This window comes from Acidovorax sp. GW101-11A03, from assembly GCF_059424825.1.
Genome location: NZ_JBWKZU010000028.1, coordinates 1 through 56,644 on the forward strand (window position 1 = coordinate 1; position 56,644 = coordinate 56,644).

The window sequence follows — 56,644 nt, forward strand, 5'->3', positions numbered from 1 at the left end:
GGGGTAGCCAATCTTGCGTGCGGACACGTTGCCGTCGATGACGGTGACCGGCGCAACCATCAGCTCGTCCACCACCAGATCGCCTTGGTGAAACATCACCCCCTCGTCCTCAAAGGCGTGGGCGGCGTCGAAAAAGGCGTTTTCCTGGATCAGCCGCGCTTGGCGTGTTGTCCAGGCATCGAAATCGGCGAATGAAATTCTGTTCATGCGAAGCGCAGCATCGTGTGGAGGGCGGTTGCCGCTCAATACACCAGCTTCTCCGGCCGGATCTCCTGCAGGATGGTCGTCGCAATCTCTTCGATCGACTTGGTGGTGGTGGACAACCAGCGGATGCCCGCGCGGCGCATCATGGCCTCGGCTTCGGAGACTTCCATGCGGCAGTTTTCGATGCTGGCGTAGCGGGAGTTGGGGCGGCGCTCGGCGCGGATCTCGGCCAGGCGGTCGGGGCTGATGGTCAGGCCAAAGATCTTGCTGCGGAACGGCACCAGGGCCGGGGGCAGCTGGCGGCGTTCGAAGTCCTCGGGGATCAGCGGGTAGTTGGCGGCTTTCAGGCCACATTGCATGGCCAGGTACAGGCTGGTGGGCGTTTTGCCGCTGCGGCTCACGCCCACCAGGATCACGTCGGCACCGGCCAGGTCGCGGTTGCTCTGGCCGTCGTCGTGGGCCAGGCTGAAGTTGATGGCTTCGATGCGGTCGGTGTACTCCTTGCTGCGGCTCACGTCACTGAAGCGGCCCACGCGGTGGTGCGACTTGATGCCCAGCTCTTCCTCCAGCGGGTGGACGAAGGTGCCGAACATGTCCAGCAGCATGCCCTTGCAGCCTTCCTGAATGACCTTGAGCACCTCCATATTGACCAGGGTGGTGAAAACCACGGGCTTTTTGCCCTCGACCTCGCCGGTGTGGTTGATCTGCCGCACGGCCTGGTGGGCCTTGTCCACGGTGTCGATGAAGGGCAGGCGCACATGGCGCGGCTTCATTTCGAACTGTGCCAGGATGGCGTTGCCGAAGGTTTCGGCGGTGATGCCGGTGCCGTCAGAGACAAAAAATACGGTGCGCGAGTGCATGGGGCCCCTTTTTTTGGATGCGGTTTGCGCCAGCGGGGTGGCCACCACAAAGACGTGGCGATGGCCCGATTTGCGCGAGTCGCGTGAAAGCGTCAGCCCGTTGCCAGAAGCTCGGGCCTACAATTGTCACAATTATCTGATTCTCACCATGCACACCGTCGGCCTACAACCACAACGACAAAGCCTCAGGCCGTGCATGGCCGCCTGCCAGGAGCCATCCAGGGCCCGGCATGCAGACCCGGTTTCAACTTCTGGAGCTTTCCCATGTCTGCACTTTTCAGCCCGACCGCCCTGGTCGTACCGTTTGAAAACCTGAGAATGACCGATGTCGAGGCGGTAGGCGGTAAAAACGCCAGCCTCGGCGAGATGATCTCCCAGCTGCCGCAGGGCGTGCGCGTGCCCACGGGCTTTGCCACCACCGCCCACGCGTTCCGCGAATTCCTGGCCTACGACGGCCTGGCCGACAAGATCAGCGCCAAGCTCAAGAGCCTGGACACCGAGGACGTGCGTGCGCTGGCCCAGGTCGGCGCCGAGATCCGCGCCATGGTTGAGGCCCAGCCTTTCCCGGCCGATCTGCAAAAGGCCATTGCCGACGAATTTGCCAAGCTGAGCGCGGGCAACCCCAATGCCTCGTTTGCCGTGCGCTCGTCCGCCACGGCCGAGGATCTGCCCGACGCATCCTTTGCCGGCCAGCAGGAAACCTTCCTGAACGTGGTGGGCATCGACGAAGTCATGCACAAGATGAAGGAAGTGTTCGCGTCGCTGTACAACGACCGCGCCATCTCCTACCGCGTGCACAAGGGTTTCGAGCACGACGTGGTGGCCCTGTCGGCGGGTGTGCAGCGCATGGTGCGCTCTGACCTGGGCGCGGCAGGCGTGATGTTCACCATCGACACCGAATCCGGCTTTGAAGACGTGGTCTTCATCACCAGCAGCTACGGCCTGGGCGAGACGGTGGTGCAGGGCGCCGTGAACCCCGACGAGTTCTACGTGCACAAGCCCATGCTCAAGGCGGGCAAAAAGGCGCTGATACGCCGCAACCTGGGCAGCAAGCTGATCCAGATGGTGTTCTCCACGCCGGAAGAAAAAGCCGCCAGCGGCAAGCTGGTCAAGACCGTGGACGTGCCCACCGAGCAGCGCAACCGCTACTCGCTGACCGATGCCGATGTGGAACAACTGGCCCGCTACGCGCTGGTGATCGAGCAGCACTACGGCCGCCCCATGGACATCGAGTGGGGCAAGGACGGCACTGACGGCCAGCTCTACATCCTGCAAGCCCGCCCCGAGACCGTGAAGAGCCAGGCCAAGGGCCAGGCAGAGCTGCGCTACAAGCTCAAGGGCCACGGCACCGTGTTGGCCGAAGGCCGTGCGATTGGCCAGAAGATTGGCACCGGCCCCGTGCGCCTGGTGCACAACATTTCCGAGATGGACAAGGTCCAGCCCGGCGATGTGCTGGTGACCGACATGACCGATCCCAACTGGGAGCCCGTGATGAAGCGCGCCAGCGCCATCGTCACCAACCGGGGCGGCCGCACTTGCCACGCCGCCATCATTGCGCGCGAGCTGGGCATTCCGGCCGTGGTGGGCTGTGGTGACGCGACGGAGCGGCTGAAGGATGGCACGCTGGTCACGGTGAGCTGCTCCGAGGGCGACACGGGCAAGATCTACGACGGCCTGCTCGAAACCGAAGTGACCGAAGTGCAGCGCGGCGAGATGCCTCCCATCAAGACCAAGATCATGATGAACGTGGGCAACCCCCAGCTGGCGTTTGACTTTGCCCAGCTGCCCAACGCGGGCGTGGGCCTGGCCCGCCTGGAATTCATCATCAACAACAACATCGGCGTGCACCCCAAGGCGATCCTGGATTACCCCCAGATCGACGCCGACCTGAAGAAGGCCGTGGAGTCCGTGGCCCGTGGCCATGCGTCCCCCCGCGCGTTCTACGTGGACAAGGTGGCCGAAGGCGTGGCCACCATTGCCGCCGCCTTCTGGCCCAAGCCCGTCATCGTGCGCCTGTCGGACTTCAAGTCCAACGAATACCGCAAGCTCATCGGCGGCAGCCGCTACGAGCCCGAGGAAGAAAACCCGATGCTCGGCTTCCGTGGCGCCGCCCGCTACATCAGCGAGGACTTCGGCGAAGCCTTTGCGATGGAATGCGAAGCGCTCAAGCGCGTGCGCAACGACATGGGCCTGACCAATGTGCAGGTGATGGTGCCCTTTGTGCGCACGCTGGGCCAGGCCGAACGCGTGACCAAGCTGCTGGCCACCCACGGCCTGCAGCGTGGCAAGGACGACCTCAAGGTCATCATGATGTGCGAGGTGCCCAGCAATGCCATCCTGGCCGAGCGCTTCCTGGAGTTCTTCGACGGCTTCTCCATCGGCTCCAACGACCTGACTCAGCTCACCCTGGGTCTGGACCGTGACTCGGGCCTCGAGCTGCTGGCGCAGGACTTTGACGAACGCGACCCGGCTGTCGAGGCGCTGATCCACCAGGCCATCAAGGCCTGCCTGGCGCAGGGCAAGTACATCGGCATCTGCGGCCAGGGCCCCAGCGACCACCCTGACTTTGCGCAGTGGCTGGCCAAGGAAGGCATCTCGTCGATCTCGCTCAACCCCGACAGCGTGATCGCCACCTGGCAGCAACTGGCTGCAGGCTGACGCAAAGGGCTGCTGCACCGCCATGGGCCGCCACATCGCTCGCGCCAGAGTTCGTGATGTGTTTGTGATCTGACCACGGTGTGGTCGTGACATGCCCATGATGCGTTCTCAGCAGCCCAACCCCCGCCCGAGCGAGCCGGAGATGGCGGGGCCTTTCCCGCCCGACTTGCATGACGTGCGCCACATCAAGCTCAAGGCGGGGCTCTTGTTGCTGTGGGCCCTGGTGTCGTTCGGTGCCACCTATTTCGCCCGCGACCTGCAGGTGCTGGTGTTTGGTGGGTGGCCACTGGGTTACTGGATCGCGGCCCAAGGTGCCGTGCTGGTGTTCATCGGCATCGTGGTGGCCTATGGCTGGGCCATGAACCGTTTTGAGCGGGAGGACCTGGCAGACCGCGAGGCCCCGCCACTGTCTTCTGCACAGGCCCCCGACCGCCCCCATGGCTGAGCGCAAGCCAGGAGGCCCTGTGGATGGTGACCGCGCCTACCTGTGGCGGCTGCATCGCATCCTGGCGCTGTATGTGGCGGGGGTATTGGGTTTTCTGGCGCTGATGACCTGGGCCGAGCACCAGGGCCTGTCGCGCCACTGGATCGGCCCGATCTTTCTGTTCCTCACCGTGATGGTCTACGCCGGTATTGGCGTGTATGGCCGCACGACGGACCCCGAGGACTACTACGTGGCCGGGCGGCGCATTCCGCCCATGTACAACGGCATGGCCACGGCTGCCGACTGGATGAGTGCGGCCTCGTTTATCAGCCTGTCGGGTGCTCTGTATCTGCAGGGCTTTTCGGGCACGCCGGGGCAGGCGGGGGGGCTGGCCTATCTGCTGGGCTGGACGGGCGGCTTCTGTCTGGTGGCCATGCTGATTGCGCCGCATCTGCGTGCCATGGGGCTGTACACCGTGCCCGATTTTTTCCATGTGCGTTTTGGTGGCCGCTGGCCGCGCGTGATTGCCGCGCTGGCGGCGGTGCTGTGCTCGTTCACCTATGTGGTGGCGCAGATCTATGGCGTGGGGCTGATCGCCTCGCGCCTCACGGGTGTGCAGTTCGAGATCGGCATCATGCTGGGCCTGGGTGGGGTGCTGCTGTGTTCGTTCCTGGGCGGCATGCGGGCCATTACCTGGACGCAGGTGGCGCAATACGTGGTGCTGCTGCTGGCGTTCATGATTCCGGTGTCGTGGCTGGCCTACAAGCAGCTGGGCAACCCGCTGGCGCCACTGGTCTACGGGGCGCAGATCGGCAAGATCGCCGACCTGGAGGCGCAGCTGCTGGACTCCCCGGCCGAGCACCAGGTGGTGCAGGCCTACCTGCAGCGCGCCAAGGATTTTGAGGCGCGTCTGCAGAACGTGGAGGCCTCGCTGGCGCACGAGCGCGAGAAGGGGCGCGAGCGCATCCGGGCGCTGCGCGCGCAGAACGCCGACGTGGGCCTGATCGTGGCCGCAAGCCGCGAGCTGGCCGCACTGCCACGCGATGCCAATGCCGCGCGCGAGCGCTGGACCCGCGAAATGCGCGAGAACTACGAGCGCGCACGCCCCCTGGGCGGGCTGCCGCCCCACAGCCAGGCCTATGTGGGCGACCCCGATGGCACGCCAGAAGAGCAGCGCGACTACGAACTGACGCGCCGCAACTTTCTGGCGCTCATGTTCTGCCTGATGGTGGGCACGGCGGGGCTGCCGCACCTGCTCACCCGGTTCTACACCTCGCCCTCGGTGTCGGCGGCACGTGCATCGGTGGGGTGGTCGCTGTTTTTTATTGCGCTGCTGTACCTCAGCGCCCCGGCGCTGGCGGTGCTGGTCAAGTTCGAGGTGATGCAGAACCTGGTGGGCAGCAGCTTCGAAGCGTTGCCTACCTGGATGGCCCAGTGGTCGCGGGTGGACAGCTCGCTCCTGTCGCTGGAAGACGTGAATGGCGACGGCCTGATCCAGTTTGGCGAGATCCGCCTCGGGGCCGACCTCATCATGCTGGCCACGCCCGAGCTGGGCGGCCTGCCATATGTGGTGTCGGGCCTGGTGGCGGCGGGTGGGCTGGCGGCGGCGCTCTCGACGGCGGATGGCTTGTTGCTCACCATCAGCAATGCGCTGGTGCGCGACCTGTACTTTCAGGACTCGCAGCGCAAGGCCTCGCCCGAGCAGCGGGTGATCCTGAGCAAGTTTGCGCTGCTGGCGGTGGCCCTGTCGGCCGCTTTTGTTGCGGCGCTCAAGCCTTCCGAGATCCTGCCCATGGTGTCGGCGTCGTTCTCGCTGGCCGCATCGGCCTTTGTGCCTGCCATGGTGCTGGGCATTTTCTGGCGCGGCACCACGCGGCAGGGGGCGGTGGCGGGCATGCTCACCGGGCTGGGCATCGCGGTTTACTACATGCTGTCGCATGTGCCTGCCGTGCAGGGCGTGTTGCCCCGTTGGCTGCTGGCCGATGGGCTCTGGTTTGGCATCCAGCCTATCTCTGCCGGTGTGTTTGGCGTGCCCTGCGGGCTGTTGGTCACGGTGGTGCTGAGCTGGATGACACGGCCAGCCCCGGCGCTGCCGCCCGTCCGCTCGGAAATGTAGGCCCCCGCCGGGCAGGGATCGGGTGTATTTATGTGTAAACCCCGATTTCCATAGGTTTCAAAACATGGGATTCTGGGCTGCACAGCGTGGCCTATCGGCCAGTGCAACCGTCTGGCCTTAGCTGCCACCGTATTCATTCCCTAGGAGAGGCATGGTTCTCGTCAAAACCCAGGCCGGGCAAGAGGCACTCAAGGATCGCCGTGGCAGTTTGAGTTCGCGCCAGCGTTCGGCATTCATCCTGTTTGACGGCAAACGCAGCATGGGCGAAGTCCTGGCGGCCACGGCGGCCATGGGCATTACGCAGGACGATGTCCAGACCATGATTGCCCAGGGGCTGCTGGCCCCGTTGTCGGGCCAGCCCCTGCCGGTGTTTGCCCAGGCGGGTGGCCCGGCATCGGCGCTTGCGGACGCTGCCGATGCCCTGGAGGCCCTGGGCACCGATCTGGGCACCATTGCCTCGCCCGTGGAGGGCTCGGGGCGCTCGCCCAAGGAGCGTTACCAGGCCGCTTACCCCATTGCGACGGAGCTGACGGCAGGCCTGGGGCTGCGCGGGTTTCGCCTGAACCTGGCAGTGGAAGGGGCGGGCAGCTTTGACGATCTGGCGGCGCTGGCCCCCAAGATCCGCGAGGCCGTGGGCGACGACAAGTTCGAACGGCTGGACCACGCGCTGTTTGACTGAGCCCTTCGCACACACTGCGCCTTTGCCCGTTTCGCCTGTTTTCCCTGTTTTGGAGGGCGGCGAGTGCGGTTCGCAGAAAACAAAAAAGCGGCCCGCAGGCCGCTTTGGTTTTTTTGTAGCCCGAGGGGCCCGCGATCAGCGGCCGACCTTGAGCAGTTCCACGTCGAACTTGAGTGTGGCGTTCGGGGGGATCACGCCGCCTGCGCCACGGGCGCCGTAGCCCAGGGCGGCGGGGATGATCAGGGTGCGCTTGCCGCCGATCCTCATGCCTTGCACGCCTTCGTCCCAGCCCTTGATGACCATGCCCGCGCCCAGTGCAAATTCAAAGGGGTCGTTGCGGTCGCGGCTGGAGTCGAACTTGGCGCCTTGTTCGCCGTTGTTGTACAGCCAGCCGGTGTAGTGCACCGACACGGTCTGGCCCTTGGTGGCTTCGGCGCCTTCGCCCACGGTGGTGTCTTCGTACTGCAGGCCGGATGCGGTGGTGGTCAGTGCCATGGTGGAGGTTCCTTGAATGCTATTAAAAATATAGCTTCTAGCGCTTGCTCATCGCGCGCTAGAAGCTATTTAGAGTGCTATTTTAGCGAATGCCCTGTGCAGGGCCGGGGGCTCAGGCCTTCTTGGCCCGGCCTGCCACCCAGCGGGTGGCGAAGGCCTGCACGTCCGACAGGCGCTTGAGCAGGTCGGCGCCCGAGGGGGTGACGGTGTAGCCGTCGCTGCCATGGTCCACAAAACCGGCCTCGCGCAGTTCCTTGATGCGGGTGTTGAGCGTGTTGGGGGTGATGCCGCCCACGCTGTCCTGCAGCAGGCGGAAGGTCTGGGGGTGGCCGTCCTTCAGGGCCCACAGCACGCGCAGTGCGTAGCGGCATTCAAGCCGCTCGAACAGTTGGTTGATGGCGACATTTTCTTTGGAGCTCATGGACGCTTCTCCTCGCGCAAGTGTTGGATCTCGATTCGGATCGGGCGGACGGTTGCCGGGCCCGTGATGTGCTGAAACTATAGCGCGGAACCCGTTTTGCTACAAGTTTGGTAGCTCAGAATGCACGTCACATATGCGCTGAAGGGGAAATTTGGGCCATTCGCCAGCAAAATGTTGCGCACCGGCCACGGATCAGGGGGCCGGGAGCAGATGCCCCTGCCGCGCCAAATACCCCACCAGCAACTGCGCCGCCGGGGGCAGGGCGCTGGCGCTGCGGTAGCAGATGGCAAAGCGCCGCCGGGCCCAGGGGTCGCTCAGCGGGACGATGCGCACCGGTGCCAACTGGGCAAACGGCTGGGCCACCTCGCGCGGCACCACGCTGATGGCGAGGTTGGCGCGTACCACCCGCAGGGCGGCGTCAAAGTTGGACACCAGCACCCGGTGGGCCAGCATTTTTCCTTCCACTGCGGCGGCGCGCGCCAGCAGCACCTGTACCGCGCTCAGCGCGGGCATGCTCACGAATTCGTGCTCCAGCACATCGGCAAACCGCACGCTCTGCAACTGCGCCACGGGGTGCGACTCGTGTGCTACCACAGCCAGGTGGTCGCTGCGGTAGGCGCTGGTTTCCAGGCCCGACAGGTCGGCCGCGTCCCAGCAGATGCCGATGGACGCGCTGCCGTCGCGCACGCCTTGCACCACGTCCGGGCTCACGCGCTCCTCCAGGCTGATCTGGATGTTGCGGTGTGCAGGGTCCTGCAGAAAGGCCGCCACATCGTCGGCCAGCGACTCGGCCATGACCGAGGCCGTGACCAGCATGCGCACATGGCCGCGCGTGCCGGTGGCGTAGGCCGCCATGTCGCGCTCGATCTGCCCCACGCTGGCCAGCATGGTGCGGGCATGCTCCAGCAGCGTCTCGCCCGCCGGGGTGGGCACCACGCCCCGCCGTTTGCGCAGCAGCAGTGGCGTGCCCACGGTGTCTTCCAGCTGCGCCAGCCGCTTGCTGATGGCCGAGCCCACGATGGACTCCTGCTCGGCCACACGCGCGATGCTGCGCTGCTCGCACACGGCGGCAAAGAGGCGCAGGGTCTGCAGATCCAGTTCGCGCACGGCAAACCTCCAAGTGTTGTGATGTTTCGTTTGGGAATGTTATGGCTTCCGAGATGTATTTTCTGATTCATTCGGGAATTTTTAGAATCTTGCCCAGACCCACCCGAAAGAGACATCCCGTGCGCACCTCCCCGATCCCGTCCGACCTGCAGCCCCCGGCGGCCCGCGCCACCGTCCGCGAAGTCGGCCTGCGCGACGGCCTGCAAAGCATCGCCACGGTGGTGCCCACCGCGCACAAGATTGAATGGATCAACGCTGCCTACGCCGCCGGCCAGCGCGAGATCGAGGTGGGCTCCTTCGTGCCCGCCCGCCTGCTGCCCCAGCTGGCCGACACGGCCGAAGTGCTGTCCCACGCCAAAACGTTGCCCGGCCTGGTGGCCTCGGTGCTGGTGCCCAACTTTAAGGGCGCCGAGCGCGCGCTGGAGTGCGGCGCCGACCTGATGGTGGTGCCCTTGTCTGCCAGCCACGCCCACAGCCTGGCCAACCTGCGCAAGACCCCCGACGAGGTGGTTGCCGAGGTGGCCCGCATCCGTGCGCTGCGCGACGCCAGTGGCAGCCGCACATTGATCGAAGGTGGCGTGGGCACGGCATTTGGTTGCACCCTGCAGGGCGAGGTGGCTGAGAGCGAAGTGCTGCGCCTGATGGTGGCCTTGCTGGATGCGGGGGCCGACCGCGTGAGTCTGGCCGACACAGTGGGCTATGCCGACCCGGCCTCGGTCGCCCGGCTGTTTGAAAAGGCCCGCGCCCTGGTGGGCGACCGCCTGGCCTGCGCGCACTTCCACGACACGCGCGGCATGGGCCTGGCCAATGTGTATGCCGCCTGGCAGGCAGGCATCACGCGCTTTGATGCCTGCCTGGCGGGCATTGGCGGCTGCCCGCACGCGCCGGGCGCCAGCGGCAATGTCACCACCGAAGACCTCGTGTTCATGCTGGAGCGCATGGGCGTTGCCACTGGTATCGACGTGACCGCGCTGCTCGCGCTGCGCCAGCGCGTGGCCGGCTGGTTGTCGGGCGAGACCCTGCATGGCACGCTGTGGCAGGCCGGGCTGCCGCAGAATGCCGCACCCGCCGCGCTGCGCTTGGCAGCAACGGCCTGAACCCCTTTTCGGAACGCCCTGAACATGAACGACGACACACCCGCCACCCCCTTGTCCCCCCGCCTGCCCCTCGAAGGCCTGCGCGTAGTCGAGTTCACCCACATGGTCATGGGCCCCACCTGCGGCATGGTACTGGCCGACCTGGGCGCCGAGGTCATCAAGGTCGAGCCCGTGGAAGGCGACCGCACGCGCCACCTGCTGGGCGCAGGCGCGGGCTTCTTCCCCATGTTCAACCGCAACAAGAAGAGCATTGCCATCGACCTGCGCAGCCCCGAGGGCCTGGCAGTGGCGCGCAAGCTGGCAGCATCCGCCGACGTGGTGGCGCAAAACTTCAAGCCGGGCGTGATGACCAAGTACGGCCTGGACTATGCCGCGCTGAGCGAGGTCAACCCGCGCCTCATCTACGTCAACCACACCGGCTTCTTGCCCGGCCCGTACGAGCACCGCACGGCGCTCGATGAGGTGGTGCAGATGATGGGCGGCCTGGCCTACATGACCGGCCGCCCTGGCGACCCGCTGCGCGCGGGCAGCAGCGTGAACGACATCATGGGCGGCATGTTCGGCGCGATCGGTGCGATGGCGGCGCTGATGCAGCGCGGCGTCACCGGGCGCGGGCAGGAGGTGGACTCGGCCCTGTTCGAGAACAACGTGTTCCTGGTCGGCCAGCACATGATGCAGTACGCCGTCACCGGCAAACCGGCGGCCCCCATGCCCGACCGCATTTCGTCCTGGGCCGTGTACGACGTGTTCAGCGTGAAGGACGGCGGGCAGATCTTTTTGGCCGCCGTGAGCGATGCGCAGTGGCAGACCTTCTGCGACGCCATGGGCTATGCCGACCTGAAGGCCGACACGGGCCTCGCCACCAACAACGACCGCGTGCGCGCCCGTCCCACGCTGATGCCCGTGCTGCGCGAGCGGCTGGCGCAGCACACGGCCGATGAGCTGGCCGCGATCTTCGAGCGCCACGGCCTGCCGTTTGCACCCATCCGCCGACCCGAAGAACTGTTTGACGACCCGCACCTGCAAGCCACCGGTGGCCTGGCCGACATCACGCTGCCCGACGGTGAGCGCGCCGGGCAGACTGCGCAGATCACGCTGATGCCCCTGCGCATGGACGGCCAGCGCCTGGATGTGCGCCGTGACCCGCCACGCCTGGGCCAGCACACCGCCGAGCTGCTGCAGGGCCTGGGCTACACGGCCGATGACGTGGCCGCGTTGCAGGCCAGCGGGGCCATTGCCTGATTTTTCCTTGACGACCGGGGGCTCATCACGCGGCGCAGACCGCAGGCCCCGGATTCCAAACCTACTACCGGAGACAACCGTGCCCCAGCCCACCCCTGCCTTTGACTTGCCCCGCATCGCGCCCGCCACGCACGGCCTGCCCACGCGTCGCCAGGCCCTGGCCACCGGCGCCGCCGTGCTGGGGGCTGCGGCCTGGGGCCTGCCCCGCTTGGCTCGCGCCCAGGGTGACGGCAAACCGCTGCGCGTGATCCTGCCGCTGTCGGCGGGCTCGGGGGCGGACGGCGCCATCCGCGCCATCAGCACCAGCCTGGCCAAGGCGCTGGGCCAGCCGGTGGTCATCGAAAACCTGCCGGGCGCGGGTGGCATCACCGGCACCACGCAAATCGTGCGGGCGCCGAAGGACGGCTCGGTGATCGGCGTGGTGTCCAACAACCATGTGGTCAACCCTAGCGTGTACAAGAACATCCCGTTCGATTCGCTGGCCGACATCACGCCCATCACCATCATTGGCGCCACGCCCTTTGTGCTGGTGGCCCACCCCTCGGTGCCCGCCAAGACGGTGCAGGAGCTGGTCGCGCTGGCCAAGTCCAAACCCGGCGTGCTCAACTACGGGTCATCCGGCAACGGCACCATCCTGCACCTGGGCGCGGCCATGTTTGTGGACCAGGCGCAGCTCGACATCAAGCACATCCCCTACCGGGGCATGGGCCCGCTGATGAACGACATCCTGGGCGGGCAGGTGCAGCTGGGGGTGGTGGCGGTGGCGCCCGCTGCGGCGCACATCAAGTCGGGCGCGCTGCGCGCCCTGGGGGTGACCACGGCCAGCCGCGTGCCCCTGCTGCCCGGGGTGCCGACCATTGCCGAACAGGGCCTGCCGGGCTACGAACTGGATGGCTGGATCGCCCCCGTGGCGCCTGCGGGCCTGCCCAAGGCCGAGCTGGCCCGGCTGTACAACGGCTTCAAGGCCGCCATGGAGATGCCCGAGGCGCGTGATGCACTGCTTGCCCAGGGCTACGAGATCAAGCTCACGCCGCCCGAACCCGCCGCCGCCTTCTTCCGCACCGAAGCCGCGCGCATGGCGCAGGTGGTGAAGAACGCCCACGTGAAGATTGACTGACTGATGGCGGGCCGGGCGGCGGGTGGGGCAGGGCATGGCCTGGCAGGCCGCCCGACCATTTGCCACGCCGCTTTGAAGCAAAGATTTGAAGCTTTTTAGGCCGTTACCGCGCTATGGGTAAGCCTTTTGAGCTATTGTTTTGATAGTAATCTGCGTCAGGCTTGTGGTGCGGGCAACGCGTGATGCTGGTGGTGTTGCGGAGAGCGCTGCGGATGCTGCTGATGTGACTGGTGCCGCAGGCGGAACACCGCCACGGCATCCACCAACTGGCGGGCCTGGCCGCTCAGGCTGCCTGCGGCGGCGGCGCTTTCTTCCACCAGGGCGGCGTTCTGCTGCGTCACATCGTCCATGCGCACGATGGCTTGTGTCACGCGCTGCATGTCCGAGGTCTGCGCGGCGCTGGCCTGGCTGATTTCTTCCATCAGGCTGCTCACCTCGCGGATGGACGCCACGACCTCGGTCATGGTGGTGCCCGCATCCCGCGCCAGGTCCGAGCCCGCCTGCACACGTTCCACGCTGGTCTGGATCAGCGCCTTGATCTCGCGCGCCGCCCCGGCGCTGCGCGTGGCCAGGTTGCGCACCTCGCTGGCCACCACGGCAAAACCCCGGCCTTGTTCGCCTGCGCGCGCGGCCTCTACGGCAGCATTCAGCGCCAGGATGTTGGTCTGGAACGCAATCCCGTCGATCACGCCAATGATGTCGGCAATGCGGCGCGAACTCTCCTGGATGCCCTGCACCACCTCCACCATCTGCGTCACCACATCGCCGCCGCGCTGTGCCACGGTGGCGCCGCTCTTGGCCAGTTCGTTGGCACGTTGCGCGTTCGAGGCGTTCTGCTGCACCGTGGCCTGCAGTTGCTGCATGGACGAAGCGGTTTCGTCCAGCGACGAAGCCTGCTCTTCGGTGCGCATGCTCAGGTCGGCATTGCCCTGGGCTATTTCGGCACTCGCGCTGGCCACGCCCTCGGCGTTGCTGCGCACACCCGCCACCACGGTCTCCAGGTTGTCCTGCATGGCGCGCAGGGCTTCGAGCAGCCGGGCGGGCTCGTCGCGGCCTTCCACGCGGATGCTGGTGGTGAGGTCGCCCGCCGCCACCTTGTGGGCCAGCGACACCGCCACACCCAGCGGCCGCACCACCGACCGTGTGAGCAGCCAGCCCGCGCAGGCGCCCAGTGCGGTCACCAGCGCCAGCGCCACCAGGCTGCTGACCAGCGCGTGCCGCGCGTCTTGCCCCGCCTGCTGGGCAATGGCTGCGCTGCTGGCGGCCACCTGCTGGCTCAGCTCGGTGAGCAGCTTGGCCGGGCCCTGGTCAATGTCGGCCACGTCGGCATCCCCGGCCGATGGCACAAAGCCCAGCGACTGGAACACCTCAAAACCCTTGCGGTAACCCTGCGCCATCTGCGCGTGGGCCTGGGTGAACTTTTGCAGCGCGGCCTTTTCCTGCGCGTCGGTCAGCTGGGGCTCCAGCGCCTTGGCGGCATCGGCCACGCGTTTTTCGCTGGCCTGGAAGGCGTTCCAGTGCAATTCGCGCTTGCGCGAGTCTTCGCCGCGCAGCAGGGTGTTCTTCCACTCCAGCACCTGGGTCTTGAACTCGCTTTCCATGCGGCTCACGGCGCGTTCCTGCGCCACGCGCTCCAGCACCGTGGTGTCGTAGGTGCCCAGCGTGCGGTACAGCGTGGCGATGCCGAACAGCGCGGCGCCCAGCAGCAGCGCCAGCACCAGGCCCAGGGCCGTGGCCATGCGTGCGCCGATGGAGTGGTTGGACATTTTCATCAGAGGCTCCAAAGGTTCTGCAGCGGGCCCGGAGGGCCTGGCGGTGAGATCAGGCCTTCAGCTTGAGCAAATAGACCATCACGCGGGCGGTGGTGAGGTCCAGCTCCATGAACTCTGCCAAATCCTTGCCCGTGAGCCAAGAGGGTTCCCACCGGTTCTGCTTGAGCGTGCGCGTCCAGGACTCATGGTGGGTGGCGGCTTCGATGGCGGCCAGCATCTCGGCCGCCCGCGCAGGTGCCACGCCCTTGCCGGTGAACACGCCGCGCCAGTTGGCCATGACGGCGTCCAGCCCCTGTTCGCGGAACGCGGGCAGGCCAAACGCGCTGCGGCGCGACGAGACGCCGATGGCACGCAGCTTGCCCGCCGCAATCGCGTCGCTGAACTCGCTGTAGCCCGACAGGCCCACGGCCGCGTTGCCAGACATCACGGCCTCGACCACGTCGGCACCACCCGGAAACGGCTTGTAGACCAGCCCTTCCGGGTTGGCCTTGGTGGCACGCGCCAAGACTCCCGCAAAGATATGGTCCACCCCTCCGGCAGAGCCACCAGCCACGGGCACCGCCTTGAGGTCTGCGCGCATGGCATCGGCCAGGTCCTTGGTGGTCTTGATGGGCGATTGCGCCGCCACCGCCGCCACCAGGTAGTCACTGGTCAGGCGCGCCAGGGGCTGTATCTGGCTCATGTCCACGGCAGGTTTTTGCAGCGCCACGGCGCCCACCATCACCATGCCCCCCATGAAGAGGGTGTTGGCATCGTTGCCGTACTTTTCAGCGTACTTGGCGAGGCCAATGGTGCCGCCCTTGCCGCCGATGTTCTCGTACTCGACCTGGTCGGCCGCGCCCGCGCCCACCAGCGCTGCGCCCAGCGCGCGGCCAGTCTGGTCCCAGCCGCCACCGGGGTTGGCGGGGATCACGATGCGCAGCGTGCCCACCAGCTTGGGTGCCTTGGGCGGCGCGCTGCGCGCGGCAGCGCCTGCGGCCGCCGCCTGGGCCCAGGCGGAAGTGGCAAACGAGGTACCTAGTGCGCCGATGGCGCCCGTGGCGGTGGCGCGGGCAAGGATCTGGCGGCGGTTGAAGGAGGTCGTCATACGGTCTTTGGCAAAAAAAGGGGGGGATGCAGATCGTTGGGTCGGCCTGTGCGCACTGCGACAGGAGATTGCCGAACTGCATGGCAGTCTCCTTCAGCCGTGTGGCAATGGTCACCATCCAAGCTGTCAGTCTGCTGTCGCTGGCATGGGGGTAAACGTGGGGGCCGCGCTGAGCAAAGCCCAAAAAAACGCCCTGCGCCGCAGGTGCGGGGCAGGGCGTTGGGGCCAGCGAAGGCTGGGTTGCGAGGCTTACGGCGCTTACAGCGAGTCGATGAAGCTGCGCAGCTTGTCCGAGCGGCTGGGGTGCTTGAGCTTGCGCAGTGCCTTGGCTTCGATCTGGCGGATGCGTTCGCGGGTCACGTCGAACTGCTTGCCCACTTCTTCCAAGGTGTGGTCGCTGGTCATTTCGATACCGAAACGCATGCGCAGCACCTTGGCTTCACGCGGCGTGAGGCCGTCCAGGATGTCCTTGACCACGTCGCGCAGGCCGGCCTGCATGGCGGCTTCGATAGGAGCGGTGTTGGCACCGTCCTCGATGAAGTCGCCCAGGTGGCTGTCGTCGTCGTCCCCGATCGGCGTTTCCATGGAGATCGGCTCCTTGGCGATCTTCATGATCTTGCGGATCTTGTCCTCGGGGATCTCCATCTTGGCCGCCAGGATGGACGCATCGGGCTCAAAGCCAAACTCTTGCAAGTGCTGGCGGCTGATGCGGTTCATCTTGTTGATCGTCTCGATCATGTGCACCGGGATACGAATGGTGCGCGCCTGGTCGGCGATCGAGCGGGTGATGGCCTGGCGAATCCACCAGGTGGCGTAGGTCGAGAACTTGTAGCCCCGGCGGTATTCGAACTTGTCCACCGCCTTCATCAGGCCAATGTTGCCTTCCTGGATCAGGTCGAGGAACTGCAGGCCCCGGTTGGTGTACTTCTTGGCAATCGAGATCACGAGGCGCAGGTTGGCCTCGATCATTTCCTTCTTGGCATCGCGCGAGGTGGCTTCGCCTTCGTTCATGCGCTTGTTGATGCCTTTGAGCTCGGCCAGCGGCACAACCACGCGCGACTGCAGGTCCATCAGCTTTTGCTGCAGGTCCTGGATGGGCGGGATGTTGCGCGCAATCACGGCCGACCAGGGCTTGCCCGCAGCGGCCTGCTTCTCGACCCATTGCAGGTTCAGCAGGTTGGGCGGGAAGTCCTTGATGAAGGTTTCCTGGGGCATGCCGCACTTGTCCACGATGATGCGGCGCAGTTCGCGTTCCTTCTTGCGCACATCGTCCACCTGGCCGCGCACCATGTCGCACAGCTTCTCGATGGTCTTGGCGGTGAAGCGGATGGTCATCAGCTCGGCCGACAGGGCCTGCTGGGCCTTGATGTACGCAGGCGTGCCGTAGCCTTCCTTGTCGTACACCTTGTGCACTTTTTCGAACAGCTCGCGCAGCTTGTCGAAGCGCTCCAGCGCCTGCTTCTTGAGTTCTTCGAGCTTCTTGGTCAGCGCCTTGCTGCCGCCCTTGCCGTCGTCGTCATCGGCCTCGTCGAATTCGTCGAAGTCTTCTTCGGCCACATAGTCGTCAGCCTCATTGGGGTTGGAGAAGCCGTCCACGATGGTCGAGATCACGACCTTGCCTTCGCGGATTTCCTCGCCCATGTTCAGGATTTCGGCGATGGTGGCGGGCGATGCGCTGATCGCCTCCATCATGGCCATCAGGCCGCCTTCGATGCGCTTGGCGATTTCGATTTCGCCTTCGCGGGTCAGCAGCTCCACCGTGCCCATTTCGCGCATGTACATGCGGACCGGGTCGGTGGTGCGGCCGAATTCCGAGTCCACGGTGGACAGCGCGGCTTCGGCGGCTTCTTCGGCTTCTTCCTCGGTGGCGCCAGCGGGAGCGTTGTCCGTGATGATCAGCGCTTCGGCATCGGGCGTCTGCTCGTACACCGCCACGCCCAGGTCGTTCAGGGTGGTGATGACGGCTTCGAGGGTTTCGGCATCGACCAGCTTGTCGGGCAAGTGGTCGTTGATTTCAACGTGCGTGAGGTAGCCGCGTGTCTTGCCCAGCTTGATCAGGGCCTTCAGGCGCTGGCGGCGCTTTTGCATGTCTTCTTCGGACAGGACGGTTTCGTCCAGGCCGAATTCCTTCATCAAGGCACGTTCCTTGGCCTTGCTGATCTTCATGCGCAGCGGCTTGACCTTTTCGACCGTGGCGGCCGCTTCCGGGGTCTCCTCGACTTCGCCTTCCAGGTCCGATTCGATGTCGGACAGGTCGGTGTCGTCGCCACCTTCGTCACCGGCGGCAGCAGCCTTGGGCTTGCGGCCACGCTTGGCGGGGGCCTTGGCTTCGGCGGTGGTGCCTGCAGCCTTGGCGGGGCGGCCGGGGCGCTTCTTCGGGGTTTCTTCTTCGTCGGCGGCAGCGGCGACAGCCTTGGCGCGGGCAGGCTTTTTCTTCAGCAGCTCATCGGCGGCTTTGATCAGCTCGGCGGTACTTTTCACGGACACAGTTTTGACTTTCTTGGCTGCTGGAGCGGGCGCGGCGGCTGCAGGCTTTTTGGCCGGAGCTTTCGCAGTTGCTTTGGCAGCAGGGGTGGGAACAGCCTTTGCGGCAGTGCCTGGAGCGGACTTGGGCGGCTTCGCGGACTTTTGAGCGGGCATGGAACAACCTCAGAATCAAAAACGGACACACAAAGAAATCGCAAGCGCCACAGATCCCGGCGCGGGTGGCGGTGCGAAGCTGAACGGTCTTCGCACTTCGAGGGGATGCCCTCAGCGGCAAGATGTCTGGGCGATCATTTGGTGTGCAGTCCTTGCGATAAGTGGGCCCATCAGCGCATAGGTGCGCGTTTGTCGCGGTGGCCCGGCTCGGAGGTGCTGCTGTCGCTCTTGCCTAACCCTACATCATACCATTTGACTCGATTTCAAGCCGTTGCGGTGTTCACGCCCAACAAAATCTTGCGTTTTTGCTCCAGAGCCCGGTAGCGCTCCAGGGCCGAGGGGTCCTGGGCGGCCTGCAGCATCAGCAGCTTCTGCTGCTCGGCGATGTCCTCGATGAGCATGCGGTTCAGCAAATCGCGCAGCTCCAGCCGGAGTTCGGCCAGCTCGCCCTCGGTCTGGGCGTGGGCGCCGGTCATCACCTTCACCGCCAGGTCTTCGCATTCGTGGTCGCGCAGACTCTCGCGCAGCACGGCCCAGGCCAGGGGGCCGTGTTCGTGGAACTGCGCTTCCAGCCAGGTGAACAGCGGGCCGTGGGGCGAGGGCTGGGCGCACAGCGCGGCATGGTCGTCATGGGTCAGCTCTTCGAGAAACGCCATGTGCGACAACAGCAGCCGCGCGGCGTGGTCGGCCCGGCCCATGGCGGGCGTGCGGGGCAGGCGCGGCTGGGGCGGCTGGGGCGGCCAAGGCGCGTCCTTGTCGCGCTTGCTCCACTTGCCGTTGCTGCCCTTTTTCCAGTCGCCACCACCGCTGTTCTTGCGGAACGGGGGCTTGCCACCGCCATAGCCACCACCGCCCGGCGCCTCGTAGCCACCAGATGTGCCCCCGCCACCCACGTACTCGGGCTCGTGGTGGGGCTGCCAGCCGTCCAGGTCGGGGGGGGGCATGTCGCCCCAGGGGGGCTCATCGGCATAGGGGCTGGCGGCCGGGGCCTGGGGGCGCGGTGCCGGGGCGGGCGCACGTGCAGGCTCACGGGTACCGCCACCAGAGTTCCACAGCTCCGACAGGTCGCGTGCGTTGAGCTGGGTGAGTTCGGCCAGTTCGCCCAGCAGCTGGCGCTTGAGCACGCCGTCGGGCAGGGCCGTCCACAGCGGGCGGGCGTTGCTCGCCATGTGGGCGCGGCCCTCGGCCGTGGCCAGGTCGCAGCCTTCGCTGGCCGATTCGACCAGAAAGCGGCTGAGCGGCACGGCGTTGCCCACATGCTGGGCGAAGGCGTCGGTGCCGTGGGCGCGGATGAAGCTGTCCGGGTCGTGCTCGGCGGGCAGGAAGAGAAACTTGATGCTGCGCGTGTCGGTGGCGTGGGGCAGGGCCCCGTCGAGCGCCTTGCGCGCGGCGCGGCGGCCCGCGTTGTCGCCGTCAAAGCTGAACACCACCGCGTCCGTAAAACGCAGCAGCTTGTGCACATGCTCGGGCGTGCAGGCCGTGCCCAGGGTGGCCACGGCGTTCGGAAACCCCAGCTGCGCCAGCGCCACCACATCCATGTAGCCTTCGGTGACCAGGGCATAGCCGTGCTCGCGGATGGCAGTGCGGGCCTCAAACAGGCCGTACAGCTCGCGGCCTTTGTGGAACACCGGGGTTTCTGGCGAGTTGAGGTACTTGGGTTTGTCGTCGCCCAGCACCCGGCCGCCAAAGCCGATGCATTCGCCCTTCACGTTGCGGATGGGGAACATCACCCGGTCGCGAAACCGGTCGTAGCGCTTGTCCTGTCCCTCTTCGCCCACGATGACCAGGCCGCTTTCCTCCAGCAGCGGGTCGTCGTAGCGCGGGAACACGCTGGCCAGGCTGCGCCAGCCCTCCGGTGCATAGCCTAGCCCGTAGCGCTTGGCCACGGCGCCCGACACGCCCCGGCCCTTGAAGTAGCCAATGGCGCGCTGCGACTCGCGCAGGTGGCGGCGGTAGGCATCGGCGGCTTTTTCGAGCACGTCGCTCAGCGTGGCCTGCTTCTGGCGGGCGGCGGCGGCGCGTTCGCGCTCCTGGGGCGAGATGTCGTCGTCAGGCACCTGCAGGCCCACGCCCTGGGCCAGGTCCTGCACGGCCTCGACAAAACCCATGCCTGCGTGGTCCATCAAGAAGCTGATGGCGTTGCCGTTTTTGCCGCAGCCAAAGCAGTGATAGAACTGCTTGGCGGGGCTGACGCTGAAAGATGGCGACTTTTCCCCGTGGAAAGGGCACAGTCCCATGAAGTTGGCCCCGCCTTTCTTCAGTTGAACGTAGCGGCCCACAATGTCGACCACATCGACGCGGGCAAGCAGTTCCTGGATGAAAGACTGAGGGATCGTCACGCGGTGTATTGTCCGCGTAAACTGTTTGTTACCAGTTATTACAAAGCGGGGCTTTCGGCATGGCGTGCATGGCGTGGCAGCAAGCAGCAGGCACTGGGCCGCATCAGGTGCGGCGCCGCAGTGCGGCGGCAGCGTTGCTGGCCGCAGGCCTGGGGGCGGTGCTGCCTGGCCCGGCGCAAGCCGCCACGGTGCTGCGCGTGCTGGCCTGGCCGGGGTATGCCGATGCCGACTTTGTGGCCGTGTTCGAGAAGCGCCACGGGGTCAAGGTCGAGATCACCACCGTGGCCTCCGACGACGTCCTGCGCGCCAAGCTGGCCAGCCCGGGCGGCCCCGGGTTTGACCTGGTCGCCGCCAACACCGCCGAAATCGCGCGCCTGGTGGACCAGAAGATGCTGACACCGTTGCCCGTAAGCAACATTCCCAACACGGCGCGCCAGCTGCCGCGTTTTCGGCAACTGCAGTCCATCGCAGGCATCACCGCGCGGGGCGAGGTGTATGCCATGCCCTTCACCTATTCCGAGATGGGGCTGGTCTACGACCGCCAGCAGTTCAGCACGCCCCCGGACTCGGTTGCCGTGCTGTGGGACCCGCGTTGGCAGGGCAAGGTGCTGGCATTTGACGGCAGCAGCCACGGGTTTTCGCTGGCCGCCATGCACCGGGGGCTGGCGCCGTTTCGCATTGATCCCGACCGTTTCAGCCCGCTGGCCAGGGACCTGGTGGCCCTGCGCCGCAATGTGCGCTCGTTCTACAGCCTGCCCGAGGAGTCGGTGGAGCTGTTCCGCAAGCACAAGGTGGCCGTGATGCACGCCAACTACGGCCAGCAGCAGCTCAAGCAGTTGCGCGATGCGGGGCTGGACGTGGGCTATGTGGTGCCCAAAGAGGGCGCGCTGGCCTGGCTCGACTGCTGGGCCATCACCCGCAGATCCACCCAGGTGGCCCTGGCTGCGGAGTGGATCAACTACATGCTCGACCCGGCGCTGAGCCGCGAATTCACCCGGCGCCAGGGCCTGGCCAACACGCTGGAGGAGCCGCCCGCGCTGTCGGGGGACGTGCCCATGGGGCCCATCGTCTGGCTGGAGCCGGTGGAGGACGAAACCCGGCGCGCGCAACTGTGGCAGCGCATCGTGGCGGGCGACCGCCCGGCGAGGTTCTGACACATGGGCATGCAGCGCATGACATGGGGCATTGCACTGCGCCTGGGGGTGCTGCTGGCCTCGTTCAGCGTGTTTGCGGCCATCCTGGCGGGCTACTACACCTTTGACTCGAGCCGCGACCGTCTGCAGGGGCGGGCCGAACGTGCGCTGATGGCCACCACGCAGGTGCTGGCGCGCCACATGCAGGCCGGGTTCGGCACGGTCGCGCGCGATACGTCCTTTCTGGCCAGCGTGGCAGCGCAGGAGCCTGACCGGAACCGCCTCGCCGAGATCTTCCGCGCCAGCCTGGCCGCGCACCCCAGCTACCTGCAGATCCGTTTCATCAGCGCCTGGGACTACGGCCTGGAGCTGGTGCGCATCGACCGCCAGGGTGGGGTGCCCGTGCGGATTGCCGACGAAGCGCTGCAGGAGAAGGCCCATTTCCCCTTTGTGTTCGAAGCCCTGGCGCTGTCGGCGGGGGAGGTCTATGTGTCCGAATTCGGCATCAACCACGAGGGCTCCCCGGGCGAGGAAGCGGTGCCGGTGTTCAACATGGCTTCGCCCGTGGTGCAGGGCGGCAAGGTGCAGGGGGTGGTGGTGGTGCGCGTGGCGGCCGAGCCGTTCTTGCGCAACTTCGATGCCGCGCTGCCAACGCCCTATGGTTTTTACCTCAGCAACCGCTGGGGCGACTTCCTGGTGCACCCCGATGCCACCCAGACCTTTGGCTTTGACCGGGGCCAGCGCATCCTGATCCAGGACAGCTTTGCGCCGGTGGCGGCGCTGGTGGAGGGGCGTGCCCAGGAGGCCGTGCTCAGCCGACCCGGCTCCGACGACGACGAGGCGCGCGTGTTCTCGTTTGTGCGCATGCCCTTTGGCGGCGAGGAGGAAGGGCGCTTCATGGTGGTGGGCCTATCGCAGCCCCTGGCTGCCGTGCAGGGCGAGGTGCTGGACCTGGGCCGCAGCATCCTCAAGATCCTGCTGGTGCTCAGCCTGGTGGGCGTGGTGCTGGCGGCGGGCGTGTCGCGCGTGGTCACGCAGCCGCTGCAGGCCATGGTGGCGGCCGCGCAGGCGTTCTCGAAGGGGCTGGCGCATGGTGCGCTGCCTGTGCACCGCAAGGACGAGGTGGGCGAGCTGGCCCGCAGTTTCCACGACATGGAGCAGCAGATCAGCCGCCAGATCACCGAGTTGAACGCCAGCCGCGACGCCATGGCCCACCTGGCGCACCACGATGCACTGACCGGCCTGCCCAACCGCCGCATGTTCGAGCAGCGCCTGGCGCAGGCGCTCGAACTTTCGCGCCGCAGCGGCCGCGACTGCGCCCTGCTGTTTGTGGACCTGGACGACTTCAAGGCCATCAATGACACGCGCGGCCACGCCGTGGGTGACCTGGTGCTGCAGGCCGTGGCCCGCGTCATCCTGGGCGCCGTGCGGCAGGCCGACACCGTGGCCCGGCTGGCGGGCGACGAGTTCACCGTGCTGTGTGAAAACGTGGACTCGGAAGAAGCCGCGCTGCAGATCGTGGCCAAGCTGGAGCAGGCCTTTGCGCCGCCACTGGACATCGAGGGCCATCCCTTCCCGGTGCGTGCCAGCATCGGCGTGAGCCTGTTCCCGCGCGACGCCCAGGACGCGCACACGCTGCTGGCCAGCGCCGACGCGGCCATGTACCGTGTCAAGCAAAGCCACCGCCGCAGCGTTTGAGTTAGCGCCCTGGCGCTGGCTCTGCGCATGGTGTTGCCTTCGTGTCAGCCTGCGGCGCTAGGCTGTGTCCTGTTCACCTTCTCGCACCCACCCATGACCTCCATCTTCGACCAGCACCTGCCCCGCAACGAAGCCAACTTTGCCGCCCTGTCGCCCCTGTCGTTCATCGAACGCACGGCCGAGGTCTACCCTGACCGCCTGGCCATCGTGCACGGCGAGCTGCGCCAGACCTGGGCCCAGACCTATGCGCGCTGCCGGCAGCTGGCCAGCGCGCTGACCCAGGCGGGCATCGGCAAGAACGACACCGTGGCGGTGATGCTGCCCAACACGCCCCCGATGGTGGAGGCGCACTTTGGCGTGCCCATGGCGGGCGCCGTGCTCAACACCCTCAACACCCGGCTGGACCCCGAAGCCATCGCCTTCATGCTCGACCACGGCGAGGCCAAGGCCGTGATCGTGGACCCGGAATTCAGCGGCACCATGGCCAAAGCGCTGGCCCTGCGCACCGCCACCACGCCCATCAGCGTGATCGAGGTGCAGGACGCGCTCTACGGCCCCGCCGTGCAAAGCCTGGGCGGCACTGACTACGAAGCCTTTGTGGCCAGCGGCGACGCGACCTTTGCCTGGAGCTTGCCCGCTGACGAGTGGGATGCGATTGCGCTCAACTACACCTCAGGCACCACCGGCAACCCCAAAGGCGTGGTCTACCACCACCGGGGCGCGGCCACCAACGCCATCAGCAACGTGCTGGAGTGGGACATGCCCAAGCACGCGGTGTACCTGTGGACCTTGCCGATGTTCCACTGCAACGGCTGGTGCTTTCCGTGGACTATTGCGGCGCGTGCGGGCGTCAACGTGTGCCTGCGCCGGGTGGACGCGCAGGCCATCTTCGATGCCATCCGCAACCACGGCGTCACGCACTACTGCGGCGCGCCCATCGTGCATGGCCTGCTGGTCAATGCGCCCGATGCGATGAAGGCGGGCGTCCCCGCTGGCGTCAAGGCCATGGTGGCGGGCGCCGCGCCACCGGCGTCGATGATCGAAGGCATGGAAAAGATGGGCTTCGACCTGACCCACGTGTACGGCCTGACTGAGGTCTACGGCCCCGCCACCGTGTGCGCCAAGCACGAGGCCTGGGATGCGCTCGACATTGGCGAGCGCGCCCGCCTCAACGCCCGCCAGGGCGTGCGCTACCACCTGGAGCGCGACGTGCGCGTGCTGAACCCCGAGACCATGTTGCCCGTGCCGCAGGACGGCGAAACCATGGGCGAGATCATGTTCAAGGGCAACATCGCCATGAAGGGCTACCTCAAGAACCCCAAGGCCACCGACGAGGCCTTTGCAGGCGGCTGGTTCCACAGCGGCGATCTGGCCGTGCAGTACCCCGACGGCTACATCAAGATCAAGGACCGCAGCAAGGACATCATCATCTCGGGCGGCGAGAACATCTCCTCCATCGAGGTCGAAGACGTGCTCTACCGCCACCCCGACGTGCTGGCCGCTGCCGTGGTGGCCAAGCCCGACCCCAAATGGGGCGAGACGCCCTGCGCGTTTGTCGAGCTGAAAACCGGTGCGCAGACCACGCCCGAAGACATCGTGGCGCACTGCAAGAAGCACCTGGCGGGCTTCAAGGTGCCGCGTGCCGTGGTGTTTGGCGAGCTGCCCAAGACCAGCACCGGCAAGATCCAGAAGTTCGAGCTGCGCAAATTGGCCGGGTCGGCCGCGGCGATTGATGTCTGAGCCTGCGCAGCGCTTCAGCCAAAGCCGCAGGCCAAGGTCTGCCGCCCGCCATCCAGGTGGTACTCGGACTTCCAGTAATGCCGGTCTTCGATGGCGTTGAAAGTCATGCCCGGCGCCAGCGGGTAGGCCGTGGCGAAAGGGCGGCGCAGGATGATGAGCAGCTCGCAATGGGGCGGCCAGTCCGCGACCTCATCAATGGCATTGCCCCGCGCCAGTTCGGCATCGAGGATCGTGCGCAGCGGGGCGGCCAGCGCGGCGAGGATGGGTGGGCGGCTCATGCCGGGGGCTGGCAGGCCGCCAGCGAGGGTGCCGACGGCGCGGTTGTGGCGCCTGCCACCAGCCGCTGCAATGCCTGCACCTGCCACAGGTGCTCTGGCTCAAAGGCCGAGCGGTCTTGCACTGCGTAACCCCCATAGGCGTACACCGTGGCATAGGCCGCGTAGCTGGCAGCCTCCAGTGCCCGGCCAGCCAGGGCATTCGCCACGGCATAGGTGGCCGACACAGCGGCGTGGGCCGACCCGTCCAGCGATTGCGAACCCCTGTGGTGCGAGGCCACCGCTTTCAGCCGCTCTGCTGCATTGGCCAGCGTGGCTGCGTCCACCAGGCCTGTCGTGAATGCAGCCAGCGTGTCCAGGCCCGCGATGGCTTCCGGATCTTCCAGCAGGTGGCGCACGCGCTGCACACAAGCCAGGCCAAAGGCCAGGCGCAGCGGGGTCTGGGCATCGCTGGCCAGCCCGCAGTCGGCAGCCAGTTGGGTGAGGGCAGCGTTCATGGCGTGCATCCTTCTCGGCGGCAGAGGAATGGATTTGCTATCAATTAAATAGCTGATTGCGCTTTATTGACGGGCGGAGGGGCCTGATTTTGCTTGAATCTTGGTGTTGCAGGCGGCGCCGCCCATTGTGGCAACCCATGGGGTGCGCGTCGAGCCGGGCTATGCGGCAACACCGTCCAGCCAGCCCCGTGGCGACACCCCCAGCTTCTGCGCAAACACCCGCGACAGCGCTGAAGGGTTGGCATAGCCCAGCTCGTTGGCAATTGACTTCAGCGACCGGCCACCGCGCAAATGTGCCTGCGCCAACGTCAGCCGCCAGTGCACCAGGTAGTCGGCCGGGGTCTCGCCCACCACGGCCTTGAAACGGGCGGCGAACGCGCTGCGCGACAGGCCTGCCTGCTGCGCCATCTGCTCCAGGCTCCAGGCCTGGCCGGGCGCCTCGTGCAGGGCCGTGAGGGTGCGCGACAGGTGCGGGTCGGCGAGGCCGGTCAGCAAGCCCGGCGGCATCTGCGCCTGCTGCGGGTGGTCCAGCAGCCAGCGCAGCAGCTGCAGCAGCACCACTTCAAACAAACGGTCGGCCAGCACGCGGTGGCCGCAGCGCAGGCGGTCGGTTTCGGCAAACAGCAGGTCCAGCGACTGCTGCAGCCCGTCCACCGCGCCCAGCGGCAGCACCACCAACGGGGGCAAGGCGCGGGCCAGCGGGTGGCTGGCGCCGCCATCAAAGTCCAGCGCGGCGCAGGTGAAGTCCGAGCCATCGGTAGGCGCGTTGTGAAAAAAGTGCTCCAGCGGCCGGGCATAGAACAGCAGGCTGGGCTCGCACACCTGAAGCCTCTCGGGCGGGCCCGCCTGGGGCTGGTGTGTGACCACCATCTCGCCCCGGCGCAGCACATGCAAAAAGCCCCGGCCCGGCGCTGCCGCAAAGTGCGTCACGCCACACAGCGGCCCGTTGTGGAACAGGTGCGCCCGCACCCGAAACCGCTCCAGCAGCGGCGACAGGCGATCCAGCGGCGCGGCGCTTGGTGAGGGCTGTGGGTGGTCTGTGGGCATGGGATTTGGATGAATTGGTATGAATGATGGATTTTTTGTGCCCAATGGTACGCCTTGGCGCAAGACACTGCAGGGGTGCTGTGCATCAGCGCCCGGCGCCACACCCGGCGACGGATCTCCAACGTTCAACTACCTGCAAGGAAATCACCATGTCCCATACCTCCTCTTCCGCCCGCGTTTCTCTGGTCGAGCGCACCGCCGCCAGCGGCCCGGCGCGTGCGCTGCTGGACCAGATCCACGGCGCCTTTGGCACCACGCCCAACATGTTTCGCGCTGTCGCCAACTCGCCCGCCGCGCTGCAAAGCATGTGGGCTGCCTTTGGCGCGCTGGGTGGCGGCGTGGTGGGCGCGGCCCTGGGCGAGCAGATCGCCGTGGCCGTGGCCAACCGCAATGCCTGCGATTACTGCCTGGCCGCCCACACCGCGCTGGGCCGCAAGGCGGGCGTGAGCGGCGAGGCGCTGGCCGCGGCGCAGTCGGGCGAATCTGCCGACCCGCGCACCGCCGCCGTGCTGCGCTTTGCGCTGCAGCTCGTCAACCAGCGCGGCCAGGTCGATGCCGCCGACGTGCAGGCGCTGCGCGACCAGGGCCTGAGCGACGAGCACATGGTTGAGATCGTGGCCCATGTGGCGCTGAACCTGTTCACCAACTATGTGAATGTGGCGCTGGCCGTTCCGGTGGATTTCCCCGGCGTCAAGCTGCGGCCGGGGCGTTGACTGGCGGGGCCCGGGTCTCCTGCCACTGGCAACAGGCGCCCGCGTGGCAGGTGGCAGATGCGCTGTTGTGGCCTCTGTCACGCTGGCAGACCACAATGTCGTTGGACCACGCGGCAGACCCGCCGCGCCCCGGCCAGCCCTGCCATCCCAACGAAAGACGCCACCGCCATGACCGAGGCCCCCGCACCGACCGACCCCCACGCCATCGACACGCTGCAGCGCCTGGAGGCGCTGCTCGGCCAGCCCAGCGACGCATCGCTCAGCAAAGAGGTGCCGTACATCCACCCCGCCTACCGTGCCATGATCGAAGCCGCGCCCTTTGCGGTGCTGGCCACCACCGGCCCGGGCGGGCTGGATGCTTCGCCGCGTGGCGACCCGCCCGGTTTCGTGCAGCTGCTGGACGACAAAACCCTGCTGCTGCCCGAGCGGCGCGGCAACAATCGCGCCGACAGCCTGCGCAACATCGTGGCCGACCCGCGTGTGGCGCTGCTGTTCCTCATCCCCGGCGTGGGCGAAACCCTGCGCGTGAATGGCCGCGCACGCATCAGCGTCGCGCCCGATCTGCTTGCGCGCTTCGTGGTCAACGGCCAGCCGCCCAAGTGCGTGGTCGTGGTGGATGTGGAGACCGTCTTCTTCCAGTGCGCCCGCGCCATCCAGCGCTCGCAACTCTGGAGCACCGTGCCTCCCGGCACCCCGCGCCCTGTGCCCACACCGGGCGCCATCCTTGCGGCCATCACGCTGGGCCAGTTTGACGGCGCCACCTACGACCGCGACCTGCCTGCACGCCAGCAGGCCACGTTGTACTGAGCTTTGTGGCCCGCTGCTGGCGCCTCACTGCCTGCCCACACAATGGCACCAGGGCGCTGCCAGCACAGCGCGCAACCAATGCAGAGGGAGAGGCATGGATTCCGTTTTGTTGATCGTGGCGGTCGGCGCCGTTGCCGCAGGCTTTGTGCAAGGCCTGTCGGGCTTTGGTTTTGGCATGGTCGCCATGTCGTTCTGGGCCTGGAGCCTGGAGCCCCGCCTGGCGGCGGTGCTCACGGTGTGCGGCGCACTCGCGGGCCAGCTGGTGGCCGCCGCCACCGTGCGCCGGGGCTTTGACCGCGTGCGCCTGCTGCCCTTTGTGCTGGGCGGCCTGGCGGGCATCCCCCTCGGCGTGGCCGTGCTGCCCCGCCTGGACATGGACGCGTTCAAGCTGGTGCTGGGCACCCTGCTGGTGCTGTGGTGCCCCGCCATGCTCATGGCCAAACAACTCCCCCGCATCACCCGGGGCGGCCGTGTGGCCGATGCGGCGGTGGGCTTGGCAGGCGGTGTGATGGGCGGCCTGGGCGGCTTCACCGGTGTGCTGCCCACCCTGTGGTGCACCCTGCGCGGGCTCGACAAGGATGTGCAGCGCGCCATCATCCAGAACTTCAACCTGGCCATGCTGCTGGTGACCTTTGCCACCTACCTCGCCACCGGCCTGGTCACCCGCGAAGCCCTGCCCCTGCTGGCCATCGTTGTGCCCGCCATGCTGGTGCCCACGTTGCTGGGCGCCAAGCTGTACCACGGCATCAGCGAGGCAAGGTTTCGGCAGATTGTGCTGGGCATGCTGACGCTGTCGGGCTTGGCGATGCTGGTGGCCAGCGTCCCCAAGGTGCTCATGTATCGATAGCGGAAAGCGCTTTTCAGATGCGCGCTGGAGGCCTTTTTTTGTTGTCCTCTTGGTATTGCCATCCTTTCATCGACCAAGTGCGGATGCGCCGCTACATTTCGGTGGCATGGAGCAAGAAGATGACACCACGCGGCCATCGGACGTGGACGACCGTCTTGAAGCCGGGGCGCCGCGCCGCCGCTATCGGCTCGCCACGCCGCTGAGCCTGGCGATTGCGCTGGGCTGCCTCGCGGCCGTTGCGGGCCTGTGGCTGGTCACGCTGCAGCGTGTGGCGTTCGAGCGCGAGCAGGCCGTTGCTTCGGCCATGCAGTCCAACGCCAACCTGGCCATTGCCTTCGAGCAGCAGGTGGTCCGCACCCTCAAGGCGGCCGAGCAGGTGGCGGCCTTTGTGCGCGAGCAGTACCTGCAGCAGGGCACCGACATCAACCTGCGCGACTGGGTGGCGCGCGGCGTGATCCGTGAGCCCATGTTCACCATCATCAGCGTGGTCAACGAGCAGGGCGACATTGTCAGCAGCAGCCAGGAGACCGGGGCCGTCAACTACAGCGACCGCGCTTTTTTCCAGGCGCTGCGGCGCAGCGAGCGCGATGAGCTGTTCGTGAGCGAACCCGTGCTGGGCCGTGTGTCGGGGCTGTGGCGCATTCCGATGGCGCTGCGCATCGTGAGGGAGGGGGGGCGCTTTGGCGGCGTGGTGGTGATGTCGGTGGACCCGACGAATTTCACGGACTTTTACCGGCAGGCCGACCTGGGCGCCCAGGGGCTGCTGGAGCTGACCGGGCTGGATGGCGTGGTGCGGGGCCGAAAGTCTGGCGGCAAGGTGAGCTTTGGTGCTGACGCGCGCAGCCTGCCCTGGTTCCAGCGCCAGGCGGCAGCGCCCGAGGACGATCTGATCGACGCCCACGGTGCGGTGGATGGTGTGCCGCGCATCCTCAGCTACCGCAGCATGGCGGGCCATCCGCTGATGGTGACCGTGGGCTCGGCCTCCAGCGAAGTGCTGGAACCCGTGATGCAGCGGCGTGCGGGCTACCTGGCCCTGGCAGCGGGCGCGAGCGTGGCGCTGCTGTGTTTTGGCGCGCTGCTCATCGTGGTGCTGGCGCGCCAGCGGGCCGTGGCCGATGTGCTCGCGTCCAGCGAGGGGCTGTTCCGCGCCACCTTCCACCAGGCGGCCACGGGCATCGCCCACATCACGCCCGAGGGCCGCATCCTGCGGGCCAACGACAAGTTCTGCCGCATGCTGGGTTATTCGCTGCAGGAGCTGCGCCAGCGCGACCTGTTTGCGCTGAGCGATGAGGGCGAGCGCGAAGCCGTGCGCCGCTTTCTGGCGCAGCGCCTGGTGGCGCACTCGCCCGTGTTGTCGCCCGAGATGGAGAAGGCCTACCGGCGCAAGGATGGCGGCCTGTTGTGGGTGTATGAGGCCCTGGGCCTGGTCAAGGATGCGCAGGGCCGTCCGGACTTTCTGGTGGTGGTGACGCAGGACATCAGCGCGCACAAGGAGCTGGAGATGCGCCTGTCGCACGACGCGCTGCACGACGCGCTCACCGGCCTGCCCAACCGCGTAATGTTCAACGACCGCTTTGCGCGTGTGCTCGAATCGGCCCGCCGCTACGGACGGCGTGCCGCCGTGCTCTATGTGGACCTCGACGGCTTCAAGTCCGTCAACGACCAGTGGGGCCACGCAGCGGGCGACCAGCTGCTACAGCAGGTCGCCCGGCGGCTGGAGGACTGCGTGCGCGCCGAAGACACCGTGGCGCGGCTGGGTGGGGACGAGTTCGGCATCGTGCTGGCGGCCATCGACCAGGTGGAGGACTGCGAGGTTGTGGCGGACAAGGTGCTGTCCGCGATGGCGCAGCCTTTTGTGCTGGACAGTGCGGTTGCACAGGTGTCGGCCAGCGTGGGGGCGGGGCTGTACCCGCGCCACGGCAGCGATGCCGATGCGCTGCTGGCGCAGGCCGATGCCGCGATGTATGCCGCCAAGCAGGCGGGCAAGAACCGCTTCAGCACCGACACAGCGCCCAGCCCGCTGGCCGAGTGAAGCGCAGGCCCACCGGGTGGGCACCACCGGCTGGCGTTGGGTTTTCTCTTGTTGCAATCGCTCCTGATTCAGGAGCGGAAAGCGCTTTGTATACGGGCGCTGGAGGCCTTTTTCATCCACATCACCGTGTCATGATCGGAAAGTCGCGCGCTGGCTTGTCCAGCAGCGCCATCAGCTGCCGAAGCGCCTGGGGGTCGCCTTCGACGCGCAGCGCGCCGGTGGTGGCCAGATCTTGCGGCGTGGCCTGGCCGTTCATCAGGCGCAGAAAGGCGGGCTTGGTGAGCACCAGTGTGGCGGCGGCGGGCCAGGGCGGTGTGCCCGGGCGGTGGTGCAGCACCGCATTCTCGATCCACAGGCCGTGGTTTTCCTGTGCGTCGGTGAAGCGCAGCGCCACGGCCAGGCGCAGGCCGTCGGCGCGCGGGCCGTTGAGCGAGGCGGCCATTGCGTCCAGAAACTGCGGGATGGGCGTTTGCATGAGCATGTCGGCCACGGCAGAGCGCGGGGCCGACGCGTTGCGTGGGGCTGGGCCCTGGCGCAGCTCCTGCGCGCCGGTGAGGTAGAAGTTGCGCCAGGGCGCAGATTCAGCGGCGTAGCCCATTTGCTCGAAGCTGCGCGCCATCAGGTCTTTGGCCGCTGCGTTGTTGCTGTCCGCCAGAAGCACATGGCGCAGCAATTCAGCGGCCCAGCGGTAGTCGCCCGCGTTGTAGGCCTGGCGCGCGGCGGCCACCGCAGCGTCTGCGCCGCCCGCCAGGGCCACGTAGCGGCGTGCGGCCTCCACGGGCGGCAGCGGGTCGAGCGTGGCGGGGTGCGCGTCGAACCAGCCCAGATAGAACTGGGCCACCGCGCGCACGTTGTGCTTGACGGTGCCGTAGTACCCGCGCGACGCCCATTGCGCCGCGAGCGTGGAGGGCAGTTGCACGGCTTCGGCGATCTCGCCAGGGGTCAGCCCGGCGTTGAGCAGGCGCACCGTCTGGTCGTGCAGGTAGCGGTAGGTGTCGCGCTGCGTGGTCATGAAGGTGTCGATGCGCTCGCGGCCCCACACCGGCCAGCCATGCTGCAGGAAGACCACATCCGCACGGCTTGCGTGCGCAATGGCGCCGTCGATGTAGCGCGACCACGCCAGCGCATCGCGCACCTTTGCGCCGCGCAGGGTGTAGAGGTTGTGCAGCGTCTGCGAGACCAGCTCGGCCGCGCCGAATGCGCGCAGGTCGGGCAGCTCGAAGACCATCTCGGCCGGGGCTTCGGAGCCTGGCACGTTGTGGAACACGAAGCGCACGCCGTCAATGTCGAGCGCCTGTGTGGGCTGGTCGATGAGCACCGTGGGCGGCAGGATGCCGATGCGCCCGGCCGCCACGGCCATGCCCAGGCCGTTGTCCACCACGCCGCGCGTATCGCGTGGCAGCTGGCTGCCATACATGAAGCCCGCGCGGCGCGACATGGCGGGGCCGAGCAGCACGTTCTCGCTGGTGGCCTCTTCCATGAAACCCACGGGCGCCACGATGGGCACGCCGCGCGCCTGGGCGTCCTGCGCGGTCAGCACGCCCAGGGCGCCGCCGAAGTGGTCCACATGGCTGTGCGTGAACACCAGGCCCGACACCGGCTGTGCGCCCAGGTGCTGGCGCGCGAACGCGAGGGCGGCGGCCGCCGTCTCCTGCGTGGTGAGCGGGTCCACCACGATCCAGCCTGTGCGGCCCTGGATGAGCGTGAGGTTGGCCAGATCGAACCCGCGCAGCTGCCAGATGCCCTCGCGCACCTGGTACAGGCCGGGCGTCTGGTTCAGGCGCGCCTGGCGCCACAGGCTGGGGTGCACGGTGGGCGGCGCCTCGCCCTGCGCAAACCGCAGCGCGTCGAAGTCCCACACCACCTGGCCCTGGGCGTTGCGCACCTGGCCGCTGGGTGTGGCGATCAGGCCCCGGCGAGCATCTTCGAAGCTGGCAGGCGCATTCACGTCCAGCGTGCCCAGGGATGTGGTCTGGCGCGCACGCGTAGCGGCGGTTGCGTCCTGCCGGACATCGGCCACCTGGGCAAAGGTTGCAGGGGCCAGGCCCAGCCAAAGCGGCAGGGTGAGTGCCGCGCACAGGGAGAGGGTTCGCATGGAGAAGCTAACTGTTTGAGAATTAAAAATGGCCCCATCGCCTGATGGATATGCGCTGACAGCTATCAAAATTGAAGCGGATCATCTGGTGGCGCATGCCCGGCGCCGTCACATCGGTTCGAGCTTGATGCGCTTCATCATGGCTTCGGTGAAGCCGATTTCCCGGCCGAAGGCACGTGTGAAGGTCTCACTGTCTTGCGGGTGGACCATGCCGCCTTGCTCTTCGAGCGCTGCCACCACGGCGGGCTGGCGCAGGGCGGCTTCGAATGCGGAACGCACGCGCGAGACGATGGCATCGGGTGTGCCGGTGGGCACGGAGACGCCGCCCCACGAGGTCAGCTCCACGCCCGGCAGCCCCGCCTCGGCCAGCGTGGGCACGGTGGGCAGCTTGGGGTTGCGCGCGGGTCCCGTCACGGCCAGCGGGCGCAGCTTGCCCGCCACGATGTTGGAGTACGCAACGGCGGTGATGGGTGCGCCAAAGGTGACCTGCTGGCCCAGCACCGCGTTGACGATTTCCGACGCGCCCTTGTACGGCACATGCGTGGCCTGCGCCTGGCTCACGCTGAGCACCATCTCCACCCCCAGGTGCGAGGGCGTGCCGACGCCGCCCGAGGCGTAGTCCAGTTTGCCGGGCTGCGCACGCATGCGCGCGAGCAGGTCGGCCAGGGTGCGGATGTCGCTTTGCGCGTTGACGATGACCACCGTGTCCGAACTGGTGAGCCCGATCACATGGCGAAAGTCCTTGAGTGCGTCGTAGCCCGGCTGCTTGTACATGCGCATGCTCGCTGCCATGGGCGACCCGGCATAGACCCAGGTGTAGCCGTCCGGCGCCGCCTTGGCCGCCTGGCGTGCACCCAGGTTGCCGCCTGCACCCCCCTTGTTCTCGATGACCACGGGCTGGCCCAGTTCCTTCGACACGGCCTCGGCCACGATGCGGGCCGTGGTGTCCGGGCCCGTGCCCGCGAGGTAGGGCACGACCCATTTGATGGGGCGCGCAGGCCATGCCTCGGTGGCCAGCGCGGGGGCGCCGGCCAGCAGCGGCAGCAAGCCCGCAGCGATCAGTGCGCGGCGGCGCAGGTGGGGGATGGGTTGCTTGGTCATGTCTTGTCTCCTTGTCATTTTCTATGAGGGTTGTTTTGGCGCGTGGTGGGCGGCGCAGCCGCTCAGGGGGATGCCAAAAGCTCTTTCGCGATGGTGTTGCGCTGGATTTCGCTGGTGCCGGTGAGCACGCGGTACATGCGCAGCATGCGAAACAGGAACTCCACGCGACGGCCTTGCACGATGCCCTCGCCGCCGTGGATCTGCACCGCGCGGTCGGCGATGCGGAAGGCCGCCTCCGAGCAGAACAGCTTGGCCATGGACGATTCGGCGCGCGGCTCGGCGCCTGCATCAATCGCGCGGGCCGTGGCCAGCATCAGCCCGCGCGCGGCGGCCCAGTCGGTCGCCATGTCGGCCAGCATGTGCTGGATGGCCTGGAACTGGCCGATGGCACGGCCGAACTGGTGGCGCTGCTGCGCGTAGTCGCGTGCATCGCGCAGGGTCACCTGCGCCAGGCCCAGCATGGCCGGGCAGTGCAGCAAGCGGTTCACGCTGATGCGGCCCAGCGCCAGCGCCAGGCCGCGCCCGGGCTCGCCGATCAGGTTGGCGGCGGGCACGCGCGCTCCGTCCAGCACGATGTTGCCCGTGCTGGTCTGTCCGGCCATGGTCTTGTAGCCCGACTCCACACGCACGCCGGGTGCATGCAAGTCCACAAAGAAGGCCGTGACCTCGCGCTTTTTCGGGTCGGGGTCGTCGTGTGTGGCGGTGGACGCCATCAGGACCGCGTAGTCGGCAAACGGCGAGCCCGAGATGAAGCGCTTGGTACCCGTGATCACGTAGTCGTCGCCATCGCGCACGGCCCGTGTCTGCACGTTGCCAGCGTCCGATCCAGCCTCGGCCTCGGTCAGCGCGAAGCAGATGGCCATCTCGGCCCGCGCCACCGGCAGGATGAACTGCTGCATCTGGTGCGGTGTGGCCATGCGCGCCAGCGCGCCCACGCGCGGCGGGCCACTCAGCTCGCCAAACACATGGGGGGCGAATGGCGAGCCGCTGGCGTAGATGGCTTCCTTGACCAGCACATGGTCCAGCGTGGACAGGCCCAGGCCGCCCATCTTCTGCGGCAGCGTCATGCCGTAAAAGCCCAGCGCGTGCGAGCGCTTCCACACCTGCTGCAGCAAGGCCCTGTCGGGCGCGTTCTCGTGGTCGATGCCATGCTCGCGCGCCAGCGCCGCCAGCTCGCCATACAGAAACTCGTTGATGCGCGCGATCAGTTCGGCCGCCTGCGACGAGCCTTCAAAAGGCATGCCGGGAAACAGCGGCGCGGGGAGGGGGGATGTGATGTCGTTGTTCATGTCAGGATTCCTTGTCGTTGGCTGTGACAGCGGGCTCTGGAAACCGGCGCAGGCCCAGGCGAGAGACGCCGAGCAAGGGCCGCCCCGCAGCGAGGGCGTCGTCCCCCTTCCCGCAGCGCGCAGCGATGCGAGAGAAGGGGGAAGGCGCGTAGCGCCTCAGGGGGATGTACCTAGTTCACCATCCGCCCACGCCCCTCCCAATACGGAGCCTGCACGGCGCGGCGCATCACCTTGCCGTTGGGGTTCTTGGGCAGGGTGGTGACGAATTCGATGCGCCGGGGCCGCTTGAACCCGCCCAGGTGCTGGGCGCAGAACGCGTCGATCGCAGCGGTGGTGTCGGCACCGGCCGCACGGCCGGGCTTGAGCACCACGTGCGCGGCCACGGCCTCGCCCCACTTGTCATCGGGCACGGCGAACACGCAGGCATCGGCAATGGCGTCGTGCTGGTACAGCACTGCCTCCACCTCCGACGGGTACACGTTGAAGCCGCCGCTGATCACCATGTCCTTCTTGCGGTCCACGATGTAGACATAGCCCTCATCGTCCATGCGCGCCAGGTCGCCCGTGTGGTAGGCACCGTCCTTCAGCACCTCGGCCGTCAGCTCGGGCGCGCGCCAGTAGCCCGCAAAGATGTCGTCGCCGCGCACCACGATCTCGCCGATCTCGCCGGTGGCCACGGGCTGGCCGTCGTCGCCCAGGATCTGCACATCGCATTCCAGAAACGGGCGCCCGCACGAGGCCAGCCGCTCGGGCCGCGCCGCGCGGGCAAACAGGTGGTCCTCCACCGACAGGCCGCACACGCCCGAGGTTGTCTCGCCCGCGCCATAGCCTTGCTGCAGGATGGGGCCGAACACGTCCATGGCCTGCAGGATGCGCGCGGGCGCCATGGGGGCGGCGCCGTAGCCCAGGCGCAGCAGGTCGGGCAGGGGGCGGTACTGGCCCTCCAGCTCGGCCAGCAGCATGTTGATCATGGTGGGCACCATGAAGGTGTGGGTCACCCGGTCGGCCCGCATGTCGGCGATGAAGCGCGGGGGCTCGAAGCCGTTGAACAGGCGGATGGTGACCCCCTGGCACAGCGCCGGTACCATCTGCATGCCCGATGCATGGGTGATGGGGCCCACCAGCCCCAGGATGTGGCCGGGCTGCTGCCCGTCCGAGCGGGTAAGGAACTTGCGCAGCTGCGCAAGGCGGTTGCCGAAGGTCTGCATGGCCGCCTTGAGCACGCCGGACGAGCCCGAGGTGTAGTGCAGCACGGCGACTTCGTCCTCGAACACGGCCACCGGGGCGAATGCGTCGCTGGCCTGGGCCAGTGCTGATTCATACCCTGCGGGGCCCGCTTCGTCGGTCAGCAGCAGCTGGGGCATGGCGCTGGGCATGCTTTGCGACACATGCGGGCGGATGGTCTCGGCGCGCTCGGCAGTGGTCACGATCAGCGCCGCGCCGCTGTTGGCGGCAATGGCGCCGACCTCGGTGGGCGAGAGCCGGGCGTTGAACGGCGCCTTGATCAGCCCGGCCTTGTAGCAGGCGATCTCGATCTCGACCACCTCGACACAGTTGGGCAGGTAGATGCCCACGCGGTCCCCGCGCTGCAGGCCCAGGCCCAGCAAGGCGTTGGCCAGGCGGTTGGTGCGCTGCTCCAGATCGGCGTAGGTGATGCTGCGCGCAGGGCTCTTGACCGCTATGCGGCGGGCATGGGCACGGGCGCTGCGCGCCACAAGGGCGCCCACGTTGGCGACGGGGCGGCGATGGGCGCAGCTGTGGGGGGGCGGGGTGGTGGTGATGGTCGTCTCCTGGAGTGCAACCCCCTGTGTGGCGGGGGCTTGGCCGGACTGTTCCAGAAGATGGGGGTATCAGGGAAATACCGATTGCTGATCGGGAGGCATCAATCGAATTGATGGCTGCGGGGCTGCTGCCGTTTGGCGGCCCTTTCGTGCTCTGCTGGCCCGCATCATGGCGCTGCGCCAGGCCCGGTGATCTCTGCATCCCACCGGCCGGTGTCTGCAAGGCGCTGCGCCACAGCGGCCAGGGCCTGCAAAACGGCCTGCATCACACCGTCTGCACCGGGGTCCCGGTCCCGCTCGGGGGCCGTGGCCACGGTGTAGGCACGGGCCATCTCCGGGTTGACCACACGTGCCACCAGCCAGTCAGACGCCATGGCGGGTGTGTCGCCCATCGCGCAGGCCGGCGTGAACGTGAAGCCTGCGCCACAGGCGTACAGCGAGCGGATCACGCGGGCCGAATCGTGCTCATGCACGATGTTCAGCGCCGTGCCGCGCAAGGCCGCAGCGTCTTCCACCTGCTGGCGGATGGAAAAACGACGCGACTGCAGCACCAGCGGCTGCGCGGCGGCCACCGCAAAGTCGATGTCGGGGCGCGTGGGGGCGGCGGATGCTGACGGGCGCTGCAGCAGGGCGCGCACGGTGCCATCGGCGTCGTGCCCGCAGAAGTACATGGATTCGCGCGCGAACGGCCTGCACACCAGGCCCTCTGCCTGCGGCGTATCCACCAGGATGCCAATGTCTGCACGCCGCTCGACCATGGCCTTTTTGACCATGAGGCTGAGGTCGTCCAGCACGAACACCCGGATGCGCGGGTGTGTCTCTTTCAGGCGCGCAAGCAACGGCCCCATGAGCAGCGACGACAGCAGAAACGGCACGGCGATGGTGACCGAGCCTTCCGGCCCCTGGGGCAGGCGCTGGATACGTTCACGCATGGCGGTGGCATCGCTCAGCAGGCGCCGTGCGTCCTGGTACAGCTGCACCCCGGCTTGCGTGGGGGTGACACCCGCGTGCGACCGTTCCAGCAACTGCGCGCCCAGCTCCGATTCCAGTTTCTTGATCTGGGCCGTGAGCGCAGGCTGCGCGATGTACAGGCTGCCCGCCGCCCGAGAGAGGCTGCCGGCCTCGACCACGGCAATGAAGTAGCGCAGGCTTCGTAGATCCATGGGGCTCGACTTTAGCGGGGCGCAGGGGCGGATGGTTGCAGGGCCTGGCTCCGCCCTGCCTGTGCCCTTTCAGAGCTTCATGCCCACGCAGCGCACGGGTGGCGCAGCTGCACAAAAACCAGCTCTGTGGCGGGTGGCACACCGGTCGGTAGCCATCGGCAAGCGATACTTCGGCCATGAGCAAGTCATCAGTCGACGCGAATTACCGGTTCATCGCCGCGTACCAGGAAGTCAACGCCCGCATCGCACAGCGCCAGCAGGCACTTACCCTGTACGTTACGCTGGTCGTCAGCCTTCTGGCGGCCCTGGTGGCTCTCAGGCCCAGCCAAAGCGGCTCCGAACCTCCGATCGAATGGCTGATTCTTGGCTTTCCGGTGGCATCGGTGTGCCTTGCGATGCTGAACTACAAGTCTGAGCGCGCCATCTCCAATCTGCGCCACTTTCTGGCTGAGCTGGAGCGCCTGGACAATGCCCACACCAGCCTGCCGAGCTACAACACAGATCCGCGCTGGTCCGCTGGTGCCAACAGGGCAAGACGCTTCCATGACTTTGCTGCAGCCATCCTTGCCGTCGGCGGCAACGCCATCGGTCTTGGGGCTGCATGGAAAATTTACCCTCAACGCCTGAGCGAGTCATATGTCTTCTTCTATGGCAGCATCTTTCTGGCATTCATTTCATTGGCCATCTTGCTGGCCACCTCCAAGTGGAGCTATCGCCCAAGCGCCAGCTGACCGCTGCGCCAGGAGGGCGTTCACAAGCGGGCGTCGCCCACCTGCAATCGTCCCTTGCGCCGACCGGTGGGCAACACAATGCCATCCTCGTTGAGCGTTGGCTTTCCGCTGTTCGGTGAGTGGTACGTTGGCGCCGACGGCACCGAACCCGGGCATGAACTTGCGCTTGACTTCATGCGCCTGGACAAACACCTCAAGGCCACGAACCGTGCCGCATGGCGAGAACTGCTGACAGCTGTTCCCCTTGAAGAGCACCATGGCTGGGGGCAACCGATCCTTAGCCCCTTCCATGGGAAAGTCGTTACGGCCGTGGATGGCTGTCCCGAGTACCCCCAAAGCTACCTGATGAAGCTCTGGGGCCTAGTGCGGGCATCGTGGTTGCCCTCCCGAGAGAGGCGCCGACTGGCAGGTCTGATCGCCAGTGGATCAGGAGACATCCGGGAATTCGCAGGGAATCATCTTGTGATCGAATCGCTTGAATCTCCCGGCATCTATGCCTTCTTGGCCCATGCTCGGCGGGGCTCCCTGAGCGTCAAAGCGGGGGATCTTGTGCGTGGGCTGCAGCCAGTCGCCGAGGCGGGCGACAGCGGGCAGTCGAATGTGCCTCACTTGCACTTTCAGCTGATGTCCTGCCCCAATCCTCTGGCGCAGCAACTGATACCCTTCACGTTTTCGGTTTATGAAGCCCATGTGGATGGGCGCTGGCTCATTCAAAGAAATTCATTGCCAAGGCGCAGGCAGAGGATTCGCAGTGTTGCCCAACCCTTTATTTGAGAGGACAGGCCTCGGCAAGCCGGGTCTTGCCGCTCATGTTGAACGTTAGACAGTATTGGTTAAATGAAATATAAGCTCGCAATTTTTGATTTTGATGGAACGCTCGCTGACTCGTTTCCCTTTTTTATTCAAGTCTTTAATCAACTCGCCCAAAAGCACGGATTCAGAGAGATCGATGCGGATGCTGTTCCCGGCTTGCGTCAGAAGAGCGCAAGGCAAATAATGCAGCTGGTAGAGTTGCCCAAGTGGAAGCTTCCTTTTGTTGCAAAGGACTTTGCCTCCCTTATGAAAAGCAATGCGGCAAGCATCTCCTTGTTTGAGCATATTGAATCCACGTTGCTTCATTTGGCAAATAATGGGGTCGCCCTGGCGGTGGTTTCATCGAATGCTTACGACAATATCCGTGAAATTCTTGGTGCGGACATGATGAAGATCATCACGCACTTTGAGTGCGGGATGTCCATTTTTGGTAAATCACCACGAATACGGAAGGTACTGAAAGAGGCCGGAGTTTCCTGCCATGAAGCCATCTATATTGGTGATCAAATCTCCGACTTGGATGCTGCGCGAAAAGAGAAAGTCGCTTTTGGCGCCGTGTCATGGGGATATGGGGCGATAGAGTCTCTTCGGGGCCATTCACCCGAAGAAGAGTTTGAAAATGTACTTTCGATGAGAAGAGTCGTCCCACACAGCTATACGGACTCTTCCACGGCAGCCGTGGCCTGACCGATTGGGGGGCCGCAGGTAAAACACCTTGGGCGTGGTGAGCCTTTGTCGTGGCAGCGCAGCATCACGAAGCTCTGGAGGCTTCTTTCCTGTGCAAGAGGGTCGCTTCATGAAGCGGCTTGCGGTCGCGCTGCGTCACGTAACGGATGTGCGCCAGTTGCGCCAGATGGTTGGCCAGCGCGGGTGGGTTGATGCCAAGACATCAACCCATCCACTCTCTCAGTCCCCCATCACCACCCCCTCCCGCCGTGGGTCCGCGCCACCCATCCACAGCTTCTTGCCATGCGCCTGGCCGCGCGTGATGGCTTGCAGGCCACTGGTCATGTTCATTTCGCGCACTTCGGCGCCCCGGGCGCGCAGGGCCTCCACCGTGGCGGGTGGGAAGCGTTTCTCTTCCAGCAGCGTGGGGCCGTTCATCGAGCCGAAGTTGGGCAGGTTGATGGCCTGCTGGGGCATCAGGCCCCAGTTGAAGACGCCATACAGCGTCTTGGCCGTGTAGTGGATGATGGCCGCGCCGCCGGGGCTGCCGCCGCTCATCAGCAGCTCGCCCGTGGCCTTGTCGAACACCAGCGTGGGCGACATCGACGAGCGCGGGCGCTTGCCAGGTTGGACGCGGTTGGCAATGGGCTGGCCTTGTGCGTCGGTGGGGGCAAAGCTGAAGTCGGTCAGCTCGTTGTTCAGCAAGAAGCCTTTGACCATTTGCCGCGCGCCAAACTGGTCTTCGATGGTCGTGGTCATGGCCACGGCGTTGCCGAAGGCATCGACGATGCTGATGTGGCTGGTGCCGAATTCGGGCTGGTCGGGCATGGGGGCATAGCCGGCCTTCACGGCTGCCGGGTTGCCGGGCTGGGCGACCTTCATGCTCTGCTGGCCGATGAGCTTGGCGCGCTCGGCCAGGTAGGCAGGGGCGATCAGGCTGGTCCAGCTGCCTGCGGGCGGCTGCACAAAGTCGGGGTCGGCCACGTAGAGTGCGCGGTCGGCAAAGGCCAGGCGGGCGGCTTCGGTGTACAGGTGCAGCCAGTCGGCCGATGGGATGCCGTCTTGCAGGGGCTTGGCGGCGGCGTCGGTGTTTTTCAGGATGCCCAGGATCTGCCCGATGGCGATGGCGCCCGAGCTGGGCGGCGGGAAGCCGCAGATGCGGAAGTCCTTGGCCTGCACCTGGTAGTCGTGGCAGAGCGCTTCGCGCTTTTTGGGCTGGTAGCTGGCCAGGTCGGCCAGGCTGAGCTTGCCGGGGTTGGTGGGGTGCTTTTGCACCTTGTCCACGATGGCCTGGGCGATCTCGCCTTCGTGCAGGGCCTTGCTGCCCTCGGCGGCGATGCGGCGCAGCACGGCGGCCAGCTCGGGGTTGCGCAGATTGAAGCCCACGTCGCGGGCGTCGCCGTCGGGTTTGTAGAAGTAGGCGGCGGCCACCGGGTCTTTCTTGAGGTGGGCGTCGGCCTTGACCAGGGTGTTGAGCCGCGCACTGACCTTGAAGCCGCCTTCGGCCAGCGTGATGGCGGGCTGGAACAGCGTGGCCCAGGGCAGTTTGCCGTGCTGCTTGTGCGCCATCTCCAGCATGCGCACGGTGCCGGGCACGCCCACCGAGCGGCCGCCCACCACGCCGTCATAAAACTGCACGGGCTTGCCGTCGGCGCCCAGGAAGAGTTTTTCGTCGGCGGCTGCGGGCGCGGTCTCGCGGCCATCGTAGGCCTCCACCAGCTTGCCGGTGCTGTGCAGCAGGAAGGCACCGCCGCCGATGCCGCTGGACTGGGGCTCCACCAGGGTCAGCACCATCTGCACGGCGATGGCGGCGTCGATGGCCGAGCCACCGGCCTTGAGGATCTGGTAGCCCGCGTCGGTGGCCAGCGGGTTGGCGGCGGCCACGGCGAACTTCTCGGTGGCCCAGCCGGGTTTTTCGGTGTAGCCCGAAGAACCTTCGGGCTGGGCGGGCACGGTGTAGGCGAACTGCGAGGGGCTGCTGGCGCAGCCCGCAAGCAGGGCTGCGAGTGCGGCGCAGGCCACCAGGTGGCGCCGTGGCGCGGATGGGCGGGTGGCTGCAGCGGAGGAGGGCGTGGGGGTGGGCATGGGCTGGTTTCTCCTGGGTGGCAAGAAGTGACAAGCAGAAAGGACAAGCAAGCAAACAAGCGAGTGAGCGTGCAAGCAAGAACCAGCGGCCATCGTACGGCGCCTGGCGCGGCTTGGGGGCGCGGCGTTACATTGCGCTACAGGCTCCGGATTCAAAGCTTTTTAGGCCATTCCGCCCTATGGATATGCCTTTTAAGCTATCAAATGTGTAGCAAATGCATTTCTCAGGGCGCCGCCCACCACTGCGGCGTTCCGCCTGCGGTCTACGCGGCCACGGGCCCCGCACGGCCGTCCTGGACGACAAAGCGGGCGAGCGTGCTGGCGCCGCTGTCGGCGCGCAGGGGGTCGTCGAGCACGCGCAGGGTGGTGGTCCACTGGGTGGGCGTGATGTGGGCCAGGCCGTAGCCGCGCAGGTCGCAGCGGGCCAGCAGCACATGCGGGTTGTGGCGCACCACGGCGTCCACCTTGTCCTGGGTGGTGCCCGAGCGGGAGCTGATGGAGGTGCCGCAGAACTCGCTGGCGATGACGGGCGAGTCGGGGCGGTCTGCGTTGGCGTGCACGCGGCAGACGTAGTTCTGGTGGATGTCGCCGCCCAGCAGCACGGTATTGCGTGGCTTGTGCTTTGCCACGGCCTGCAGCAGGCGCGCGCGGGCGGCGGGGTAGCCGTCCCAGTTGTCGGTGGTCACCGTGCCTGAGGGGTAGTGGCGCGGCGAGAACAGGGTTTGCTGCGCGATCACACTCCAGCGGGTGGCGTCTTGCGTGGCGGCATCGGTAGCCAGACCGGTGTGCAGCCATTGCTCTTGCGCGGTGCCCAGCAGGCTGCGGGTGGGGTCGGCCAGGTCGGCGCAGCTGTTGCCGCGCACGGGGCCTGCGCTGCCGGAGTCTGGCGCGCGGCATGCCTGCCAGCTGCGGTACTGGCGGCTGTCCAGCAGGTGGATGTGCGCGAGCCGGCCCCAGCGCAGGCGGCGGTAGACCTGCAGCGCGTCCCACCGGGTGTCGGGGAAGGGGCGGTTCAGGCTGGCGGCGCGCAGGGGCATGTTTTCGTAGAAGGCCTGCCAGGCGGCGCCGCGCTGCGCCAGGAAGCTGGTGGCATCGCCCCGGCCTGTGTGCTCCGCGGTGGCGGCGTAGTCGTTCTGCACTTCGTGGTCGTCCCAGGTCACGGACCAGGGGCAGGCGGCGTGGGCGGCCTGAAGGGCCGGGTCGCTTTTGTGCAGCGCGTAGCGGTCGCGGTAGTCGGCCAGCGTGGTGGCCAGGCGCAGGCTGTGGGTGCGCGCCAGGTCGCTGGTGTTTTTGGGCGTGGCGTATTCGTAGATGTAGTCGCCCAGGAACAGCACCAGGTCCGGCTGGTCGGCCACCAGATGGCGCCACGCGGCGTAGTGGCCGTGCTCCCACCTTTGGCAGGACGCAAAGGCGATGCGCAGCGCATCCGGCATATCGCCCGCTGCAGGAGCGGTGCGCGTGCGGCCCACGGTGCTCACCGCCTCGCCCAGCATGAAGCGGTAGTGGTACCAGCGCGCTGGCTGCAGGCCGCGCAACTCCACGTGCACGCTGTGCCCTAGCTGCGGTAGCGCTGTGGCTTCGCCCTTTTGCACGATCTGCGCAAAGCGCGCGTCGTGCGCGACCTCCCACCGCACGGTGTGGGTGGCCAACATCTGTGCGGGCTGCGTCAGCACCAGACGGGTCCAGAGAACCACGCCATCGGGCGTGGGGTCGCCACTGGCGACACCCAGTGCAAAGGGGTTGCTTTGCAGCGTGGGCGGGTTGCTCCACGCCCAGCGGGGGAGGGTGGATGTGGTGGCCGCGCAGGCGGCGTGTTGCAGAAAGGCGCGGCGGTTCATGGGTCGCTGGTATTCAGGTGTTGAGCAGTTTCACCCGCAGCTGTTTCGGGATTGACGAGTCTTGGGCATCCTGTCACTTGCCTCGTCTACTGCCGGTCGATACCGGCGCACCCCAGGCCAGTGCCACCGTGGAGCTGGCTTTGCCAGGCCACGGGTGGCGTCCCCCCTTTGGGGGAAGGCGCCGAAGGCGACACAGGGGGAGCCACTACGCCGCCATCACCCGGTTCTTCCCCGAGCGCTTGGCCAGGTACATGGCCTGGTCGGCACGCAGGATGGCGTCGGTGCTGCTTTCGGTGTCGCTCAGCTGCGCCACGCCTGCGCTGAAGGTGATGAGCACCTTCTCGGTGCCTTGCAGAAAGAAGCGGGTGGTCAGCTCGCGCTGCAGCCGTGTCATGGCGGCCGCGCCGGCTTCGACTGCGGTGTCGGGCAGCACGATGACAAACTCTTCACCGCCATAACGGGCCAAAAGGTCCTGTGGCCGCATGACCTCGCGCGTGACCTGGGCCAGGTGCACCAGGGCCGCATCGCCACCTGCGTGGCCCAGGCGGTCGTTCAAGGACTTGAAGTTGTCCAGGTCCAGCAGCGCCAGGCACAGGGGCGATCCCATGCGGCGGGCGCGGGCAATCTCGCGCTCCATGGCTTCGTCCAGGCCCTTGCGGTTGAGGGTGCCGGTGAGCGGGTCGTGCCGGGCCTGAGAACTGGCGCGGTCGAGTTCTTCCTGCAGCTTGGCCACTTCAGCGCGCTTGGCCTCGGTGCGCTCGCGCAGGTCCTGCAGCTCGTCATGCGCCACGCGGCTGTCCAGCGCCATGGCGCGGGTGGCGCTCATCACCTCCTGCAGCACGGGTGCGATGTCCTGCAGGCTGCTGGCCTTGCCGATGAGGTCGGCGCAGCGTTCCATCGTGCCCTGGTAGCTGGTGCTGGAGGCGGTGATCTTGGCCAGCCGCTCGATGAAGGTGGCGAGCATGTCCTTCATCTGCTCTTGCGCTTCGAGCGTGCGGGCCTTGGCCTCGGTCTGCTTGAAGATCACGTCCTTGAGGCGGCGCTGCACGTCGTCGAGCCGGCGCAGGGTGAGCGGCGGGGTGGAGGCGGTCATCAGCGCCTCGGCCTGGCCGTGCAGCCACCGGTCGTCCACGCTGAGCACGGCAATGTTCTCGAAGATCATGTGCAGCAACTCCAGCAGGCTGGTGCGGATGGCGGCCTGGTCTTCGGTGGCAAACGACAGCCGGTAGGTGAAGTTGCCCAGCATGAGCTGCGCTGTGGCCACGGGGGGCGAAGGTTCGCGCAGGAAGGTGACGAGTTGCTTGGCCATCTCGATCACGCGGGCGTCGTCCTCGCCGAGCGCGGGCAGGGTGTTGTCGATGAGGCGCGCCAGGGTTTCTGCCAGTTCGGGCGGCAATTCGCCCAGGGCGGTGGGGGCGCTGGCGGTTTCGATGGGGGCGGCGGCGGCGGGGTGCAGGCCCAGGTTGGCATAGCCCACCATCACGCTTTGCAGCGAGGTCCAGTCCTTGGTGATGATGGCCCGCTCGAACTGGGTGAGCAAACGCTTCTGGGCCGGGGTCTGGGCGGGCAGCACCCGCTGGATGCCGCTCAGCGGTCCGTCGGGGAAGGGCTGCGGGCTGCGAGTGCCCGCAATCTCGTCGTACAGCGCCAGGTAGTTGTCAGGGGTGGGTTGCAACCGGCGGGCCGCCAGCTGTTTCAGTGTCTCGCGCGCGATCTCGGATGGGAGGCGGTCGGCCATGGGTGGGCACCAGTGTCAGGAGGGGCGGGAAGGCGCAAGTGTGACACAGCGGATGGCTTTTTTGGGCAGGGGCGCCCGGCCTGGCGGGGCCCCTGCAGGGGGCTGGCAGAGGCTCAGTTCACCATCACGAGCTTGCCCATCACGCCGCGCGAGCCCATGTGGGCGTAGGCGGCGGGCAGTTCGGCCATGGGCATGGTGCGGTCGATCACGGGCTTGATCTTGCCCTGGGCGTACCACTGGGCCAGCTCGCCCATCATGGCGGCGTTGGCCTTGGGCTCGCGCTTGGCAAAGTCGCCCCAGAACACGCCCACGATGGAGGCGCCCTTGAGCAGCGCCAGGTTGAACGGCAGCGCGGGGATGGGGCCCGAGGCAAACCCCACCACCAGGTAGCGGCCGCGCCAGGCAATGGAGCGGAACGCGGGCTCGGCAAAGTCGCCGCCCACGGGGTCGTAGATCACATCGGGGCCTTTGCCGTCGGTGAGAGTCTTGATGGCGTCGCGCAGGTTGTCTTTGCTGTAGTTGATGGTGGCGTCGGCACCGATGGAGGTGCACAGCGCGCATTTCTCGTCGCTTGAGGCGGCGGCGATCACGCGCGCGCCCATGGCCTTGGCGATCTGGATCGCGGCCGTTCCAACCCCGCCAGCGGCACCCAGCACCAGCACGGTTTCGCCTGCCTTGAGCTGAGCCCGGTCCACCAGCGCGTGGTAGGACGTGGCGTAGATCATGATGAAGGCGGCGGCATCGACATGCGAGAAGCCGTCGGGCAGCGGCATGCACAGTGCGGCGGGCGCAATGGTGTGCGTGCCAAAGCCGCCCGTGCCTGACAGGCAGGCCACGTTCTGGCCAACCTTGAGGTGCGTGACGCCGTCGCCCACGGCTGCCACCACGCCTGCGTACTCGGAGCCCGGCACAAAGGGCAGCGGCGGCTTCATCTGGTACTTGTTTTGCACGATCAGCAGGTCTGGAAAGTTCAGGCTGGCCGCCTTGATCTCGATGAGCACCTCGCCCGCCTTGGGGGCCGGTGTGGGCAGTTCGGTCCAGGTCAGGGCGTCAACGCCGACGGGGTTGGTGCAAAGCCAAGCGTGCATGGGAAAAGTCTCCTGTCAATGTTGGGGCGCATGATAGGCCGGGGTGCCCGGGGGCTGTTGTCCCACGAGCGACCGACCCTGCGCGCGCCATGGCGGGGCGACGCATGCAGGAGCGCCCACCTACAATCCGTTGCAACCTCTGCTGCAACCATGAAAATTCTGATTTCCAACGACGATGGCTACCAGGCCCCGGGCATCGTGGCCCTGCATGACGCGCTCAAGACCCTGGAGGGCGTGGAGGTGGAGGTGGTCGCGCCCGAGCACAACAACAGCGCCAAGTCGAACGCGCTGACCCTGCATTCGCCGCTGTACGTCCACAAGGCTGCCAATGGCTTTCGGTATGTGAATGGAACGCCAGCCGACTGTGTGCATATCGCGCTGACCGGGCTGCTGGGCTACCGGCCCGACCTGGTGGTGTCGGGCATCAACAATGGCGCCAACATGGGGGACGACACGATCTATTCCGGTACGGTGGGCGCTGCCATGGAAGGCTATCTGTTTGGCATCCCCGCCATTGCGTTCTCGCAGGTGGACAAGGGCTGGGGCGAGCTGGAAGCTGCCGCCGCCAAGGCCCGGGAGATCGTGGCGCAGATGCGTAGCCAGCAACTGGTGACCGAGACCCCCTGGCTGCTGAATGTGAACATCCCCAACATGCCGCTGGATGCGCTGCGGCCCGCCAAGTGGTGCCGACTGGGGCGCCGCCATGCGGCCGAGCGCGTCATCGTGCAGGAGAGCCCGCGTGGCGAGGCCATGTACTGGATTGGCGGGGCGGGTGCGGCGAAAGACGATGCCGAGGGCACGGACTTTCATGCCACGGCGCAAGGCCATGTGTCCATCACGCCGCTGAAGGTGGACCTGACCGATCACGACAGCCTGGGCGCCTGGGCGCAGAAGGCGTCCCAATGGGTTGCAGGGGCGGGGGCGGCTGCCGCCCCAGGCATGTGATGCAGCGCCGCCCTGGGTTTCCGGCCCGTCTGCCGGGCACGGGCAACGCTGGCGCCAAGCCGGTGGCACAGGTGTCGGCACCGGCTTCGGCCTTGGCGGCGCGCAAGCCGGTGGTGGCTGCACCGGTGGGGGTGGGGCTCGACTCGTCAGCAGTTCGCACGCGCATGGTGCAAAAACTGGCGGCGGGGGGCATCACCTCGGCGCCCGTCTTGCAGGCCATGGGGGCGGTGGAGCGCCACCGGTTTGTGGACAGCGCCCTGGTCAACCAGGCCTATGAGGACACCAGCCTGCCCATCGGGCTGGGGCAGACCATCTCCAAACCCAGCGTGGTGGCGCGCATGTGCGAATTGCTGCTGGGTGCCGAGGGCGCGCGCGCGGGCGGCCTGGGCCGGGTGCTGGAGATCGGCACCGGTTGCGGCTACCAGGCGGCGGTGCTGAGCCTGCTGGCCCGGGAGGTCTACACGCTGGAGCGGCTGCGTGGCCTGCACGACCGGGCCCGGGACAACCTGCGCCCGTTCCGGCTGGCCAACGTCCATCTGCTGTTTGGCGATGGCATGCTGGGCTATGCCAAGGGAGCCCCCTATGCCGCCATCATTGCCGCCGCAGGTGGCGATGCCGTACCCCAGGCCTGGTGCGATCAACTGGCGGTGGGTGGGCGGCTGGTGGCGCCGATGGCGCTGTCGGGCGGGCAGCAGATGTTGCTGGTGATCGACAAAACCCCGCACGGATTGAAACAAAACGTGCTCGAACCGGTGCATTTTGTCCCTCTAAAATCGGGGATTGCGTAAAGGGAATTGCTTATGTTCGTATCGCGTGGTCTTGTGATGGGGTTTACCGTGGCAATGGCGGGGCTGGTGCTCTCCGGCTGTGGCACCCGCCTGAACAAGGCTCCTGTGGAAGATCGGGGCACCTCCATATCTTCTGCGCCCGCGCAGGCTGGCCAGCCTGGCGTGGTGGTGGGCACCCCCATCAAGCCGTTGCCCGGGGCAGAAAATGCGGGCAAACCGGGTTATTACACGGTCAAGCCTGGGGATACCCTGATTCGCATCGGGCTGGAGTCCGGCCAGAGCTGGAAAGACCTGGCCCGCTGGAACAACCTCGAAAACGCCAACCTTATCGAAGTGGGCCAAGTGCTGCGCGTGGTGCCTCCCACGGCCGCTGTGGCTGCGACGGCTGTGGCGTCTGACAATGGCGTGGTGACGCGGCCGGTGACCTCGTCCACCGTGGCGCCCGCACCGGCGGCATCAGCTGCATCGCCAGCCAGCGCACCCAAGCCACCGGCCTCGGCGGCCTCCGGCACCGTGGTGGCCGTGGCGCCCGCTACGCCAGCGCTAGCTGCCGCGCCTGCTGGGGAGGACGACATCGCCTTCATCTGGCCCGCTTCGGGCTCGCTGATCGCGGGCTTTGACGAGGCGCGCAACAAGGGCTTCGATATTGCCGGCAAGGCGGGCGAGCCCGTGCTGGCTGCTGCCGATGGCCGCGTGGTCTACGCCGGCGCAGGCCTGCGCGGCTATGGCAACCTGGTGATCCTGAAGCACAACAACACCTTCCTCACGGCCTATGCCCACAACCAGTCGCTGCTGGTCAAGGAAGACCAGGCCGTGCGCAAGGGCCAGAAGATTGCCGAGATGGGCAACACCGACGCAGACCGTGTCAAGCTCCACTTTGAAATCCGCCGGCAGGGCAAGCCGGTGGACCCCTCGCGCTACCTGCCAGCGCGTTGATCCCCATGGTGGCCGGGCTGCCGCAGAGCGGCGAGGGCAGTGCGGCCGGGGTGCGCGCTGAAGCGGGCGATGACTTCCTGCTCGCTGATGAGTCAGAAGCACTGGTCGAGGCCAGCAGCGAAATGCGCCATATGTTGGTGGCGCCGCTGCAGCATGCTGCCCGGCTCGACAAGGCGCTGGCCGATCTGGTTCCTGAGTTCTCCCGCAGCTATCTGCAGCAGTTGCTGGGGCAGGGGCTGGTCAGTCTCAATGGCAGGCCTGTGCTTAAGGCGTCCACCCGCGTCAAGGCGGGTGACCAGCTGGTGCTGGAGATGCGGCCTACGTTGCAAAGCCAGGCGTTCCGCCCCGAGCCCATGGCCATTGATGTGGTGTATGAAGACGAGCACCTTCTGGTTGTGAACAAACCCGCAGGGCTGGTGGTACACCCGGCGCCGGGCAACTGGAGCGGGACCTTGCTCAACGGCTTGCTGGCCCGGGATGAGAAGGCCCTGCTGGTTCCCCGTGCTGGCATCGTGCACCGGCTGGACAAGGACACCAGCGGCCTCATGGTGGTGGCGCGGAACCGCGCCACCATGGACGCATTGGTGGCATTGATTGCCGAGCGCAAGGTCAAGCGCCAGTACCTCGCCCTGGCGCATGGCGCCTGGACCGGGCCCAAGAGCCGTTCGGTCGATGCACCCATCGGGCGCGACCCGCGCAACCGTTTGCGCATGGCCGTGGTGGACCTGGCCCTGCATGCAGGCAAAACTGCCCGCACCGATGTGTTGTGGCTGGCTGGCACCGACCAGGGCTGCTGGGTGCAGTGCACCTTGCACACGGGGCGGACCCATCAGATCCGGGTGCACATGGCATCGCTCAAGCACCCGCTGGTGGGCGACACCCTGTACGGCGGTGCGCCCTTGGGGGCCATGCAGCGCCAGGCACTGCACGCCTACCGCCTGGCCTTTGTGCACCCGGTAACGGGCAAGGCGCTGGAGTTCCAGGCGCAGGCACCCGAGGACATGCAGCAGGCACTGTCTTTCTGGGGCCTGGGCTACAATGCGCCCTGACGGCCTGATCGGCCCCCTGCCCGAAGACGGAATCCCGCCGGGCCCTTGCGTCGCGCCAACGTCCTTGCACTGCGCGCCAATTTGATTGCCCCCTGCTGTTGATGTGACACCCGTTGCAACGCGTGGCACTTTTCCAGGAATCGCTGAACCATGAACACGGTGGATGCCAAAAGGGTCCTCGAAACTGCGCTGATCTGCGCGCAGCAGCCTGTGCCTGTGCGCGAGCTGCGGGTACTTTTCAATGACGCGCTGGGGTCTGACACACTCAAGCTCCTGCTGCAGGAGCTTCAGCAGGACTGGGCACAGCGTGGAGTGGAATTGGTGCAGGTGGCCACGGGCTGGCGTTTTCAGAGCCGCCCCGAGATGCGGGAGTATCTCGACCGGCTGCACCCCGAAAAACCCCCGCGCTACACGCGGGCCACCATGGAAACGCTGGCCATCATTGCGTACCGCCAGCCGGTGACGCGGGGTGACATCGAGGACATCCGTGGCGTGACCGTCAACAGCCTGATCATCAAGCAGTTGGAGGACCGGGGCTGGGTCGAGGTCATCGGGCACCGGGAAACCGTGGGCCGTCCTGCGCTGTTTGCGACCACCCGCCAGTTTCTGGATGACATGGGCCTGCAGTCGCTGGACCAGTTGCCCGTTTTGGACGACCCCACCGGCAATGCGAATGTGCTGGAGGCCATGGCTGCTGCGGCCCAGGGTGTGATCGAGCCGGAACTGGAGCCGATTTTGGAGGCGGTGCCGGAGCCTGAGCCCGAGGTGGTGGTTGTGGAGCCTGTGGTGGAGCAGCAGCCGCAGTTCGCCTCTGCCATCGTGGAGAGCGTGCCCCCACCGTTGGTGGACGATTTTTTTAATGACACGGAGACAGATCTCCGTGGCGACCATATGGATACGGATACCCCGGGCGGTGTCCAGGGAAACACTTGATGAACGATTCGACCCCCGACAATCCGGGCGCAACGCCCGAGGCTGGCGCTGCCGATGTGGCTCCTGCTGCCAAAAAGCCTGCTGCCAAGCGCGCGCCGCGCAAGAAGGCTGTGCCGGTTTCCGCAGAGGGGGCCGACACCCTGGCGGCGGACTCCGGAATGGCTGCGGTGGCTTCGGCCACAGGGGTGCGGGCTGAGTCTTCGAGCACGGTCGAAGTGCCCGCTGGTGCCGAGTTGGCGGTGGCTGTAGAGCCCGCAGTTGTCGGTTCGCAGGCGCCTGGGGCTGATGGTGCCACACCGCGTGGGGGACGCAAGGGCCAGGCCCCGGCCGACCACCGGGGGCGTCCACCCCGTGCGGAAGGGATGGGGCGCGACAAGCGCAAGCCCGCGCCAGGGGTGGAGGGCTATCAGTTCGAGGATGTGGTTTCGGGCCGTTTCGACCAGGATGACGCGTCGGCAGATGTGGCCCCCGCCAAGCGGGTGCTGTTGCCCCAGGTGGAAACGCCCAAGCTGCACAAGGTGCTGGCCCAGGCGGGCTTGGGCTCGCGTCTGGAGATGGAGCAGCTCATCCTGGAAGGGCGGATCTCGGTGAACAATGAGCCGGCCCACATCGGCCAGCGCATCCAGTTTGGCGACCAGGTCAAGGTCAATGGCAAGCCCATCCGCTACCGCATCGACCCGCCGCCAGCGCGGGTGATCGCGTACCACAAGCCCGTGGGCGAGGTGGTGACCCATGACGACCCGCAGAACCGGCCGACGGTTTTCCGCAAGCTGCCCCGGCTGATGCAGGGCAAGTGGCAGTCGGTGGGGCGGCTGGATCTGAACACCGAAGGGCTGCTGCTGTTCACCAGCTCGGGCGAACTGGCCAACAAGCTCATGCACCCCCGTTTTGGACTGGAGCGTGAGTACGCGGTGCGTGTTCTCGGCGCACTCAGCAACGAAGAAAAGCAGAAGCTGCTCGACGGCGTGCGTCTGGACGACGGCATGGCGTCGTTTGGCTCCATCGAAGACGGTGGCGGTGAGGGTTCCAACTGCTGGTACAGGGTCACCATCTCCGAAGGCCGTAACCGTGAAGTGCGCCGCATGATGGAATCGGTGGGGCATGCCGTGAGTCGCCTCATCCGCATCCGGTACGGCGCCATGGTGCTGCCCCGTGGCCTCAAGCGGGGAGCCTGGCTGGAGCTGGATGACAGCGATATCCGGGCCCTGGTCCAGGCGGCGGGCGCGGGGCGCGCTGATTCGGTCGAAGGCCGCGCGGAAGCGGGCCCTGCGGCTGGCGGGCGCGGTGGCAATGGCAATGCGCGCAATAGGGGCCGTGGCGGCCCCCGGGCGGGAGATGGCCCCCGCCGGGACATGTCCCAGGGTGGTGGCGGTGCGGGCCCCCGGGGTCAGAAGCCTCGGCGTGACGGCGGCGGGCAAGGGCAGGGCGCGCGGGGCAACAATGCCGCGGGTGGCGATCGCCAGCGCGGCGCGGCCCAACCCGATCCGATGAAAACCTCGGTGGGGTACATCGGGATGGACAGCCTCTCGCGGCACCGCCAGGACAAACGCCGACCCGGCGGTGGTGGCCCCCGGCGCGGCGGTGGTCGTTAATCTGCTGCCAGGCTTCCACGGTTAGAATCGAGGGCTTTGTCCGGTGGACAAACGAATCACGGCAACATTATTCATTCAGGAAAATCAACATGGCTATCGAACGCACTCTCTCCATCATCAAGCCCGACGCAGTGGCCAAGAACGTCATCGGCCAGATCTACGCCCGTTTTGAAGCCGCTGGCCTCAAGGTCGTGGCTGCCCGCATGGTGCATCTGTCGCGCCTGGAAGCCGAGCAGTTCTACGGCGTGCACAAAGAGCGTCCTTTCTTCAAGGACCTGGTGGACTTCATGATCTCCGGCCCTGTGATGATCCAGGCCCTGGAAGGCGAAAACGCGATTCTGAAGAACCGCGAACTGATGGGCGCCACCGACCCCAAGAAGGCAGAAGCTGGCACCATCCGCGCTGACTTCGCTGACAGCATCGATGCCAACGCCGTGCACGGCTCGGACGCTGCTGAAACGGCTGCTGTGGAAGTGGCTTTCTTCTTCCCTGGCCTGAACATCTACTCGCGTTGATATGGTGATCCCCATGCCTGTTCCCGCAACCGTGGGATGTCTGCGCCATGGGGACGGTTGCGCCCGGCCCTCCGAGAGGGCGGCGCAATGACCACCAACCTGCTGGAATTTGATCTCGACGGCCTCGCAGCCTTTTGCGAGCAGCTGGGCGAGAAGCGTTTTCGTGCGACCCAGCTGTTCCGCTGGATCCATCAGCGTGGCGCGAGCGACTTCGACGCCATGAGCGACCTGGCCAAGGCCCTGCGCGACAAGCTCAAGGGGTGTGCCAAGGTCGAGGCCCTGCCTGTTGTCTCCGAACATGTTTCGTCGGACGGCACGGTGAAGTGGCTGTTTGACGTGGGGGATGGCAATGCGGTCGAGGCCGTGTTCATCCCCGAGGATGACCGGGGCACGCTCTGCGTGTCGTCACAAGCCGGTTGTGCCGTGGGCTGCCGCTTTTGCTCTACGGGGCACCAGGGCTTCAGCCGCAATCTGACCACGGGCGAGATCCTGGCCCAGTTGTGGTTTGCTGAGCACTCCCTGCGCAAGCGTTTCAACACCGAAGACCGCGTGATCTCCAACGTGGTCATGATGGGCATGGGCGAGCCGCTGCAGAACTACGCTGCCTTGGTGCCCGCCCTGCGTGTGATGCTGGACGACCATGGCTATGGCCTGTCACGCCGCCGGGTAACGGTGTCCACTTCGGGTGTCGTTCCCATGATGGACCGGCTCTCGCAGGACTGCCCCGTGGCTCTGGCGGTGTCCCTGCATGCGCCGAACGATCCCTTGCGCGACAACCTGGTGCCGCTCAATCGCAAGTACCCGATCCAGGAGTTGCTGGAGGCCTGTGGCCGTTATCTTGCCCATGCGCCTCGCGACTTCATCACCTTTGAATACTGCATGCTGGATGGCGTGAATGACCAGCTGGAGCATGCGCAGCAGCTTATTGAGTTGGTCAGGCGCTCCGGGGTGCGCTGCAAGTTCAATCTGATTCCTTTCAATCCGTTCCCTGCGTCAGGGCTCTTGCGGTCGGCGCAGAATCAGGTCCTTGCCTTTTCCAAGGTCTTGAGCGACGCCGGTATTGTCACAACGGTACGCAAGACCCGAGGCGATGATATCGATGCGGCCTGTGGGCAGTTGGCGGGTGATGTCAAGGACCGCACCCGCGCTGCAGAGCGCATGGCAAAGCAGCGCACAATCGTGCTCAAACCGGTGACTTGATCAGCAGGCAATCGGCAAACTTCAAGGAGGCTCTACATGGCGGGATTGGTTGGACGCTGGCAGCATTTTGGCCGCTGGACACTCACGGCATGCAGTGCATTGATTTGCATCGCAGCACTCCAGGGGTGTGCGGCCAACAACGCGGCGGCCCTGGGTGAATCAGAAGCCGATCTGGTAACCCCCTCCGATGAGTCCGAAGCCCGGCGCCGTGCCCGTATCCGGCTGGAACTCGCAGCCAACTACTTCGAGATGGGCCAGACAGCGGTGGCCCTGGACGAAGTCAAGCAGTCGCTTGCCGCAGATCCTTCCTATGCCGATGCGTTGAACCTGCGCGGCCTGATCTTCATGCGCTTGAACGACCTGGCGCAGGCGGACGACAGCTTTCGCCGTGCCATGGCATTGCGCGGCAACGATGCCAACCTGCTGCACAACTACGGGTGGCTGTTGTGCCAGCAGCAGAAGTACGCGGATGCGGACCAGTATTTTGGGCGCGCCATTGCCACCCCCACCTACATGGCGCGCGGCAAGACCTTGATGGCGCGCGGGCTGTGCCAGTCCCGGGCGGGCCAGCTTGCAGAGGCGGAACAGTCGTTTCTGAAGGCCTATGAGTTGGATGCTGCCAATCCGGTGGTGGCATATCAGTTGTCCTCGTTGCTGCTGCGGCGCAACGAGCTGACACGGGCGCAGTTTTATATCCGGCGCCTCAACAACAGCGAGTTTGCCAATGCTGAATCGCTGTGGCTGGGCATAAAGGTGGAGCGCGCCTTGGGCGACTCCGTGGCAATGCGGCAACTGGCAGGCCAGTTGCGCAAGCGGTTCCCGGATTCGCGGGAGTTGGGTGCTTACGAACGCGGGGCTTTCAATGAGTGAGGTTGTGGAGAGTAGTGGGTTGACGGCGGGTGGTTTGCTGAGGGAGGCCCGCCAGGCGTCTGGAATGCACATTGCAGCCTTGGCCGTGGCACTGAAAGTGCCGGTCAGCAAGCTGGAGGCCCTGGAGGCTGACAACTTTACGGTGCTGCCCGATACCGTGTTCGTGCGGGCCCTGGCCTCCAGTGTGTGCCGCGTGCTCAAGGTGGACGCGGCGCCCGTGCTGGCCTTGCTGCCCCAAAGCCAGAGTCCCAGTCTGGCGGCAGACAGCGCCGGGATCAACGCCCCGGTCAAGGGCAGCGTGGGCAAATCCGCGGTGTCCTCTTCATCGTTCTCCGGGAACGGGTCCGCTTCGCGCTCTGTGGGGTTTGTGGTGCTGGCCCT

At 66.5% G+C, this 56,644-nt stretch carries 48 protein-coding genes (1 of these 48 cut by a window edge); 27 read left to right on the plus strand and 21 right to left on the minus strand.

The genetic code is table 11. The features are described 5' to 3' along the window. Positions 1-207: hypothetical protein (locus AC07Z7_RS13195; RefSeq protein ID WP_494766484.1), on the minus strand; the 207-nt coding region annotated here is incomplete at its 3' end. A 35-nt stretch (positions 208-242) separates the two neighbouring features. Beyond that, complete coding sequence (gene ppsR, locus AC07Z7_RS13200; RefSeq protein WP_094291799.1) at positions 243-1,064, minus strand: posphoenolpyruvate synthetase regulatory kinase/phosphorylase PpsR; 822 nt, start codon at positions 1,062-1,064, stop codon at positions 243-245. A gap of 264 nt (positions 1,065-1,328) precedes the next feature. Between ppsR and ppsA the strand changes: the two genes are divergently transcribed. The 4 genes from ppsA to AC07Z7_RS13220 all read left to right on the plus strand — a co-directional run bounded on the left by ppsA (position 1,329) and on the right by AC07Z7_RS13220 (position 6,941). Continuing rightward, entirely contained in the window at positions 1,329-3,722 is a 2,394-nt protein-coding gene (gene ppsA, locus AC07Z7_RS13205) for a phosphoenolpyruvate synthase (protein ID WP_494766485.1), read from the plus strand. Between the two features lie 100 nt (positions 3,723-3,822). Next, the gene (locus tag AC07Z7_RS13210; protein WP_094291800.1) at positions 3,823-4,167 is read left to right on the plus strand and encodes a DUF4212 domain-containing protein; all 345 of its coding nucleotides are present in this window, start codon (positions 3,823-3,825) and stop codon (positions 4,165-4,167) included. Continuing rightward, positions 4,160-6,262, plus strand: coding sequence for a VC_2705 family sodium/solute symporter (locus AC07Z7_RS13215; protein WP_494766486.1), 2,103 nt, complete (start codon positions 4,160-4,162; stop codon positions 6,260-6,262). Before AC07Z7_RS13210 ends, AC07Z7_RS13215 begins: the two co-directional genes overlap by 8 nt. A gap of 151 nt (positions 6,263-6,413) precedes the next feature. Then, on the plus strand, positions 6,414-6,941 hold the full coding sequence (locus AC07Z7_RS13220) for a hypothetical protein (RefSeq protein ID WP_494766487.1): 528 nt from the start codon (positions 6,414-6,416) through the stop codon (positions 6,939-6,941). Positions 6,942-7,076: 135 nt separating this feature from the next. On the opposite strand, the gene AC07Z7_RS13225 is transcribed toward AC07Z7_RS13220, so the two are convergent. The 3 genes from AC07Z7_RS13225 to AC07Z7_RS13235 form a co-directional block, all read right to left on the minus strand. After that, entirely contained in the window at positions 7,077-7,436 is a 360-nt protein-coding gene (locus AC07Z7_RS13225; RefSeq protein WP_494766488.1) for an FKBP-type peptidyl-prolyl cis-trans isomerase, read from the minus strand. Between the two features lie 112 nt (positions 7,437-7,548). Continuing rightward, complete coding sequence (locus AC07Z7_RS13230) at positions 7,549-7,857, minus strand: winged helix-turn-helix transcriptional regulator (protein ID WP_063462008.1); 309 nt, start codon at positions 7,855-7,857, stop codon at positions 7,549-7,551. Positions 7,858-8,049: 192 nt separating this feature from the next. Beyond that, positions 8,050-8,964 carry a LysR family transcriptional regulator gene (locus AC07Z7_RS13235; RefSeq protein WP_494766489.1) on the minus strand — a complete coding sequence of 305 codons (915 nt, stop codon included), beginning with the start codon at positions 8,962-8,964 and terminating at the stop codon, positions 8,050-8,052. Positions 8,965-9,083: 119 nt separating this feature from the next. Here AC07Z7_RS13235 and AC07Z7_RS13240 point away from each other — a divergent pair, with 119 nt between their 5' ends. The 3 genes from AC07Z7_RS13240 (at position 9,084) to AC07Z7_RS13250 (ending at position 12,420) form a co-directional block, all read left to right on the plus strand. Next, a complete protein-coding gene (locus AC07Z7_RS13240) occupies positions 9,084-10,061 on the plus strand; it encodes a hydroxymethylglutaryl-CoA lyase (protein WP_494766490.1) in 978 nt (325 codons plus the stop codon). 24 nt (positions 10,062-10,085) lie between these two features. Further along, entirely contained in the window at positions 10,086-11,303 is a 1,218-nt protein-coding gene (locus AC07Z7_RS13245) for a CaiB/BaiF CoA transferase family protein (protein ID WP_494766491.1), read from the plus strand. A 106-nt stretch (positions 11,304-11,409) separates the two neighbouring features. After that, positions 11,410-12,420, plus strand: coding sequence for a Bug family tripartite tricarboxylate transporter substrate binding protein (locus AC07Z7_RS13250; RefSeq protein WP_494766524.1), 1,011 nt, complete (start codon positions 11,410-11,412; stop codon positions 12,418-12,420). Between the two features lie 155 nt (positions 12,421-12,575). Here the strand turns inward: AC07Z7_RS13250 and AC07Z7_RS13255 are convergent, their stop codons facing one another. From AC07Z7_RS13255 to dnaG, 4 genes are all read right to left on the minus strand, one after another. After that, a complete protein-coding gene (locus AC07Z7_RS13255; RefSeq protein ID WP_494766492.1) occupies positions 12,576-14,192 on the minus strand; it encodes a methyl-accepting chemotaxis protein in 1,617 nt (538 codons plus the stop codon). 49 nt (positions 14,193-14,241) lie between these two features. Further along, on the minus strand, positions 14,242-15,279 hold the full coding sequence (locus AC07Z7_RS13260; protein ID WP_252660902.1) for a Bug family tripartite tricarboxylate transporter substrate binding protein: 1,038 nt from the start codon (positions 15,277-15,279) through the stop codon (positions 14,242-14,244). A gap of 258 nt (positions 15,280-15,537) precedes the next feature. Next, the gene (rpoD, locus tag AC07Z7_RS13265; RefSeq protein WP_094291760.1) at positions 15,538-17,919 is read right to left on the minus strand and encodes an RNA polymerase sigma factor RpoD; all 2,382 of its coding nucleotides are present in this window, start codon (positions 17,917-17,919) and stop codon (positions 15,538-15,540) included. A 263-nt stretch (positions 17,920-18,182) separates the two neighbouring features. Continuing rightward, on the minus strand, positions 18,183-20,258 hold the full coding sequence (dnaG, locus tag AC07Z7_RS13270; RefSeq protein ID WP_494766493.1) for a DNA primase: 2,076 nt from the start codon (positions 20,256-20,258) through the stop codon (positions 18,183-18,185). A 68-nt stretch (positions 20,259-20,326) separates the two neighbouring features. On the opposite strand from dnaG, the gene AC07Z7_RS13275 reads away from it, so the two are divergent. The 3 genes from AC07Z7_RS13275 (at position 20,327) to AC07Z7_RS13285 (ending at position 24,829) form a co-directional block, all read left to right on the plus strand. Further along, positions 20,327-21,412 (plus strand): ABC transporter substrate-binding protein, encoded by a 1,086-nt coding sequence (locus tag AC07Z7_RS13275; protein ID WP_494766494.1) that lies wholly within the window; start codon positions 20,327-20,329, stop codon positions 21,410-21,412. 9 nt (positions 21,413-21,421) lie between these two features. Then, the gene (locus tag AC07Z7_RS13280) at positions 21,422-23,089 is read left to right on the plus strand and encodes a diguanylate cyclase domain-containing protein (RefSeq protein ID WP_494766495.1); all 1,668 of its coding nucleotides are present in this window, start codon (positions 21,422-21,424) and stop codon (positions 23,087-23,089) included. 93 nt (positions 23,090-23,182) lie between these two features. Beyond that, positions 23,183-24,829, plus strand: coding sequence for an acyl-CoA synthetase (locus AC07Z7_RS13285; protein ID WP_494766496.1), 1,647 nt, complete (start codon positions 23,183-23,185; stop codon positions 24,827-24,829). Positions 24,830-24,843: 14 nt separating this feature from the next. On the opposite strand, the gene AC07Z7_RS13290 is transcribed toward AC07Z7_RS13285, so the two are convergent. The 3 genes from AC07Z7_RS13290 to AC07Z7_RS13300 form a co-directional block, all read right to left on the minus strand. Then, positions 24,844-25,107 carry a hypothetical protein gene (locus tag AC07Z7_RS13290; RefSeq protein WP_494766497.1) on the minus strand — a complete coding sequence of 88 codons (264 nt, stop codon included), beginning with the start codon at positions 25,105-25,107 and terminating at the stop codon, positions 24,844-24,846. Beyond that, positions 25,104-25,601 carry a hypothetical protein gene (locus AC07Z7_RS13295; RefSeq protein WP_494766498.1) on the minus strand — a complete coding sequence of 166 codons (498 nt, stop codon included), beginning with the start codon at positions 25,599-25,601 and terminating at the stop codon, positions 25,104-25,106. The genes AC07Z7_RS13290 and AC07Z7_RS13295 overlap by 4 nt, the downstream gene beginning before the upstream one ends. 159 nt (positions 25,602-25,760) lie before the next feature. Then, on the minus strand, positions 25,761-26,648 hold the full coding sequence (locus tag AC07Z7_RS13300) for an AraC family transcriptional regulator (RefSeq protein WP_494766499.1): 888 nt from the start codon (positions 26,646-26,648) through the stop codon (positions 25,761-25,763). Positions 26,649-26,797: 149 nt separating this feature from the next. Here AC07Z7_RS13300 and AC07Z7_RS13305 point away from each other — a divergent pair, with 149 nt between their 5' ends. The 4 genes from AC07Z7_RS13305 (at position 26,798) to AC07Z7_RS13320 (ending at position 31,047) form a co-directional block, all read left to right on the plus strand. Continuing rightward, positions 26,798-27,361 (plus strand): carboxymuconolactone decarboxylase family protein, encoded by a 564-nt coding sequence (locus AC07Z7_RS13305; protein ID WP_494766500.1) that lies wholly within the window; start codon positions 26,798-26,800, stop codon positions 27,359-27,361. A 168-nt stretch (positions 27,362-27,529) separates the two neighbouring features. Beyond that, complete coding sequence (locus AC07Z7_RS13310; RefSeq protein ID WP_494766501.1) at positions 27,530-28,168, plus strand: pyridoxamine 5'-phosphate oxidase family protein; 639 nt, start codon at positions 27,530-27,532, stop codon at positions 28,166-28,168. A gap of 94 nt (positions 28,169-28,262) precedes the next feature. Further along, the gene (locus AC07Z7_RS13315; protein WP_494766502.1) at positions 28,263-29,015 is read left to right on the plus strand and encodes a sulfite exporter TauE/SafE family protein; all 753 of its coding nucleotides are present in this window, start codon (positions 28,263-28,265) and stop codon (positions 29,013-29,015) included. A gap of 106 nt (positions 29,016-29,121) precedes the next feature. Next, on the plus strand, positions 29,122-31,047 hold the full coding sequence (locus tag AC07Z7_RS13320; protein ID WP_494766503.1) for a sensor domain-containing diguanylate cyclase: 1,926 nt from the start codon (positions 29,122-29,124) through the stop codon (positions 31,045-31,047). A 121-nt stretch (positions 31,048-31,168) separates the two neighbouring features. On the opposite strand, the gene AC07Z7_RS13325 is transcribed toward AC07Z7_RS13320, so the two are convergent. From AC07Z7_RS13325 to AC07Z7_RS13345, 5 genes are all read right to left on the minus strand, one after another. Next, positions 31,169-33,142 (minus strand): alkyl/aryl-sulfatase, encoded by a 1,974-nt coding sequence (locus AC07Z7_RS13325; protein ID WP_494766504.1) that lies wholly within the window; start codon positions 33,140-33,142, stop codon positions 31,169-31,171. 108 nt (positions 33,143-33,250) lie between these two features. Further along, positions 33,251-34,243, minus strand: a complete 993-nt coding sequence (locus AC07Z7_RS13330) for a Bug family tripartite tricarboxylate transporter substrate binding protein (protein WP_494766505.1) — start codon at positions 34,241-34,243, stop codon at positions 33,251-33,253. Between the two features lie 62 nt (positions 34,244-34,305). Next, positions 34,306-35,532, minus strand: a complete 1,227-nt coding sequence (locus AC07Z7_RS13335; protein WP_494766506.1) for an acyl-CoA dehydrogenase family protein — start codon at positions 35,530-35,532, stop codon at positions 34,306-34,308. Positions 35,533-35,702: 170 nt separating this feature from the next. Beyond that, complete coding sequence (locus AC07Z7_RS13340) at positions 35,703-37,313, minus strand: AMP-binding protein (protein ID WP_494766525.1); 1,611 nt, start codon at positions 37,311-37,313, stop codon at positions 35,703-35,705. Positions 37,314-37,480: 167 nt separating this feature from the next. Next, positions 37,481-38,476 carry a LysR family transcriptional regulator gene (locus tag AC07Z7_RS13345; protein WP_494766507.1) on the minus strand — a complete coding sequence of 332 codons (996 nt, stop codon included), beginning with the start codon at positions 38,474-38,476 and terminating at the stop codon, positions 37,481-37,483. 176 nt (positions 38,477-38,652) lie between these two features. Between AC07Z7_RS13345 and AC07Z7_RS13350 the strand changes: the two genes are divergently transcribed. The 3 genes from AC07Z7_RS13350 to AC07Z7_RS13360 all read left to right on the plus strand — a co-directional run bounded on the left by AC07Z7_RS13350 (position 38,653) and on the right by AC07Z7_RS13360 (position 40,707). Then, positions 38,653-39,207, plus strand: coding sequence for a hypothetical protein (locus AC07Z7_RS13350; protein ID WP_094291774.1), 555 nt, complete (start codon positions 38,653-38,655; stop codon positions 39,205-39,207). Positions 39,208-39,285: 78 nt separating this feature from the next. Next, positions 39,286-39,981 (plus strand): M23 family metallopeptidase, encoded by a 696-nt coding sequence (locus tag AC07Z7_RS13355; RefSeq protein WP_494766508.1) that lies wholly within the window; start codon positions 39,286-39,288, stop codon positions 39,979-39,981. A 63-nt stretch (positions 39,982-40,044) separates the two neighbouring features. Continuing rightward, the gene (locus AC07Z7_RS13360) at positions 40,045-40,707 is read left to right on the plus strand and encodes an HAD hydrolase-like protein (RefSeq protein WP_494766509.1); all 663 of its coding nucleotides are present in this window, start codon (positions 40,045-40,047) and stop codon (positions 40,705-40,707) included. Between the two features lie 219 nt (positions 40,708-40,926). Here AC07Z7_RS13360 and AC07Z7_RS13365 read toward each other — a convergent pair whose 3' ends face one another. The 4 genes from AC07Z7_RS13365 to AC07Z7_RS13380 all read right to left on the minus strand — a co-directional run bounded on the left by AC07Z7_RS13365 (position 40,927) and on the right by AC07Z7_RS13380 (position 47,435). Next, positions 40,927-42,771: a gamma-glutamyltransferase family protein gene (locus AC07Z7_RS13365; protein ID WP_494766510.1), complete on the minus strand. Its 1,845-nt coding sequence runs from the start codon at positions 42,769-42,771 to the stop codon at positions 40,927-40,929. 263 nt (positions 42,772-43,034) lie between these two features. After that, positions 43,035-44,609: an alkaline phosphatase D family protein gene (locus tag AC07Z7_RS13370; RefSeq protein WP_494766511.1), complete on the minus strand. Its 1,575-nt coding sequence runs from the start codon at positions 44,607-44,609 to the stop codon at positions 43,035-43,037. A gap of 205 nt (positions 44,610-44,814) precedes the next feature. Further along, positions 44,815-46,347: a GGDEF domain-containing protein gene (locus AC07Z7_RS13375; RefSeq protein ID WP_494766512.1), complete on the minus strand. Its 1,533-nt coding sequence runs from the start codon at positions 46,345-46,347 to the stop codon at positions 44,815-44,817. 113 nt (positions 46,348-46,460) lie between these two features. Continuing rightward, the gene (locus tag AC07Z7_RS13380; protein ID WP_094291779.1) at positions 46,461-47,435 is read right to left on the minus strand and encodes an NADPH:quinone oxidoreductase family protein; all 975 of its coding nucleotides are present in this window, start codon (positions 47,433-47,435) and stop codon (positions 46,461-46,463) included. Positions 47,436-47,585: 150 nt separating this feature from the next. On the opposite strand from AC07Z7_RS13380, the gene surE reads away from it, so the two are divergent. The 10 genes from surE to AC07Z7_RS13430 form a co-directional block, all read left to right on the plus strand. Next, positions 47,586-48,380, plus strand: a complete 795-nt coding sequence (gene surE / locus AC07Z7_RS13385) for a 5'/3'-nucleotidase SurE (protein WP_494766513.1) — start codon at positions 47,586-47,588, stop codon at positions 48,378-48,380. Then, positions 48,380-49,168 (plus strand): protein-L-isoaspartate(D-aspartate) O-methyltransferase, encoded by a 789-nt coding sequence (locus AC07Z7_RS13390; protein ID WP_094291781.1) that lies wholly within the window; start codon positions 48,380-48,382, stop codon positions 49,166-49,168. Before surE ends, AC07Z7_RS13390 begins: the two co-directional genes overlap by 1 nt. Before the next feature lie 12 nt (positions 49,169-49,180). Continuing rightward, positions 49,181-50,104 (plus strand): peptidoglycan DD-metalloendopeptidase family protein, encoded by a 924-nt coding sequence (locus AC07Z7_RS13395; RefSeq protein ID WP_494766514.1) that lies wholly within the window; start codon positions 49,181-49,183, stop codon positions 50,102-50,104. Positions 50,105-50,109: 5 nt separating this feature from the next. Further along, a complete protein-coding gene (locus AC07Z7_RS13400) occupies positions 50,110-51,153 on the plus strand; it encodes an RluA family pseudouridine synthase (RefSeq protein WP_494766526.1) in 1,044 nt (347 codons plus the stop codon). 150 nt (positions 51,154-51,303) lie between these two features. Beyond that, a complete protein-coding gene (gene scpB, locus AC07Z7_RS13405) occupies positions 51,304-52,086 on the plus strand; it encodes an SMC-Scp complex subunit ScpB (protein ID WP_494766515.1) in 783 nt (260 codons plus the stop codon). Then, complete coding sequence (locus tag AC07Z7_RS13410) at positions 52,086-53,678, plus strand: pseudouridine synthase (protein ID WP_494766516.1); 1,593 nt, start codon at positions 52,086-52,088, stop codon at positions 53,676-53,678. The genes scpB and AC07Z7_RS13410 overlap by 1 nt, the downstream gene beginning before the upstream one ends. Positions 53,679-53,767: 89 nt before the next feature. Next, positions 53,768-54,193 carry a nucleoside-diphosphate kinase gene (gene ndk, locus AC07Z7_RS13415; protein WP_063463230.1) on the plus strand — a complete coding sequence of 142 codons (426 nt, stop codon included), beginning with the start codon at positions 53,768-53,770 and terminating at the stop codon, positions 54,191-54,193. Positions 54,194-54,280: 87 nt separating this feature from the next. After that, a complete protein-coding gene (rlmN, locus tag AC07Z7_RS13420) occupies positions 54,281-55,393 on the plus strand; it encodes a dual-specificity RNA methyltransferase RlmN (protein ID WP_094291786.1) in 1,113 nt (370 codons plus the stop codon). Between the two features lie 36 nt (positions 55,394-55,429). Then, positions 55,430-56,263 (plus strand): type IV pilus biogenesis/stability protein PilW, encoded by an 834-nt coding sequence (gene pilW / locus AC07Z7_RS13425; RefSeq protein WP_494766517.1) that lies wholly within the window; start codon positions 55,430-55,432, stop codon positions 56,261-56,263. Further along, a protein-coding gene (locus tag AC07Z7_RS13430) for a helix-turn-helix domain-containing protein (RefSeq protein ID WP_494766518.1) crosses the window boundary here: on the plus strand, positions 56,256-56,644 show its beginning. Its footprint extends 541 nt past the window's final position; only the first 389 of its 930 coding nucleotides appear in the window; its start codon is at positions 56,256-56,258; its stop codon lies beyond the right edge, outside the window. Before pilW ends, AC07Z7_RS13430 begins: the two co-directional genes overlap by 8 nt.

Bases quoted from the DNA above. Each gene is read 5' to 3' on its own strand.
- AC07Z7_RS13320 (WP_494766503.1), top strand. From the start codon at position 29,122: ATGGAGCAAGAAGATGACACCACGCGGCCATCGGACGTGGACGACCGT.
- AC07Z7_RS13395 (WP_494766514.1), top strand. From the start codon at position 49,181: ATGTTCGTATCGCGTGGTCTTGTGATGGGGTTTACCGTGGCAATGGCG.
- ndk (WP_063463230.1), top strand. From the start codon at position 53,768: ATGGCTATCGAACGCACTCTCTCCATCATCAAGCCCGACGCAGTGGCC.
- AC07Z7_RS13300 (WP_494766499.1), bottom strand. From the start codon at position 26,648: ATGCCCACAGACCACCCACAGCCCTCACCAAGCGCCGCGCCGCTGGAT.
- AC07Z7_RS13410 (WP_494766516.1), top strand. From the start codon at position 52,086: ATGAACGATTCGACCCCCGACAATCCGGGCGCAACGCCCGAGGCTGGC.
- AC07Z7_RS13225 (WP_494766488.1), bottom strand. From the start codon at position 7,436: ATGGCACTGACCACCACCGCATCCGGCCTGCAGTACGAAGACACCACC.
- AC07Z7_RS13280 (WP_494766495.1), top strand. From the start codon at position 21,422: ATGCAGCGCATGACATGGGGCATTGCACTGCGCCTGGGGGTGCTGCTG.
- AC07Z7_RS13245 (WP_494766491.1), top strand. From the start codon at position 10,086: ATGAACGACGACACACCCGCCACCCCCTTGTCCCCCCGCCTGCCCCTC.
- AC07Z7_RS13380 (WP_094291779.1), bottom strand. From the start codon at position 47,435: ATGCACGCTTGGCTTTGCACCAACCCCGTCGGCGTTGACGCCCTGACC.
- AC07Z7_RS13295 (WP_494766498.1), bottom strand. From the start codon at position 25,601: ATGAACGCTGCCCTCACCCAACTGGCTGCCGACTGCGGGCTGGCCAGC.
- ppsA (WP_494766485.1), top strand. From the start codon at position 1,329: ATGTCTGCACTTTTCAGCCCGACCGCCCTGGTCGTACCGTTTGAAAAC.
- AC07Z7_RS13230 (WP_063462008.1), bottom strand. From the start codon at position 7,857: ATGAGCTCCAAAGAAAATGTCGCCATCAACCAACTGTTCGAGCGGCTT.
- AC07Z7_RS13220 (WP_494766487.1), top strand. From the start codon at position 6,414: ATGGTTCTCGTCAAAACCCAGGCCGGGCAAGAGGCACTCAAGGATCGC.
- surE (WP_494766513.1), top strand. From the start codon at position 47,586: ATGAAAATTCTGATTTCCAACGACGATGGCTACCAGGCCCCGGGCATC.
- AC07Z7_RS13355 (WP_494766508.1), top strand. From the start codon at position 39,286: ATGCCATCCTCGTTGAGCGTTGGCTTTCCGCTGTTCGGTGAGTGGTAC.
- AC07Z7_RS13375 (WP_494766512.1), bottom strand. From the start codon at position 46,347: ATGGCCGACCGCCTCCCATCCGAGATCGCGCGCGAGACACTGAAACAG.
- AC07Z7_RS13330 (WP_494766505.1), bottom strand. From the start codon at position 34,243: ATGACCAAGCAACCCATCCCCCACCTGCGCCGCCGCGCACTGATCGCT.
- AC07Z7_RS13325 (WP_494766504.1), bottom strand. From the start codon at position 33,142: ATGCGAACCCTCTCCCTGTGCGCGGCACTCACCCTGCCGCTTTGGCTG.
- AC07Z7_RS13370 (WP_494766511.1), bottom strand. From the start codon at position 44,609: ATGAACCGCCGCGCCTTTCTGCAACACGCCGCCTGCGCGGCCACCACA.
- AC07Z7_RS13345 (WP_494766507.1), bottom strand. From the start codon at position 38,476: ATGGATCTACGAAGCCTGCGCTACTTCATTGCCGTGGTCGAGGCCGGC.
- AC07Z7_RS13335 (WP_494766506.1), bottom strand. From the start codon at position 35,532: ATGAACAACGACATCACATCCCCCCTCCCCGCGCCGCTGTTTCCCGGC.
- AC07Z7_RS13260 (WP_252660902.1), bottom strand. From the start codon at position 15,279: ATGACGACCTCCTTCAACCGCCGCCAGATCCTTGCCCGCGCCACCGCC.
- AC07Z7_RS13290 (WP_494766497.1), bottom strand. From the start codon at position 25,107: ATGAGCCGCCCACCCATCCTCGCCGCGCTGGCCGCCCCGCTGCGCACG.
- rlmN (WP_094291786.1), top strand. From the start codon at position 54,281: ATGACCACCAACCTGCTGGAATTTGATCTCGACGGCCTCGCAGCCTTT.
- AC07Z7_RS13305 (WP_494766500.1), top strand. From the start codon at position 26,798: ATGTCCCATACCTCCTCTTCCGCCCGCGTTTCTCTGGTCGAGCGCACC.
- AC07Z7_RS13310 (WP_494766501.1), top strand. From the start codon at position 27,530: ATGACCGAGGCCCCCGCACCGACCGACCCCCACGCCATCGACACGCTG.
- AC07Z7_RS13400 (WP_494766526.1), top strand. From the start codon at position 50,110: ATGGTGGCCGGGCTGCCGCAGAGCGGCGAGGGCAGTGCGGCCGGGGTG.
- AC07Z7_RS13315 (WP_494766502.1), top strand. From the start codon at position 28,263: ATGGATTCCGTTTTGTTGATCGTGGCGGTCGGCGCCGTTGCCGCAGGC.
- pilW (WP_494766517.1), top strand. From the start codon at position 55,430: ATGGCGGGATTGGTTGGACGCTGGCAGCATTTTGGCCGCTGGACACTC.
- AC07Z7_RS13360 (WP_494766509.1), top strand. From the start codon at position 40,045: ATGAAATATAAGCTCGCAATTTTTGATTTTGATGGAACGCTCGCTGAC.
- ppsR (WP_094291799.1), bottom strand. From the start codon at position 1,064: ATGCACTCGCGCACCGTATTTTTTGTCTCTGACGGCACCGGCATCACC.
- AC07Z7_RS13390 (WP_094291781.1), top strand. From the start codon at position 48,380: ATGCAGCGCCGCCCTGGGTTTCCGGCCCGTCTGCCGGGCACGGGCAAC.
- AC07Z7_RS13285 (WP_494766496.1), top strand. From the start codon at position 23,183: ATGACCTCCATCTTCGACCAGCACCTGCCCCGCAACGAAGCCAACTTT.
- AC07Z7_RS13365 (WP_494766510.1), bottom strand. From the start codon at position 42,771: ATGCCCACCCCCACGCCCTCCTCCGCTGCAGCCACCCGCCCATCCGCG.
- AC07Z7_RS13350 (WP_094291774.1), top strand. From the start codon at position 38,653: ATGAGCAAGTCATCAGTCGACGCGAATTACCGGTTCATCGCCGCGTAC.
- AC07Z7_RS13210 (WP_094291800.1), top strand. From the start codon at position 3,823: ATGCGTTCTCAGCAGCCCAACCCCCGCCCGAGCGAGCCGGAGATGGCG.
- AC07Z7_RS13275 (WP_494766494.1), top strand. From the start codon at position 20,327: ATGGCGTGGCAGCAAGCAGCAGGCACTGGGCCGCATCAGGTGCGGCGC.
- scpB (WP_494766515.1), top strand. From the start codon at position 51,304: ATGAACACGGTGGATGCCAAAAGGGTCCTCGAAACTGCGCTGATCTGC.
- rpoD (WP_094291760.1), bottom strand. From the start codon at position 17,919: ATGCCCGCTCAAAAGTCCGCGAAGCCGCCCAAGTCCGCTCCAGGCACT.
- AC07Z7_RS13255 (WP_494766492.1), bottom strand. From the start codon at position 14,192: ATGAAAATGTCCAACCACTCCATCGGCGCACGCATGGCCACGGCCCTG.
- AC07Z7_RS13215 (WP_494766486.1), top strand. From the start codon at position 4,160: ATGGCTGAGCGCAAGCCAGGAGGCCCTGTGGATGGTGACCGCGCCTAC.